The sequence below is a fragment of the Virgibacillus tibetensis genome, assembly GCF_036026595.1.
In the GTDB taxonomy this organism is placed as follows: Bacteria; Bacillota; Bacilli; order Bacillales; family Amphibacillaceae; genus Virgibacillus_P; species Virgibacillus_P tibetensis.
This window is the reverse complement of record NZ_JARZFX010000003.1, coordinates 288,358-346,028: the sequence shown is the minus strand read 5'-3', so window position 1 is coordinate 346,028 and position 57,671 is coordinate 288,358. Positions and strand designations below refer to the sequence as shown.

General features: G+C 38.0%; 55 protein-coding genes, 1 other RNA gene and 1 riboswitch (2 of these 57 only partly in view). Of the genes, 42 read left to right on the top strand and 14 right to left on the bottom strand.

The annotated features are described in order from the left end of the window. Both serA and QGM71_RS09935 read right to left on the bottom strand, forming a co-directional pair. Positions 1-25 carry the beginning of a phosphoglycerate dehydrogenase gene (gene serA, locus QGM71_RS09940; RefSeq protein WP_327607385.1) on the bottom strand. The gene continues 1,562 nt to the left of window position 1, outside the view, so the window shows 25 of its 1,587 coding nt (coding positions 1-25); the start codon lies at positions 23-25; the stop codon falls past the left edge of the window. A gap of 22 nt (positions 26-47) precedes the next feature. Then, positions 48-1,193 carry a pyridoxal-phosphate-dependent aminotransferase family protein gene (locus tag QGM71_RS09935; RefSeq protein WP_327607384.1) on the bottom strand — a complete coding sequence of 382 codons (1,146 nt, stop codon included), beginning with the start codon at positions 1,191-1,193 and terminating at the stop codon, positions 48-50. 227 nt (positions 1,194-1,420) lie between these two features. Between QGM71_RS09935 and QGM71_RS09930 the strand changes: the two genes are divergently transcribed. Beyond that, on the top strand, positions 1,421-2,866 hold the full coding sequence (locus QGM71_RS09930) for a carbon starvation CstA family protein (RefSeq protein ID WP_327607383.1): 1,446 nt from the start codon (positions 1,421-1,423) through the stop codon (positions 2,864-2,866). 47 nt (positions 2,867-2,913) lie between these two features. Here QGM71_RS09930 and QGM71_RS09925 read toward each other — a convergent pair whose 3' ends face one another. Continuing rightward, complete coding sequence (locus tag QGM71_RS09925; protein WP_327607382.1) at positions 2,914-3,336, bottom strand: general stress protein; 423 nt, start codon at positions 3,334-3,336, stop codon at positions 2,914-2,916. A 196-nt stretch (positions 3,337-3,532) separates the two neighbouring features. On the opposite strand from QGM71_RS09925, the gene cydD reads away from it, so the two are divergent. Further along, positions 3,533-5,260 carry a thiol reductant ABC exporter subunit CydD gene (gene cydD, locus QGM71_RS09920; protein WP_327607381.1) on the top strand — a complete coding sequence of 576 codons (1,728 nt, stop codon included), beginning with the start codon at positions 3,533-3,535 and terminating at the stop codon, positions 5,258-5,260. Further along, positions 5,257-6,981, top strand: a complete 1,725-nt coding sequence (cydC, locus tag QGM71_RS09915; protein ID WP_327607380.1) for a thiol reductant ABC exporter subunit CydC — start codon at positions 5,257-5,259, stop codon at positions 6,979-6,981. The genes cydD and cydC overlap by 4 nt, the downstream gene beginning before the upstream one ends. 58 nt (positions 6,982-7,039) lie before the next feature. Here the strand turns inward: cydC and QGM71_RS09910 are convergent, their stop codons facing one another. The 4 genes from QGM71_RS09910 to QGM71_RS09900 all read right to left on the bottom strand — a co-directional run bounded on the left by QGM71_RS09910 (position 7,040) and on the right by QGM71_RS09900 (position 10,888). After that, on the bottom strand, positions 7,040-7,858 hold the full coding sequence (locus tag QGM71_RS09910; RefSeq protein ID WP_327607379.1) for an STAS domain-containing protein: 819 nt from the start codon (positions 7,856-7,858) through the stop codon (positions 7,040-7,042). Between the two features lie 558 nt (positions 7,859-8,416). Next, on the bottom strand, positions 8,417-8,503 hold the full coding sequence (cydS, locus tag QGM71_RS21830) for a cytochrome bd oxidase small subunit CydS (RefSeq protein ID WP_407703015.1): 87 nt from the start codon (positions 8,501-8,503) through the stop codon (positions 8,417-8,419). A 16-nt stretch (positions 8,504-8,519) separates the two neighbouring features. Next, entirely contained in the window at positions 8,520-9,545 is a 1,026-nt protein-coding gene (locus tag QGM71_RS09905; protein ID WP_327607378.1) for a cytochrome d ubiquinol oxidase subunit II, read from the bottom strand. Continuing rightward, entirely contained in the window at positions 9,542-10,888 is a 1,347-nt protein-coding gene (locus QGM71_RS09900; protein WP_327607377.1) for a cytochrome ubiquinol oxidase subunit I, read from the bottom strand. Before QGM71_RS09900 ends, QGM71_RS09905 begins: the two co-directional genes overlap by 4 nt. A 329-nt stretch (positions 10,889-11,217) precedes the next feature. Here QGM71_RS09900 and QGM71_RS09895 point away from each other — a divergent pair, with 329 nt between their 5' ends. Further along, a complete protein-coding gene (locus QGM71_RS09895; protein ID WP_327607376.1) occupies positions 11,218-11,613 on the top strand; it encodes a hypothetical protein in 396 nt (131 codons plus the stop codon). A gap of 371 nt (positions 11,614-11,984) precedes the next feature. Here QGM71_RS09895 and QGM71_RS09890 read toward each other — a convergent pair whose 3' ends face one another. Continuing rightward, positions 11,985-13,088, bottom strand: coding sequence for a 5-methyltetrahydropteroyltriglutamate--homocysteine S-methyltransferase (locus QGM71_RS09890; RefSeq protein ID WP_327607375.1), 1,104 nt, complete (start codon positions 13,086-13,088; stop codon positions 11,985-11,987). A gap of 519 nt (positions 13,089-13,607) precedes the next feature. Then, positions 13,608-13,709: riboswitch (SAM riboswitch) on the bottom strand. Positions 13,710-13,986: 277 nt separating this feature from the next. Between QGM71_RS09890 and QGM71_RS09885 the strand changes: the two genes are divergently transcribed. The 7 genes from QGM71_RS09885 (at position 13,987) to QGM71_RS09855 (ending at position 19,865) form a co-directional block, all read left to right on the top strand. Then, positions 13,987-14,685: a CBS domain-containing protein gene (locus QGM71_RS09885; RefSeq protein WP_327607374.1), complete on the top strand. Its 699-nt coding sequence runs from the start codon at positions 13,987-13,989 to the stop codon at positions 14,683-14,685. A gap of 32 nt (positions 14,686-14,717) precedes the next feature. Next, on the top strand, positions 14,718-15,329 hold the full coding sequence (locus QGM71_RS09880; RefSeq protein ID WP_327607373.1) for a 3'-5' exonuclease: 612 nt from the start codon (positions 14,718-14,720) through the stop codon (positions 15,327-15,329). 27 nt (positions 15,330-15,356) lie between these two features. Further along, complete coding sequence (locus tag QGM71_RS09875; RefSeq protein WP_327607409.1) at positions 15,357-15,641, top strand: hypothetical protein; 285 nt, start codon at positions 15,357-15,359, stop codon at positions 15,639-15,641. 32 nt (positions 15,642-15,673) lie between these two features. Next, a complete protein-coding gene (gene sppA, locus QGM71_RS09870; protein WP_327607372.1) occupies positions 15,674-16,672 on the top strand; it encodes a signal peptide peptidase SppA in 999 nt (332 codons plus the stop codon). Positions 16,673-16,684: 12 nt separating this feature from the next. After that, entirely contained in the window at positions 16,685-17,149 is a 465-nt protein-coding gene (locus QGM71_RS09865) for an RDD family protein (RefSeq protein WP_327607371.1), read from the top strand. 284 nt (positions 17,150-17,433) lie between these two features. Next, the gene (locus QGM71_RS09860) at positions 17,434-18,387 is read left to right on the top strand and encodes a TRM11 family SAM-dependent methyltransferase (RefSeq protein WP_327607408.1); all 954 of its coding nucleotides are present in this window, start codon (positions 17,434-17,436) and stop codon (positions 18,385-18,387) included. A gap of 32 nt (positions 18,388-18,419) precedes the next feature. Then, entirely contained in the window at positions 18,420-19,865 is a 1,446-nt protein-coding gene (locus QGM71_RS09855) for a DEAD/DEAH box helicase (protein ID WP_327607370.1), read from the top strand. A 47-nt stretch (positions 19,866-19,912) separates the two neighbouring features. On the opposite strand, the gene QGM71_RS09850 is transcribed toward QGM71_RS09855, so the two are convergent. Beyond that, entirely contained in the window at positions 19,913-20,407 is a 495-nt protein-coding gene (locus QGM71_RS09850) for a spore coat protein (RefSeq protein ID WP_327607369.1), read from the bottom strand. 270 nt (positions 20,408-20,677) lie between these two features. Here QGM71_RS09850 and QGM71_RS09845 point away from each other — a divergent pair, with 270 nt between their 5' ends. From QGM71_RS09845 to QGM71_RS09795, 11 genes are all read left to right on the top strand, one after another. Further along, positions 20,678-22,285: an acyl-CoA synthetase gene (locus tag QGM71_RS09845; RefSeq protein ID WP_327607368.1), complete on the top strand. Its 1,608-nt coding sequence runs from the start codon at positions 20,678-20,680 to the stop codon at positions 22,283-22,285. A 174-nt stretch (positions 22,286-22,459) separates the two neighbouring features. Beyond that, positions 22,460-23,182: a DUF421 domain-containing protein gene (locus tag QGM71_RS09840; RefSeq protein ID WP_327607367.1), complete on the top strand. Its 723-nt coding sequence runs from the start codon at positions 22,460-22,462 to the stop codon at positions 23,180-23,182. A gap of 29 nt (positions 23,183-23,211) precedes the next feature. Further along, positions 23,212-23,994, top strand: coding sequence for an alpha/beta fold hydrolase (locus QGM71_RS09835; protein WP_327607366.1), 783 nt, complete (start codon positions 23,212-23,214; stop codon positions 23,992-23,994). A gap of 42 nt (positions 23,995-24,036) precedes the next feature. After that, positions 24,037-24,177 carry a small, acid-soluble spore protein L gene (gene sspL, locus QGM71_RS09830; RefSeq protein WP_327607365.1) on the top strand — a complete coding sequence of 47 codons (141 nt, stop codon included), beginning with the start codon at positions 24,037-24,039 and terminating at the stop codon, positions 24,175-24,177. A 3-nt stretch (positions 24,178-24,180) separates the two neighbouring features. Further along, entirely contained in the window at positions 24,181-24,438 is a 258-nt protein-coding gene (locus QGM71_RS09825) for a sporulation protein (protein ID WP_327607364.1), read from the top strand. A 54-nt stretch (positions 24,439-24,492) separates the two neighbouring features. After that, positions 24,493-24,679, top strand: a non-coding RNA gene (gene ssrS / locus QGM71_RS09820) — 6S RNA. A 492-nt stretch (positions 24,680-25,171) separates the two neighbouring features. Then, positions 25,172-27,028 (top strand): GAF domain-containing sensor histidine kinase, encoded by a 1,857-nt coding sequence (locus QGM71_RS09815; RefSeq protein WP_327607363.1) that lies wholly within the window; start codon positions 25,172-25,174, stop codon positions 27,026-27,028. After that, positions 27,003-27,668, top strand: a complete 666-nt coding sequence (locus tag QGM71_RS09810; RefSeq protein ID WP_327607362.1) for a response regulator transcription factor — start codon at positions 27,003-27,005, stop codon at positions 27,666-27,668. Before QGM71_RS09815 ends, QGM71_RS09810 begins: the two co-directional genes overlap by 26 nt. A gap of 165 nt (positions 27,669-27,833) precedes the next feature. After that, complete coding sequence (locus QGM71_RS09805) at positions 27,834-30,275, top strand: S8 family serine peptidase (RefSeq protein WP_327607407.1); 2,442 nt, start codon at positions 27,834-27,836, stop codon at positions 30,273-30,275. A gap of 151 nt (positions 30,276-30,426) precedes the next feature. After that, positions 30,427-30,801 (top strand): VOC family protein, encoded by a 375-nt coding sequence (locus tag QGM71_RS09800; RefSeq protein ID WP_327607361.1) that lies wholly within the window; start codon positions 30,427-30,429, stop codon positions 30,799-30,801. Between the two features lie 53 nt (positions 30,802-30,854). Further along, entirely contained in the window at positions 30,855-31,253 is a 399-nt protein-coding gene (locus tag QGM71_RS09795; RefSeq protein ID WP_327607360.1) for a hypothetical protein, read from the top strand. 12 nt (positions 31,254-31,265) lie between these two features. On the opposite strand, the gene QGM71_RS09790 is transcribed toward QGM71_RS09795, so the two are convergent. Next, a complete protein-coding gene (locus tag QGM71_RS09790; RefSeq protein WP_327607359.1) occupies positions 31,266-31,835 on the bottom strand; it encodes a nucleotidyltransferase family protein in 570 nt (189 codons plus the stop codon). A gap of 179 nt (positions 31,836-32,014) precedes the next feature. Between QGM71_RS09790 and QGM71_RS09785 the strand changes: the two genes are divergently transcribed. Continuing rightward, on the top strand, positions 32,015-33,454 hold the full coding sequence (locus QGM71_RS09785; protein WP_327607358.1) for an MDR family MFS transporter: 1,440 nt from the start codon (positions 32,015-32,017) through the stop codon (positions 33,452-33,454). A gap of 42 nt (positions 33,455-33,496) precedes the next feature. On the opposite strand, the gene QGM71_RS09780 is transcribed toward QGM71_RS09785, so the two are convergent. After that, the gene (locus QGM71_RS09780; RefSeq protein ID WP_327607357.1) at positions 33,497-34,474 is read right to left on the bottom strand and encodes a DMT family transporter; all 978 of its coding nucleotides are present in this window, start codon (positions 34,472-34,474) and stop codon (positions 33,497-33,499) included. A 200-nt stretch (positions 34,475-34,674) separates the two neighbouring features. Beyond that, the gene (locus tag QGM71_RS09775; RefSeq protein WP_327607356.1) at positions 34,675-34,815 is read right to left on the bottom strand and encodes a hypothetical protein; all 141 of its coding nucleotides are present in this window, start codon (positions 34,813-34,815) and stop codon (positions 34,675-34,677) included. A gap of 575 nt (positions 34,816-35,390) precedes the next feature. Between QGM71_RS09775 and QGM71_RS09770 the strand changes: the two genes are divergently transcribed. The 8 genes from QGM71_RS09770 to QGM71_RS09735 all read left to right on the top strand — a co-directional run bounded on the left by QGM71_RS09770 (position 35,391) and on the right by QGM71_RS09735 (position 40,330). Continuing rightward, the gene (locus QGM71_RS09770; RefSeq protein WP_327607355.1) at positions 35,391-36,365 is read left to right on the top strand and encodes a phosphotransferase enzyme family protein; all 975 of its coding nucleotides are present in this window, start codon (positions 35,391-35,393) and stop codon (positions 36,363-36,365) included. Between the two features lie 21 nt (positions 36,366-36,386). Then, positions 36,387-37,085, top strand: a complete 699-nt coding sequence (locus QGM71_RS09765) for a hypothetical protein (RefSeq protein WP_327607354.1) — start codon at positions 36,387-36,389, stop codon at positions 37,083-37,085. A 101-nt stretch (positions 37,086-37,186) separates the two neighbouring features. Beyond that, positions 37,187-37,576 (top strand): hypothetical protein, encoded by a 390-nt coding sequence (locus QGM71_RS09760; protein WP_327607353.1) that lies wholly within the window; start codon positions 37,187-37,189, stop codon positions 37,574-37,576. 104 nt (positions 37,577-37,680) lie between these two features. Continuing rightward, positions 37,681-38,055, top strand: a complete 375-nt coding sequence (locus QGM71_RS09755) for a helix-hairpin-helix domain-containing protein (protein WP_327607352.1) — start codon at positions 37,681-37,683, stop codon at positions 38,053-38,055. A 400-nt stretch (positions 38,056-38,455) separates the two neighbouring features. Next, entirely contained in the window at positions 38,456-38,764 is a 309-nt protein-coding gene (locus QGM71_RS09750; RefSeq protein ID WP_327607351.1) for a hypothetical protein, read from the top strand. Between the two features lie 85 nt (positions 38,765-38,849). Further along, positions 38,850-39,329 (top strand): hypothetical protein, encoded by a 480-nt coding sequence (locus QGM71_RS09745; protein ID WP_327607350.1) that lies wholly within the window; start codon positions 38,850-38,852, stop codon positions 39,327-39,329. 19 nt (positions 39,330-39,348) lie between these two features. Beyond that, the gene (locus tag QGM71_RS09740) at positions 39,349-39,783 is read left to right on the top strand and encodes an HIT family protein (protein ID WP_327607349.1); all 435 of its coding nucleotides are present in this window, start codon (positions 39,349-39,351) and stop codon (positions 39,781-39,783) included. 43 nt (positions 39,784-39,826) lie between these two features. After that, positions 39,827-40,330, top strand: coding sequence for a DNA-deoxyinosine glycosylase (locus QGM71_RS09735; protein ID WP_327607348.1), 504 nt, complete (start codon positions 39,827-39,829; stop codon positions 40,328-40,330). A 1,165-nt stretch (positions 40,331-41,495) separates the two neighbouring features. Here the strand turns inward: QGM71_RS09735 and QGM71_RS09730 are convergent. Continuing rightward, positions 41,496-42,443 (bottom strand): SDR family oxidoreductase, encoded by a 948-nt coding sequence (locus QGM71_RS09730; RefSeq protein WP_327607347.1) that lies wholly within the window; start codon positions 42,441-42,443, stop codon positions 41,496-41,498. A 771-nt stretch (positions 42,444-43,214) separates the two neighbouring features. Here QGM71_RS09730 and QGM71_RS09725 point away from each other — a divergent pair. The 11 genes from QGM71_RS09725 (at position 43,215) to carB (ending at position 57,226) form a co-directional block, all read left to right on the top strand. Further along, on the top strand, positions 43,215-44,510 hold the full coding sequence (locus QGM71_RS09725) for a M20 family metallo-hydrolase (protein WP_327607346.1): 1,296 nt from the start codon (positions 43,215-43,217) through the stop codon (positions 44,508-44,510). A 16-nt stretch (positions 44,511-44,526) separates the two neighbouring features. Continuing rightward, positions 44,527-45,606, top strand: coding sequence for a sensor histidine kinase (locus QGM71_RS09720; protein ID WP_327607345.1), 1,080 nt, complete (start codon positions 44,527-44,529; stop codon positions 45,604-45,606). A gap of 12 nt (positions 45,607-45,618) precedes the next feature. Beyond that, positions 45,619-46,278, top strand: coding sequence for a response regulator transcription factor (locus QGM71_RS09715; protein ID WP_327607344.1), 660 nt, complete (start codon positions 45,619-45,621; stop codon positions 46,276-46,278). A gap of 72 nt (positions 46,279-46,350) precedes the next feature. Further along, a complete protein-coding gene (locus tag QGM71_RS09710) occupies positions 46,351-47,160 on the top strand; it encodes a cytochrome c oxidase assembly protein (protein WP_327607343.1) in 810 nt (269 codons plus the stop codon). A gap of 279 nt (positions 47,161-47,439) precedes the next feature. After that, positions 47,440-48,399, top strand: a complete 960-nt coding sequence (locus QGM71_RS09705; protein WP_327607342.1) for an alpha/beta hydrolase — start codon at positions 47,440-47,442, stop codon at positions 48,397-48,399. A 184-nt stretch (positions 48,400-48,583) separates the two neighbouring features. Then, positions 48,584-49,630 carry an N-acetyl-gamma-glutamyl-phosphate reductase gene (gene argC, locus QGM71_RS09700; protein WP_327607341.1) on the top strand — a complete coding sequence of 349 codons (1,047 nt, stop codon included), beginning with the start codon at positions 48,584-48,586 and terminating at the stop codon, positions 49,628-49,630. Between the two features lie 16 nt (positions 49,631-49,646). Further along, positions 49,647-50,873, top strand: coding sequence for a bifunctional glutamate N-acetyltransferase/amino-acid acetyltransferase ArgJ (gene argJ, locus QGM71_RS09695; RefSeq protein WP_327607340.1), 1,227 nt, complete (start codon positions 49,647-49,649; stop codon positions 50,871-50,873). 10 nt (positions 50,874-50,883) lie between these two features. After that, on the top strand, positions 50,884-51,687 hold the full coding sequence (gene argB / locus QGM71_RS09690; protein ID WP_327607339.1) for an acetylglutamate kinase: 804 nt from the start codon (positions 50,884-50,886) through the stop codon (positions 51,685-51,687). Further along, complete coding sequence (locus tag QGM71_RS09685; RefSeq protein ID WP_327607338.1) at positions 51,680-52,885, top strand: acetylornithine transaminase; 1,206 nt, start codon at positions 51,680-51,682, stop codon at positions 52,883-52,885. The genes argB and QGM71_RS09685 overlap by 8 nt, the downstream gene beginning before the upstream one ends. Further along, entirely contained in the window at positions 52,882-53,967 is a 1,086-nt protein-coding gene (locus QGM71_RS09680) for a carbamoyl phosphate synthase small subunit (protein ID WP_327607337.1), read from the top strand. The genes QGM71_RS09685 and QGM71_RS09680 overlap by 4 nt, the downstream gene beginning before the upstream one ends. Continuing rightward, positions 53,954-57,226 carry a carbamoyl-phosphate synthase (glutamine-hydrolyzing) large subunit gene (carB, locus tag QGM71_RS09675; protein WP_327607336.1) on the top strand — a complete coding sequence of 1,091 codons (3,273 nt, stop codon included), beginning with the start codon at positions 53,954-53,956 and terminating at the stop codon, positions 57,224-57,226. The genes QGM71_RS09680 and carB overlap by 14 nt, the downstream gene beginning before the upstream one ends. Before the next feature lie 236 nt (positions 57,227-57,462). Here carB and QGM71_RS09670 read toward each other — a convergent pair whose 3' ends face one another. Beyond that, on the bottom strand, positions 57,463-57,671 hold the 3' portion of the coding sequence (locus QGM71_RS09670; protein ID WP_327607335.1) for a thioredoxin domain-containing protein. 142 nt of this gene lie beyond the right edge of the window; only the last 209 of its 351 coding nucleotides appear in the window; its start codon lies off the right edge, out of view; it ends in the stop codon at positions 57,463-57,465.

Genomic DNA, 57,671 nt, shown 5'->3' with positions numbered 1-57,671 from the left:
CTGTGATTAATACAGTAAATGTCATTATCCGTTACCTCCTGTAGAACTTATCTTAAATAGACTTCTTGTGCTGCTTGTGTGCCTTTGCCTAGCTCGGTTGTTTTACCTGCTTTCCTTAAACCAATTTCAATAACACTGATGGTTTGCAAAACATCAGCAGGAGAGCAGTATCCCATATGACCAATTCGGAAAATTCTCCCCTTCAGGTGCTGCTGTCCACCAGCCATTGTCAGGCTGAAATCCTCTTTGAGAATACGACGCAGTTCATCTGCCTGAAAGTCAGCTGGCTTTATTGCTGTGACGGTAGGCGATGCAGCTTTATCAGTTGTTAGTAAAGGTATGTCTAGGGCATTAAATGCTGCTCGTGTCATCTTCATCATCAGTTGATGTCTGGCATAAACCTGTTCCAGTCCTTCTTGCTCAATAAGTCGCAAGACCTGTTCCAATCCAAATAATAAGGATACAGCAGGCGTAAATGGCGTAGAGTCCTTATCTAAGTTGTCCCGGTACTTTTTTAAATCTAAATAAAAACGTGGCTGTGTATTATTCTCAATAACCTTCCACGCACGTTCACTTACAGCAATAAATGCTAGACCTGGTGGGAGCATCATGGCCTTTTGGGAGCCGGTGACTAGAATATCGATATCCCATTCATCCATTTTTGCTTCAACGCCGCCTACGCAGGAAACACCATCAACAATGAACAAGGTATTGGAATGCGTATGTACTGCTTCTGCAATTTCCTGAACAGGATTTAATACGCCTGTAGAAGTTTCGCAAAAAGTTGCAAACACTGCTTTGATTGATGGATATTTCTCAAGGTATTCTTTAATGGCATCAGATGTCACGGCTTCCCCCCAATTGACATCATACCGGTGGGTTTTTATTTGATACGCTGCACATATTTTGGCAAAACGATCACCAAATGCACCTGTAACAATGACTAACACTTCATCACCAGGCTTAACGGTGTTTACAACAGCTGCTTCTAAGCCGGCTGTGCCACTCCCTGTAATAATGTTTACCTCCTGTTCCGTGCCGAATAGGGGTTTAAGATCAGGTTTTATCCTTTGGAGTAACTCCTTTGTTTCTTGATCTCTGTGCCCAATCATTGGTTGACTCATTGCACGCTGCACACTGGGCGGAATTGGGCTTGGTCCGGGAATCCTTAAAATTTGTTGATCTGATAGCATAATTTCTCTCCTTTCTAGCAAGCTAGCGTATATATAAAATATTCTTCATCATAGCAGAATGAGGATTATTGTCAATCAATTTCGGCAATTTTAAATACTTATTTTCTAATGTTCGGAATGTAAGCGGTTGACTATGAATAGTTTAAAAACAATGTCGAAATTTCTTGCCTTTTCTATTTTTTCGAATTAAAATATTCTATAAATTTCTTTTTAAAGGAGGTTCAGCGATGATTACTTTTGTTATATCTATTTTGTTATTAGTAGTGGGTTATTTCGTTTACGGAAAGGTGGTCGAACGAATTTTCGGGATTGACGATAACCAGAAGACCCCTGCATATTCGAAGCAAGACGGCTTTGATTACATGCCCATCAGTTGGTGGAAAGCGAGTTTAATCCAGTTATTAAATATCGCTGGACTCGGTCCGATTTTTGGAGCAATATTGGGTGCGCTATATGGTCCTGTTGCCTTCATTTGGATTGTAGTAGGGTGTATTTTTGCTGGCGCTGTACATGACTATTTCTCTGGTATGTTATCCCTAAGGCACGGTGGTGCACAGTATCCTACACTTGTAGGGAAATACTTAGGGAACTATGCTAAAACAATAATTAATGTTATATCGATCTTTTTAATGATTCTTGTAGCGGCAGCATTTACTGCTGGACCTGCCCAGTTGATGACAGAAATTACACCGTTTAGTTTTACAATGTGTATCTTAATTATTTTTGCATATTTATTACTTGCAGCGGTCTTGCCAATTAATAAGGTGATTGGAAAAATTTATCCGATTCTAGGAGCAATTCTTATTTTTATGGCTGGATCAATTGGGGTTGGGATGTTCTTTTTTGATAATCCAATTCCTAATTTAACTCTTAACAACCTGCATCCGGAAAATTTACCAATATGGCCGTTATTAATGGTGACCATTTCATGTGGTGCGATCTCGGGTTTTCACTCAACTCAGAGCCCAATTTTAGCCCGAACGCTTAAAAAGGAAAGTGAAGGAAGAAAAGTATTTTATGGTGCTATGATTGGCGAAGGTGTCATTACATTAATTTGGGCGGCAGCAGGGATGGCCTTTTACGGAGGGACAGCAGGCTTGCAAGAGAGCCTTGGTGCAGGCGGACCTGCTGGTGTGGTTAATGAGATTAGTATTACAACACTAGGAACGTTAGGAGGTATTCTAGCAATCTTTGGTGTAATCATACTGCCAATAACAACTGGAGATACAGCACTCCGGTCTTCTAGAATGATGTTAGCTGATTTACTGAAACAAATTACGAAGAAGGATATGAGTGGTAAGTGGACACTGGTTTTACTCATGATCCCTGTTGCTTTACCAACTTTCTTTTTGTCTATGATCGACTATACATTTCTTTGGCGTTATGTCGGTTGGACCAATCAAGTAGTAGCCACCGTTATGTTATGGACGGGTGCGATTTATTTGCTGAAAAATTCTAAGTTCCATTGGATTTGCAGTATACCTGCCTTATTCATGACAGCAGTTGTTAGTACGTATATCTTTTATGCACCAGAAGGCTTCAATATGGATTACACATTCTCGATGATTCTTGGTTCAATTCTTTGGCTCATAGTTGCTGGCTGGTTTGTAAGGCAGCTTATTAAACAAAAAGCAGTAAAAAGGAATGAAGTAGTCAATACGTATGCAGGATAATAAACAACATTTAGGCGAACAGTTAAAGATACTGTTCGCCTCGTTTTTTAATTATCATTCCGCTGTATTATTGCTTCCTCTAGGGTTACCGTATCACTGGTTGAATCATGCCCCATTCTCAGTTGGTTATCAGCAATGATTAAAATTTCACCCGATTCAATGGCATCAACATACTTTTTTGCTTGTTTGTCTGATATACTCGAATTTAATAACTTGTCATGAAGATGTGGATGAGAGCCTGAGTCATTCGTAAATATTCTTTTTAATTTGTCGAGGGGTGAGTTTTCTTCCCCATTTTCCGAAATACTACTCTCCACCTTTACGTCCGTGCGCTGTTTTAGCTCCTTTGTATGTCTTTGATTTGTAAAGATGGTGATACTGTCAGCTTTATATCCTTTTAACTCTAATCCGTTTACACTATTAATTGCATCGTCTTTCGACTGATAGGGTCCAAAAATTTCTTTCCCCATCTGTTGCACCTCCTATTCTAAAATGTTTTCTAAACATCCTTTTCCCCCAGATAAATGAAGTTAAACAGGAACGGGAAACTATGACAGTTATGTTAACACGGTTATTATTCATTTACTCACCCAGACTAATTCGGTATACTTAAAGGAAGTGATTGTGAATTAATTCACTTAGTCAATTCCCCAGGAGGCAAAAGCTATGGTTCAACTTAAGGAGTTAGCATACGAACAGAAAAACAAACTTGTTCTTTTGGTTGTCTTTGCTTTGCTGTCGGGTTTGATACTAGTTGGGCAGGCTTACTTCTTTGTTTCTATTGTAGATCGGGTCTTTTTGAAAAAAGATTCCTTTTCAGAAATTATGCCCTTATTAATGGGCCTACTGCTCGTACTTTTTGCACGAGCGGCTGTTCACTATATAAGTGGGAGAACAGGGGTCAAGTTAGCATCCAAAGTTAAAGGGAATCTAAGAAAATCCCTTTTGAATAAATTTTCAAGGAATCCTATGCAGGCATCTATTCAGGGGCAATCGGGTCAAAAGGTCAGTGTAATGATGGATGCTGTTGACGAAATAGATAGTTATTTCAGCAGCTACATTCCACAGATTATACATTCTTCCATTGTGCCAATTATTATTCTTATCGTTATTTTTACACAACATATGTATACCGGTTTTATTATTCTGATTACTGCTCCATTTATTCCTGTCTTTATGATTGTAATAGGAATGAAAACGAAAGATAAATCTGAGGCGCAAATGGATAAAATGGCTGCATTTTCAGGGCAGTTTCTCGATACCTTACAAGGACTCACGACCCTTAAGCTATTTGGTCGTGCAACGATACAAAAGGAAAAAATCCGTAAAAGCAGTCTGGGTTTTCGTGATGCCACAATGGAAGTGCTGAAGATAGCCTTCTCATCTTCCTTTATGCTGGAGCTCGTTTCTATGCTTAGTATGGGATTGATTGCTTTGGAAGTGTCTATTCGATTGATCGTTTTCGATAATATTTCCTTTTTCACTGCTTTTTTAATGCTGGTGCTGGCGCCAGAGTTCTATGTTGCGTTAAAAGACTTAGGTAGTGCTTTTCATACGGGAAGAGGGAGTATGGGAGCGGCAAAGAAAATAGAAGCTGAGTTGACCGAGACAGACCTTCCTGTTTCATGGGGAGACCGTGAAGTGGAAGGGAAACCACCAAGTCTTTTACTGAACGGAGTGACATTCAGATATGGCGAAGACAGCTTTTCACTAAGGAATATTCATGCAGAAGTTGCTGCTTATGAGAAAGTTGCAGTTGTTGGGAAAAGCGGGGCAGGGAAAACCACATTATTACATGTTATCGCTGGCCTTGTTCCCTTGTCGGAGGGAGAATTACTCATTAATAGGGAGTCACGCTCCGACTATAGAGAAAAAAGCTGGTACGATCAGCTTAGCTACATTTCCCAAAACCCATACCTGTTCTCAGGAACCATAGCGGAAAATATTGCGATAGGTGGCAGGGAAAATGCTACAAGAAACGAGATAGAACACGCTGCGGAAAAAGCCGGGATTTCACATCTGGTCGAATCACTTGAAAAGGGCTATGACACACCTGTAGGGGAAGCTGGAAGAGGCCTTTCTGGTGGAGAAAAACAACGAATTGCACTTGCAAGAGCATTTTTGAAAAGTCCATCAATGATTCTGTTTGACGAGCCGACGACTGGCCTTGATCTGCATACAGAGCGGATATTGCAGTCATCAATTAAAGAACTGTCACAATCTGCTACAGTCATTACGGTGGCCCACAGGCTCCATACTATTAAGAACGCAGATAAAATTCTTTTCCTCGAAAATGGTGAATTACTGGCTTCTGGTACACATGAAGAATTGTTGACGACAGTCGAAGCCTACCGTACCATGGTTTCTGTCCAGCAGGGAGGGAATGTCTCATGAAGGATCTAGTAATTATTATCCGGCTGATATTGGTGGAGAAAAAGGATGTCTTTCTATCTGTTCTTTTTGGTTTTATTACAGGAATTGCCGCTGTTGCTCTGTTTGCTTCCAGTGGTTACCTGATCTCGAAGGCTGCGCTGGCACCACCACTTTATACACTGACATTAGTTATTGCTTCTGTGAAACTGTTAGGGATTACGAGAGCAGTTGGCCGGTATGCGGAGCGCTATTTTTCTCACCGTGCAACATTTACGATGTTGAGTAATTTACGGGTTTCTTTCTTTAATAGATTAGAACCATTGGCCCCGGGGATTTTTCAAAAGTACCGAAGCGGAGATCTTCTTTCCCGGATTGTTGGTGATGTAGAAACATTACAGAATTTCTTCCTACGTGTATTTTACCCGCCAATCGTTCTGCTGATTGTTTTTCTTAGTACAATATTTTTTACAACCTTTTATTCCCTTCCAATTGCACTAATACTACTTGCAGGTTTAGTGATGACTTCCTTTGTTGTTCCTGTTTTATTTGCAATTAACCAGCGGAGAATTTATCGGCATGTCCGACAAAGCCGTGGGGAGCTGTCAACGGAAGTAACTGAATTTCTTTATGGCTTCCGTGACCTGAAAATATACCAGCAACTAAACAAGAAGGAAGAGCAGCTTACCCAGTTTTCTAAAGTATATATTGATGAACAGGAACGTGAAGGCGTACATCTCATATTCAGTCAGTCTGTTAACACATTCGTATCGTTTGTTGTATCATGGTCAGTTATTGCATTAGGGGCTTTTTTGGTGACAGAGGGGCAATTGGATGGAGTATTCCTTGCGATGCTTGTAATGATTTCTCTGACTGTTTTTGAAAACGCTGCTCCTATGGCAGCTTTTCCAAGTCATTTAGAGGATAGCAGGTCAGCTGCAAAACGATTGTTTTCTGTTGTTAGTAAGAACGAATCTGAAGAGAATAAACCGCAGAAGAGTATGGATAAACTCTCTCTTCAGCAGGGCCCAAGTATTTCCGTTAAGGATGTTTCATTCACCTTTCCAGGTGAATCCCGCAAAACACTTGAGGATGTGTCGGTTACTATGGCTGCCGGATCGAAAACGGCAATTGTCGGTCCCAGCGGTTCCGGTAAGTCGACATTAATGCAGCTTTTATTAAAGATTTATCCTGCAGATCAAGGGGATATTCAACTGGACAAAATAGGAATTAATCAATTAACGCAGGAAAGCATCTGGGAAAACTCAACAGTAGTTTTACAGGAAAATCATTTTTTCTATGGTACCATTCGAGATAATTTACAGCTTGCAAAAGATGGGTTAAGTGATGAAGAGATGCAGGCTGTGTTAGAAAAGGTTAAGCTAGGTTACTTTTCTGTAGAAAGTGACGTTTTGGAAAAAGGTGGGAATCTATCTGGCGGAGAAAAGCAAAGACTCGCAATTGCGAGGGCAATGCTTAAAGAGGCACCATTATGGTGTCTAGATGAGCCGACTTCATCTATTGACGCACTAACAGAAGCTTATATTTACGACCACCTATTTCAGCAAGCCACAAATGATACGGTCATTTTAATCAGCCATCGACTAACCGGACTGGAGAAGATGGATCAGATTATTGTTATGGAAAAGGGAACAATAGTGGAAACAGGAACCTTTGACGAATTGATGGAGAAAAAAGGATACTTTTACGAAATGAAACAAATTGAAAAAAGTGTGTTTATGTAAAGAGCAACAAGCGAGCAGTGACATCAGGGACTGTTCGCTTTTGTTCTTTAAAATAAATTTATGTAAGGTTATTTATAGCCTGTTTTACAGTGGCATATGATTTTAGTGTTGAAAAATCAATGCCGCTGTTAACAACGGTTGAAACGATTTCAGGACGCAGCCCGGTAATAACTACGTGTATCCCCATCAAGAGAAGTACCTTCCTTATTTGATCAAGAGATTCTGCTATTTCCATATTAATGGTTAATGCGCCGGAAAAATCAGCGATGACATGCTCAACCTCAAGCTCAGCAATTATGGCAACAACATTAGTTATTATATGCTCGATATGACTCGTATCCATGTAGCCGATCAAAGGAACAACCACAATACCATCTTTAATAGGCACAACAGGTGCTGACAATTTCAAGAGTTCCTTTTGTGTGTCTTCTTTGAATTGATCAGAAAGTAGTTTATAGGAATATATTGTTTCAGTTAAGCTGATATCCAACATTTTATTTATTCGTTTTAAAATATACGCATTTTCTTTTACAGATAAGTTAAGGTCAATACTAATCCCCGTTATTAGTTCATTAAAAATCTCCCTGGTAGGTGGGTAACGAACAACAATTTCTAAGATATCCCTTCCAGATGATGCTTGCATTTCTGAATTCTTTTTACTCCAGTCGATTAGCGCACTAGGAATAACATCCTTCGCTTCTTCGGTAAGTGATCCTCCCAAGTATCTTAAAAATTCAACATACATAATGCGTGCTTGTTCTTCCTCCTGGGCTGGGATATCTAATTTCATTCGATGGAGAACAGCTTCAACCACTTCAGTAGCTAGATGCTCTGCATTATCATCAATATATCTGGAAAATGTTGAGAAAGTAGTCATCTATAATTCCACCTTTGTACTTTTCATCCTTTGAAAAGTTTTAATGATATGTATAATTAGTTTGGAAAAACTATATCATTTCTGTTATTATCCCTAACATAATCTATTCAGTATATCTTGTAAACTAACCAATGGCCTATTTATACATAGAAATACAAAAGGGTGGTATCTTCGATGGACGAATACTCCAAATGGGGTCATCATCTCCCTCGATTTTCTCAATATAATAGGCTTTTATCAGACTTGGTTAAGATTCTTTCGGATGACTACCATAAACACGTACACGTTAGTTTACTTCAGGCCATTAAATAAGTTAGACTTATCAGCTTTAAGTTTAAAGCTAGATTCAACGTTAATCTCTCCCATATACTTACTGGTTCTTTCGCCAACTATATCGAACCAACTTTCTTGGATGCTACCAAATTCTCACGGTCAATTGATAAAATTTCCAGATAAAAACAGGCTGTCGAGGGTTTCTCGACAGCCTGTGACCATCACTATGATAGCCATTTAAAAATGCATGCAGTGTATTCCATTCAATAAAAAACAGAAAGGGCACTAATCTCTCAGTGCGGCCCAGAATCCTACTACTATGGCTGCAATGAGTACGAGGAAGGGAGCGACAAAGATCATAAATTCGTTCATGTGGTTATCTACTCCTTTAATAAGAATCTTTTTTGTTTCCCTTTACATAGTCTTTATCAAAGAGAAATAGTTTGAGTAACAGGTATAAGGAAGGTATGAGCAATGCAAATCCTGCGATAAATGCCACAATCAGTGAAATTGCCATAGCTTCATTAGTAAAGCTGTCATAGATTGTTAAGTGTGGGTACAGCAGATAAGGGTAATGTGATACGCCGTACCCATAAAATGCAAATGCAAATTGGCCAACCAGCAGGCCAAACGCCAAGCCATAATTCTTCCGTTTCCAGAACAGCCATACCGTACCAATAAATAATAAGAACGATAAACCGAACATCCACCATAGATCCATAATTCGGTTAAAGTGTTCTGTATTATGGAAGCTTAATTCATAAATGATACCTCCAGCGGTAATGATTGTTGGAAAAGCCCAGATCAGGGCATATTTTCTTAATAAATTCGTTGCTTCCACATCACCGGCTTTATTCGCATACCAGGTGAGAAAGACTGCTGAAATGTAGAGTACAGCAGCAATACTTAATACCACGATACTCCAGGTAAGAGGGCTGGTGAATAATGCCGCATAGTCCAGTACAGGATTACCATCTGCCATGAAGACAAATCCACCTTCCGAAATCGTCAGAACAATAGATAAGGAAGCAGGAAGAAGTAATCCTGAAAGACCATACATAAAGGCATATCCTTTATGTCCTCTTGTTCCGTAAGTTTCAAAGGCGTAATAGGACCCCCGAATCGCCAGTAATAGAATAGCTATACTGACCGGAACCAGAAGCGTTGTTCCATAATAAAATGCTGTTTTTGGAAAGAAGCCAACAATCCCGACAAAAAAGAATACAAGGAATACATTGGTAACCTCCCAGACTGGTGAAAGATAGCGTTGAATGATTGTTGTTAATATATGCTTTTTTCCAGTAAAAGAACTATAAGCATTAAAAAAACCAGCTCCGAAGTCAATGGATGCGACAATAACATAGCCAAAAAGAAATGTCCAAAGTACTGTAAGTCCCACTATTTCTAGCGTCATGTCTGGTCACCGCCTTCTTCGGAATTTTGCTCATCCAATTCTTTTTCGACCGGATTGTCCTTAAAAATTCGTCTGAGAATAACAACTGTTCCAATTCCTAGGACTAAATACAATCCAGCAAACAGAATAATCATCAAATCTACATGATTACTAGTTGTAGCACCCTCAGCGGTTGTCATCAGTCCACGTAATATCCATGGCTGACGCCCGATTTCGGTCATCCACCAGCCTGCTTCAATAGCCAGGATGGAAAGTGGACCACCCAATACGATAAGCCAGCGGAACCCTTTGGAATTCACAATAGACCATTTTCGTTTTATACCTACCCAGAACACGAATGATAATAGAATCATCCATACACCTATTGTCACCATCAGATCAAATAAATAGTGAATAAAAAGTGGTGGAATTTCTTCTTCAGGGTATTGATCAAGACCTATTACTTCTGCGGTTGGATCACCATGAGCCAATATACTGAGCGCAAATGGAATCTTAATCGCATATTTTGTTTCTTCTCCATCCAATATCCCATAAAGAACAAGGGGAGCTTTCTCTTCTGTTTCAAAGTGCCATTCAACTGCAGCTAGTTTTTCTGGTTGATACTCAGCTAGATATTTACCAGAGAAATCACCAATTACAGCTGATGCAATAGAAAATATAAGACCTATCTTCATTGTTAAAAAGAGGGCTTTCTTATGATACTCATGATTTGATCCTCTTAATAATTTGAAAGCTGCAATTGATGCAAGAACAAATGCAGAAGTCATAAATGCTGTTGCAACCACATGCGCAACTTTCGTGGGTGTAGCAGGGTTAAACATAGCTAATAAAGGATTAACGTTGACCAATTCACCGCCGATGACTTCAAATCCCTGTGGAGAATTCATAAATGCGTTAACAGTTGTTATAAATAGTGCTGATAATGCTGCACCAATGGCAACGGGGATCAGAAGCATTAAATGTTTCCGCTGATCTTCAAATCGATCCCATGTATATAAATATATTCCTAAAAATATGGCTTCAAAGAAAAAAGCAAAAACTTCCAAAAATAGAGGTAACGCAATTACATTTCCGGCAACCTCCATAAAGTTAGGCCATAATAAAGAAAGTTGAAGTCCAATCGCGGTCCCTGTTACTACTCCGACAGCTACCGTTATGACAAAACCACGTGCCCAACGTCTGGCGAGTAAGATATAGTGTTCATCATTCTTTTTGATTCCCACCCATTGAGCAATCATAATCATAAGTGGAACACCTACCCCAATGGTAGCGTATATAATATGAAAGGATAGGGTAAGCAGTGTGAGTATTCTACTACTGAACACCGGATCATCAAATAGCAAGTTGGATTCTCCTCCTTTAGCTCTCTAATTTAATAAGTTGTGTATTAATGAGCATGTATAGATGTAAATAAAAAAGAGCAAAAATGTGATTACAGCACATGTACGCTCTAATACATTATACCCTTATAAATAATTTTTGAACGTCAATTTTATGAGAGTTTAATGACTTTGACGTGAAGAAATAGTGAACGAAGTTAGAATATTACCAAACATGAGCATCATCTCTTCCTGCTAAAGCTACTTGCACGTAAGAAGTACAAAGTAAAGCAGGAATAATTGTCCATATTTCGCAATAAGATGCAGTATCAAGTAAAACTTGGAGGGGTCGTATGGGAAATTATGAATCTACGATAACAAAGGAAATGCTGACATCTTATTACAAGCTTACTAAGAGAAAGAAGGAAATTGATCAGGAGTTAAATCAATTAAAGAAAAAATTAAACAACTACTTTGATGACCAGGTGGGAGTTAACAACAAAGGTGAATTCGAAAAAGCCGGATATAAGCTGCAAAGACAAATTCGAAAAACAGAAAAATTTAATGATGATATTGCAGTTCCCAGGCTGGAAGAGATGAACATGACGGAGCTTATTAAAGTGATAAAAAGGACGGATGATTCAAAGATTAAGTCGGCAATTAATTTAGGATTATTAGCAGAGGATGACTTGGATGATTGCAAAGTTATAAGTTATACTGCAGCAATCACGGTTAAGTCTGTTACCTGAAAACGGATTATAATAAAATCAGGAACTTAGCCCAACTAAGTTCCTGATTTTTAATTGGAACTTCTTGTAATTCTGTTCTGAGCAGGAGTTGACTGTTTTGTCATGATCGCTGCACCTGCCTTCATTCAGCGATCGCTCCGCTTTATCCCGCGTTTGGCTTGGTTCATTCAGCGTTCGGACCAATTTATTCAGCGCTTGTTTAGCATAATCCCGCGTTTAACCCGGTTTATTCAGCGATCAAGCTTTTTGACGAAGTGTATTTTCGTAGCGGAGTTACGTGAATAACAAATTACGTCGCACTTTTATAGATTTTATGTCAAAACAAAGATATTTTAGAAGTCAGTCTCTTTATTTGATATTATCTATATAAATTATCCCCAAATTTCTCTTGCTATATCAACGACAAACTTAAGTTTGTCCCATTGCTGCTGCTCTGTTAATTTATTTCCATGATGAGTTGATGCAAATCCACATTGCGGACTTATACACAATTGGTCGAGTGGAACGTATTGCGTCGCATCCTTAATGCGGGCCTTGATAGCGTCCTTGTCCTCCAATTCACCATATTTAGAAGTTATGACACCTAATACTACCTGTGCTCCGCCATTGGGGATATGCTCCAGTGGTTTGAAATCACCAGATCGTTCATCATCATATTCCAAGAAGAAGCCATCCACTTTTTCTTTTGCTAATAGAGTTGGCGCAATCTGTGCATAGCTTCCTTTAAATGCCCAGGTAGATTTGTAGTTTCCGCGACATAAGTGTGTCGTCACGGCTAAATCCACGGGTTTTTCTTCAAGAACACCGTTGATAACGCGGAGTGCTAAGTCTATTAATTGTTCTCTTGAATATTCCGCCTCATAAAGGGAAATATCCTCCGCGTTAAGCCCGGCAATATAGACATCATCAAATTGTAAATAACGTACACCTGCTTTATAAAATGCTTTTAATGCATCCTGGTAGGCCTTAATAATATCCTTTGCGTATTCTTCTAAGTCGGGATAGACATCTGGATTCCGTGTGCCTAGATGGAATAGTTGGTTGGGACTTGGAATCGTTTGTTTTGCGACAGCACGGTCATCAACGATTTCATTAAATTCAATGAAATCTCTAATGAATGGATGATCAGGATTAAAAGAAATCTTTCCTGTATTTCTGATATTATATCTTTCTGTTTCTTCTCCTTTAAAACTGTATCCTTGTTCTGGTACGTATCCTTCAAAGCCATTTAAATGCTCTAAAAAGTCCAGGTGCCACCATGAGCGTCTGAATTCACCATCGGTTACTAATTCCAAACCTACTTCAATTTGCTTGTCTACAATTCGTTTTATCTCTTCAGTTTCAACTGAACGTAACTGTTCTGGAGTAATTTCGCCATTTTTAAATTCTTTTCTCGCTGCGTGCAAATTATCCGGTCGTAGTAAACTCCCCACGTGGTCTGCTCTAAATGGTGCTTTTTCTAATGTTTTTGTCATTTTAAATCCTTCTTTCTCTTTTTTTTATGATAGCTTTGCGAATGATCTTAGTGGAAATCCAGGTGCTTTGTCGGCCCTTGGTGCAATTAATGTCAATATCTTATTTTTCTTTTGCTCATGACGCCAGTTCATACCGATTATGGTAAAGTGGATCCAGCGCAGACTTCCGGGTTATCCGGTGCTACCTCAGGAACAAAGGAATCAGCCTGCAAATAACCCTTTCGTTCTAAATTCAAATAAGTACCATTCACCTGCAATGACTGTTTCCTTTTAGAAGAACTTGACTTATCGCCAGAAATGGCGAAAGTCTAAGTGAATCTTATACTCTGGAGTGAATCTCCTGCGGACAAAGGAAGATCGACTAAGTACGCCGCTCCTGAGCGACTACGTCGACCCACCCTCGGATGCGCGGGCACAGTTCCGTACGTCCCTAACCAGGCGTAAGCGCCTTTGTTCATACCAATACAAAAAAACCTCTTCTTTAAATAAGAAGAGGTTTAGACCCATGGCTAATTTCTCTTCTTATCTTCAAGCATTACGCTTCTGGAATTGGCACAGTACTTAGATAAGTCTGTTGCCGAGGTATCGTAGGGCCAGTCCCTCCACCTCTCTGGATAAGAAAAATTTAACTATTTAATTAATGTTAAGTAACACCATACATCTCATTATTATAAATGTCAAGAATAATTTCAATATAAAAAAATGGTACTTTTTTGGAGGCAGACAAGTGACTGTCCTATAAAAATAGAATAGATAGTGCTAAAATAAATGTAATAGTAGAAAAGGATAATTTACAAAAAAAAACTGTGGCAAAGCGACCTCTTACATAAAAACGAATTATCCATTAATCAATTCGGTATAATATATAGAAAGACTATCAGCCATGGGAGCGTTCATTATGTACACTAACTCTGAGAAATTTCTTACTGCCTTTAACCGAATTGAAAAGATACTAAAAACATCGATGTATCAGGGGCCGGATATTGGATTTTCAAAAACAGTCAGGGCATTACGCGATTCTAATGCACTGATTAAACGCTACAGTGATGATTTATTGGAGTTTGCAGAACTTCGAAATGCTATTGTTCATAATAAAATAGATGTGACACATGCAATCGCAGAACCCCATAATTCCATTGTGGCCAGAATTGAAGAAATAGAAAGTGAGCTAACATTGCCAAAGAAAGTAACGCCTTTATTTTCCCGGAGTGTTTATGCTTTTCAGGAGTCAACCCTATTAGAAGATTTATTAGTTATTATAAATGAAAAAGGGCTTTCAAAGTTTCCAATTTACAATGATACAGAATTTTTGGGTTTACTGACGCAAAAGGGTATTGCGAATTGGCTTGCGGTAGCTGATGAACCAACTGCTCCTTCAGTAAAGACGACCCTTGTTAAAGAAGTGCTGCGATATGAGGATAGTGACAATGCTCAATTTATCAGCAGTGACACGCTTGTTTATGAAGCGGTGGGATTTTTCAAAGAACAAATAAGCCAGGGAAGACGTCTAGAGGCAATGCTAATCACGAAGAATGGTAAGTCATCAGAAAAGTTATTTGGTATAATAACCGCTTGGGATATTTTAGAAATTCCCTGACTAACCAAATTTTAAAAAAGGGGACACAATGAATGAATTTTGTATCCATAGATTTTGAAACTGCTAACGAAAAACGTTTTAGTCCATGTGCTATAGGTATTGTAGTAGCTGATGAACATAAAATTATTGATGAATATTACAGCTTAATTAACCCGATGATGGACTTCAGTTCCTTTAATACTCAAATTCACGGGATAACTGAGCGAGATATTATTGATGCACCGACATTTGCCGAGCTTTGGCCAACTCTTAATAACTATCTGTATAAAAATCTGGTCATTGCACATAATGCCAGTTTTGATATGAGTGTAATCAGACACACCCTTGATCATTTTAATCTGCCTTATCCAGATATGGATTATCTCTGCACAGCAAACATATCTAAGAGGGTGTGGCCCGAACTGCATAATCATAAGCTCAACACGCTGGCGGCCCACCATGGTATCACTTTTGAGCATCATCATGCTTTGGAAGATGCACGGGTTGCGGCCAAGGTCCTTTTGCAGGCCATTACAGAATACAAAGTGGACTCGATGGATATGTTTTTGGAAAAATGCAGTATGGTTAAAGGAAGAATTTATGAACGAGGCTACTATCCACCAAAAGCGAAACGCAGTAAAAAAAGTCGCAGGTTGCTTCTTTAGAATAAGAGGAGAATTATTTTGAAGAAAATGGCAATACTTGGCGGCGTGCTGGGAGTAGTACTATCTTTACTTGCCCAACTGTTCGCTTTAATAGATGATTCGTATACATTTGGTAATATAGGATTTCTTGGAATATTCAGTGGTGTTCTTGGAATAATTGCTGGATTTCAAATTAATAAGAATACAAGTTTTGCTTTGATTGGATTAGGGATAGCTATCCTTTTAGGAACCATAGCACTGTCCTTTTTATATTTTATTCCTACAGTCCTTATGGCAATCCCTTTTGTTTACACCTTTAACAATGAAAAGTAATTTCAATTTTAAAGAATGGAGGAAACATATACATGAATAGTAAACGTTGGTTCGCGCTTATCGCGGCAATTGTCCTGGTGGTTGTGTCCTTAGGTTTTCGAATGGTAACAAGTGTAGCTACTGCTGATTTTGAGAATATCTTTAACCTTCAAGGAGAAAAAGAGTTTGAAGAAAAGGTCATTGAAGATGGAACAGGAAATAATAAAATAGCTGTTGTTCATCTTGATGGTATTATTCAGGATGCCGCAGTGAATCCGTTGGTAAATGCAAATACCTATAATCATAAGCGATTTTTGGAAGTCCTTGACGAAGCCGGGAAGGATAAGCATGTAGATGGCATCGTTGTACGTGTAAACACCCCAGGCGGTGGAGTCGTTGAGAGTGCCGAAATCCACGATAAAATTGTGACGATTCAGGAAGAATACGAAAAACCTGTATATGTTTCCATGGGTAACACCGCAGCATCTGGAGGCTATTACATTGCAGCACCTGCAGAAAAAATTGTAGCGCATTCCGCTACATTAACTGGGTCAATTGGTGTTATTATGGAGAGTTTTAATTTTGCTGAGTTTGCAGATGAGCATGGGATTGCTTTTAATACGATTAAAAGTGGCGAATATAAAGATATCATGTCTTCTTCCAGACAGATGACAGATGAGGAAAGAGAAATCCTGCAAACGATGATAGACGATTTATATGGAGATTTCGTTGATGTGATTGTTGATGGTCGTGGGATGTCTGAAGCGACTGTTAGGGAGCTTGGAGATGGCCGGGTCTATACAGGTGCCCAAGCATATGAGAACGAATTAATCGATGAGTTAGGCTCGATGGACGATACAATTGCACTGATGAAAGCAGATTATGGATTGGAAAACGCTCAAGTTATAGAGTACGAAAAGAGCTTTGGTTTTAGTCAATTCTTAGGAGGATCACTTCAAGGGTTGTTCAACACTGAATCTGATTTAGTCGGGATAAAGGATTTATTACGGGAAAACAACGCACCACGAGCAATGTATTTATATTCCAGATAAGGGGGTGCCGTCATGAATGAAGAACAAGAGGACCATATACTATCTACTGAGAGAACAATCATACCAAGAAGATATGCTGGATTCTGGATGCGCTTTTGGGCTTATTCAGCTGATTTACTGATCATTTACAGCATTAACGGCATCCTGCTTAGTCCGTTAAAGTTTATAAATAATGCAGAAATTGGCTTTTGGACAGTAACAGGAATAGTTAGTGTGCTGACCTTCTATGTATACTTCCTGCTGATGACGAAATTCTTTGGTCAGACCGTGGGTAAGATGATTTTCGGCTTGAGAGTTATTCGGGAAGATGCAGCTGCTTTAAAATGGAGCGATTTATTCTTTCGCGAGGTGATAGGAAGAATATTGCATCGTGTATTCTTTTTTGCTTTTCTTCTTTATGTGGTTGTGGCTTTTAGTCCAGAGAAAAAGGGTGTACATGACCGGATTGGAAATACAAGAGTTGTATATGACGAGTAAGAAAATAACAATTAAGGCGCTCACTCCGGTGAGCGCCTTTCTAACCAGAAAAGAGTACAAGGAAAGCTACATCAGCGTTACATCGCACGACGGATGTGTTTTCGAGAAGGCTTGGCGCGAGCCCAGCGGCAAAAAGGACACTGTGAAAGCTAGATGTTGCAGTATATACACTATGTGAAAATGGCGTTTCTAATTTAATTGTCTATCAAGGATGAAGAAATGTTATATTTATACTATATGGAATAAATATGTTGGACAATATAACACTAAAGGATGAGAGAAGAATCGCTAATCATGAATTAATATCAGAATATATATATACGTACAGATATCCTGAGGAGGAGCATTCCTTATGTCAATTGGAAATGCGCGCTTTCTTTAACACTGATACGGATTCGAATTTTATTAAAAGTAAAGTTAAAGTAGATCCCAGCAGAAGCCCCTTTATGAAAGATAGAATTGAAGTGATGTATGAAGGGAATAGTTTATCTGAAATAATGGAACAAGTAACCAAGTTACGGTTAGGTGAATCTACCTTCAGCGTGTCCTTTATTAACTTTAAAGAAATGGGTAACTCAAAAAAGATAAGCTATAAAGAACGAAATCAAATTGAACGGGATCTTGGTTGGAAAATAGATGCTGATTTCGATTTACACCATCCGGATTATGCATTTGGATTGATTAGGCTAAATGATTACTGGTATTTTGGGGAGCATGTAGAAAGCGAGCCTGTTTGGCTCCATCACGTGAAAAAGCCGCATAGCTATTCCACAGCTTTAGGTACGCGATTGGCCAGATCATTATGTAATATAGCTGTTCCTGATCCTGAAGGAATTTCAGTGATAGATCCATGCTGTGGAATTGGAAATGTACTCGTTGAAGCATTATCGATGCAAATTAATATCAGTGGTCGTGACATTAATCCATTAGTAACAAAAGGATCCAGGAAGAATATTGCACACTTTGGCTATGAATGTGATGTAACTACCGGTCCGATAGAAACTTCTCCAGAGGGCTATGATGTTGCGATTATCGATTTACCTTATAACCTATATACACACATTACGCAAGAAGAACAGTTATCCATTCTAAAACATGCCAATCGTATAGCAGATAAAGTGGTTGTTGTAACGGTTGACACGATAGATCACATGGTGGAAGAGGCCGGTTTTCAAGTTAAAGACCGCTGTATAGCAAGAAAAGCGAGATTTTCTCGGCAGGTACTCGTTTGTGAGTAAGTAAAACTGATACTAAAGAAGGAGCGCCTAAATTGAGTGAAGTAAATTTTAAAGACTATAACTTAAGTGAAGAGATTGTAAGGGCATTGGATAACCTTGGTTATAAACAGCCTACAGAGGTTCAAAGGGAAGTTATACCACACGCGCTGAAAGGGATGGATCTAACAGTTAAATCTCGAACAGGAAGCGGGAAAACGGTGGCATTTGGTCTGCCAATTTGTGAGAAAATTGATTGGGAAGAAAACAAACCTCAAGCACTGGTTCTCACACCGACTCGTGAGTTAGCTGACCAAGTAAAAGATGACATTATGAACATCGGCCGTTTTAAGCGGATTAAAGCCACAGCTGTATATGGTAAGCACCCTTTTGCTAAGCAAAAAGCTGAATTAAAACAAAAGAGTCATGTTGTAGTAGGTACACCTGGCCGTGTTCTGGATCATCTGGAAAGTGAAACGTTAGATCTGGGAGAGCTTCGTTACCTCGTAATTGACGAAGCGGATGAAATGCTTAATATGGGATTTATAAAACAAGTAGAAGCAATTATAAATAAACTGCCTAAAGATAGAATAACCATGCTCTTTTCTGCTACGTTACCAGAAGACGTAGAAAAGTTAAGTCATCGCTACATGAAGGCACCGAGGAAAATTGAAATAAAATCATTAGAGGATGCTGATGTCCAAATAAATCATTCTCTATTTACGGTTAAAGAGGATCGGAAATTTAATTTGCTTAGAGATGTGACAATTCTAGAGAATCCCGATAGCTGTATCATTTTCTGCCGTACGAAAGATCGCGTCGATAATCTTATTGAACAATTAAATCGTTTTGACTATACATGTGATAAGATTCATGGTGGCATGATGCAGGAAGACCGTTTTGGGGTAATGAATGACTTTAAGAAGGGTGAATTTCGTTATTTAGTCGCTACAGATGTTGCTGCAAGAGGAATTGATATAGAAAATATTACGCTTGTAATTAACTATGATATTCCTTTAGAGAAGGAGGCGTATGTTCACCGCACAGGAAGAACAGGACGTGCAGGAAAGAAAGGAAAGGCCATTTCCTTTGTTACGCAATATGAAGAAAAATTCTTAACAGCAATTGAAGAATTTATTGGATTTAAAATTACTGAAAAAAGCGCTCCCTCAAAAACAGCAGTAAAAAAAGCGGAACCGGCTTTTGAACAGAAACTTCATTCCAAACCGGTAATTAAGAAAGATAAAAGTGAGCAGCTGAATAAAGAAATTATGAAGCTCTATTTTAACGGTGGAAAGAAAAAGAAGATCAGAGCAGTGGATTTTGTTGGGACTATTGCTAAGTTAAAAGGAGTTACAGCAGATGACATCGGTATAATTACGATAAAGGACAATGTTTCTTATGTTGATATTTTAAATGGGAAAGGACCGATAGTGATCGAAGCCATGAAGAATACGACGATTAAAGGGAAATTATTAAAGGTTGCACAAGCGAAAGAATAATGGTTAGAAGAATGAGTCAGAGTTGGATCTCTGACTCATTCTTTATATTAATAACGCATTTCCAAGGCTTTACGCGCATTTTCCATATCACCTTTTAATAACTTATCTAAGTTATATGCTGGGTAAAGTCCTTTTTCATACATGTAATAAAAAACCTTTCCATGAGTTCGAACAGCTTTTTGTAAATGGTTATTCAATGTTTCTCTTACAGCAGGTGTAGCAGATTCTGTAATTGCAATTGCGTAATTCCGAACAGAAGTTTTAGACAAAGCCAATAAATCACCTGCATAAAAAGCTGTATCTAAATTTCTTGTTTCATATTCGCTGTCTTCACGAGGCGCCATTGGATAAAATTTCAGCAGCTCTCGAATATTTTGTTCCAAGCCTTTAATTGTTTCTTCGTAAATACCTCGCAGTTTCGAGTCCTTTATTTCTCCGATTGCTTTCTTTAATTTCATTAAACCTACTGATTGAAAAGCTACTAGCTCGTGTATTTCCAATGTCTCATGCCATGCAAGATGTTTTTGTTGATTGGGTTCCATTGTATTCCTCCTAGGTAGTAGTCATTTTCACTATATTCATGGAATGCGAAATAGCTACTATTTAAATTCAATTTGGGCAGCGGTAAATCAATCTCACACTCTTTTGTTTAGAAACTCTATTATTGAAGGGAAAGTCTCAACACTTGAGAACAACATAAACACTGAAAACAGGCAATATAGTCTTGCTTAAATCAATTATCTGAATTAAACTAAAACAAAGAAATTTCAACAAGTGGCTCATCGTAAAAATCATTTGAGGAGTGTGGTGTTATGAACACAGAAACAAATGTACAGGGTGATCTTAATAAAATGTTGGAACGTGCGCGTCGTAATACACTTGGTGATCTATTGGCACGGACACGTGATCGAATGCCTGAGAAATTTGCATTCGCTTTTGAGGAACAGCGTCTTAATTATGCAGAGCTTGATGATCTGGTTAATCAGACAGCACGTGCCTTCTTGCAAAATGGAATGAAAAAAGGCGATATGATTACAGTTATGTCCAAAAACAGTCTGGATTTTGTAGTGGTTAATTTTGCCTTGGCGCGTATTGGTGCAGTAATGATACCAATCAACTATATGCTGTCAGAAGAAGATGTCAACTATATTTTGGAACATGCTGAGGTCAATGGATTTATTGCTTCCGAAGAGTATGCACCTGTTTTGGATAAATCAGCAGGCAGAATGGAAATAAAACACCGCTATCTAATGGATGTTCTAGGGACATTCGAGGGGAGTCTGGCAGCCTGGACAACACTGTCAAATGCCAGGGAAGGACAGTCCACGGATTTCGTTGATGCCCAAATTATGGATGATGATCTTGCGCATGTACTGTATACAAGTGGCACAGAATCAAGACCAAAGGGAGTTATGCTTTCACACAAAAGTATTATTAGCGAGTATGTAAGTTGTATTGTTGATGGGAAAATGGCTGACAATGATGTAGCGATTCATGCTTTACCGCTTTATCACAGCGCGCAGCTGCATGTGTTTCTCGGGCCAAGTGTGTATATTGGATCGAGTGGAATAATTCTGGGTGCTGCCAGTCCGGAGATTATTTTAAAAACCATAGAAGAAGAGGGGGCAACACAACTATTCTGTCCTCCAACTGTCTGGATCGCTTTATTAAGGCATCCTGATTTTGATAAGCGTAATTTATCGACATTGGAAAAGTGCTATTATGGTGCAGCAATTATGCCTAGGGAGATTTTAAAAGAACTAGCTGAACGTTTACCGAATGCTAAGTTCTGGAATTTTTATGGGCAAACTGAAGTTGCGCCGCTTGCAACGGCACTTCAGCCGGAAGACCAATTACGAAAACTTGGGTCTGCAGGTGTTGCAACATTACATGTTCAAACGAAAGTTGTTGATGAGGAAGATAATGAATTACCGCGTGGGGAGACTGGTGAAATTGTGCACCGAACTCCACATGCAATGAAGGGATATCTGCATGATCCGGAGAAAACTGCGGAAGCGTTTCGTGGGGGATGGTTTCATAGTGGGGATCTCGGTGTGATGGATGAGGAAGGTTATATTACGATTGTGGACCGGAAGAAGGATATGATCAACACTGGCGGTGTAAACGTATCAAGCAGGGAAGTCGAGGAAACGATCTATCAGTTGGAGGGTGTCTCGGAAGTTGCCGTTATCAGTATCCCTGACCCGTATTGGATTGAAGCAGTTACTGCTATTATTGTTCCAAAAGAGGAAGCAACATTGACCAAAAAGGATGTCGAAGAATTCTGTAAGGTCCGTTTATCAAAGTTCAAGGTTCCAAAGTATGTAGAATTTACCGACGTTCTGCCAAAGAATCCGAGTGGAAAAGTCCTGAAGCGTTCCTTGCGTGATCAGTATGAAGAACTCAAAGATATTCAGTAGGAAAAATAGAGGATAGTAAGAGACCCCAGTGATAATTTACTGGGGTCTCTTACTGTTTGCAGGGACAAGGGAATTTATTTTTACAGAAATGAATCGCAGTTATACTCCCATACATAGGATTACTAATTTGACTCATCCTAATAGTAATTCAATCAGGACAAGGAGGAATTCCTTATGGAAATAGTTAAAGAATTTTTGATCTTATTTGGAAGAGTAATTACAATTCTACCATTACTTCTATTAGTTACTTTATTCATGGGAAAACGCTCTGTAGGAGAGCTTCCCATCTTTGACTTTATCATCTTTCTTGCACTTGGATCAGTAGTGGGGGCTGACCTCGCTGACCCGGATATAAGCCATATCCATACAGCTGTGGCTATTGTATTAATAGGCGCCTTGCAGAAGGTAGTAGCAATATGGAAGGTGAAAAACCGGAAGCTGGGTAAGGCGCTTACTTTTGAACCTACTGTAGTAATAAATGAGGGGAAGATTGTTGTTAAAAATTTGGAAAGAATAAATTATACAATTGATAATGTCTTGATGATGTTAAGGGAAAAAGAGGTTTTTGATACAAGTATTGTTAAGATGGCAATTATAGAAGCCAATGGAAATTTGTCCGTATTAAAAAAGCCATCTAAATCAACTGTCACAATGGAAGATATAAATATTGCTAATAAACAAGCTGATTTCGCCTATCCAGTTATTGTTGAAGGAGAAATCTATACCGATGTCCTGAAGGATCTGAAATTAGATAAAACGTGGTTAATTGGAGAACTAAAGAAGTTAAGTATTATAGATGCTGAGAAAGTATTCTTTGCAGCAGTAGATCTTAGTAACAAATTGCATGTTTCTTTAAAATCAGAAGATCTTAAAGGGCACCCGAGATTATACCATTAAGGTAACAGTAACGCTGGGAGTTGATGGAAATGCCTATGTTGGATGTAGGTGACAGCAGCCTATTTTACACAATTAAAGGAAAAGGGACCCCTATTATCTTTATTCATCCCCCTGTACTAACATCACTTAATTTTAAGTACCAAATAGAAGAATTATCACCATTCTTTAAAGTAGTTACTTTTGATATCAGAGGACATGGAAAAAGCCACCATTCTAAAGCGGTCGTAACCTATCCGCTGATTGCCAACGATATTATACAACTGATGGATCACCTGGAAATTAGTAAGGTGTACATATGTGGGTACTCATCAGGTGGTTCTATTGTGCTTGAATTTTTACAATCACATGCTGATCGGGCTCTGGGGGGTATTGTGATTGGTGGGATGTCTGAGTTAAGACAATGGTATTTAAGAGGACTGATTAAAATGGCAGCATCACTTGCAAGTATGGGAGCTGTTCCACTTCTGGCCTGGGCTGGTGCATTAAGTAATGCACCGACACGGGAGTTATTCAGAGATTTATTTAATGCATCAAAGAGAGGGCATAGTGATAATATAGAGCAATATTATCGTTATATCCTGGAGTATAATTGCACAGACCAATTGGGATCAATTAGTCATCCTATTTTGTTGATCTACGGTAAGAGGGATAAAGCATTTCATTATTATGCAAAACTAATGCACACTAAACTACCAAACAACGAGCTGGTTTTAATTCATGAGGTAATGCACCAGATACCTACAAAGGCTGCTGTTGCTGTGAATTTTCTAATAAAGGATTTTACTTTGATGGTTGATCAGTACCTTGAATAATACACTGATTAATAGATAGACTATCTAGTGGAGGTGCTTCCAGTGAGTAAAAAGAATAATAATTACAGCAAACGAAATGTCCATTCAAGCGTAAATCCTCAAGGGTTATCTGAGGACTCAGCAGACCAGCGACCAAAGTCACAACTGGAACAGCGGGCTAAGAAAAAGAATACGAAGATTTAAGAGGTGAGTGTCGTCGATCATACATTAGATTATTTACGTGAATCACTATCAAATTATATGGAAAATGAAATGTGCCAGGAGATTGTTAATAAAATGGAAGCTAAGAGATATGCGAATGAAGATCAATTTGTAAAAGATCTGGATGAGGAAGAAATGACTTATTTAAATGATGTACTGGAAAATGAATTGAATTATGCTAAAGGTGTGCAGCACGATAGCAGGGTAAAAGAACTAACCGAAGTGTATGAGTTATTATTTTAAGCTATAGGATAAATTTCCCATTGAAATTATTCTTTAGAAAGTATATTATATAACTACAAGCTGCAATGTACGTATTCAAACTAGTTTTAACCTCTAACAAATGACTAGGGAGTTTTACATCGAAACAATAATGTCGTGCCGCCAAAGCGTAGCGGAAGACAGGACGGTTTCTGCAAACACCCACTTGGAGAAGTGGTGGTTTAAAACTTTTTATATCAAATACGGCAATTGTGGCCTGTAACCTATACAAATAACCGAGACCAATTTCTTAAATGAAATTGGTCTTTTTTCATGATATTAGAAATTATACTAATATTAAATTCGGCTTAATAAAATTCTCCGTCAGCAAGAGCCACCCCCTGCCTCGACGGAAGGGATAGGGAAAACTACGTCAACAAAACATAGCATTAAGAAAATATGATCTTCTTTTTCAAGGATGTTGGTCAGTTCAGTGTTGATGGGAGAAGTAATTGCAGTCCCATGAAGTTGCAACCCACCTAGTCTTTTTCATTAACTAGTTAATGCCTTTGTACTATTCAAATACCCCTTTTAGAGAATAGTAAAATAAAGAGATCTTTGCGAAAATAATACTACAAACAATTTTTGTTTGGGTTCGGACTGGTTAGTGATTTACTCATTTGACTAGTCCGGGCTTTTTGAATTATCTTATTATTTTGCATATTACTCCGAAATTGTTTAAAATAAAGGAATGAATAAAGGGTAGGTGAGAAGCATGACCAAAAAACAACTTGCTCAAAAGAGAGAAACATATGCACGTGTTTATATGACTTTAGTTTCAGTTGTAGGCAGCATACTTGTGTTATATCATTTATTCCAATTACAGCTGCCTAAGGAACCAGTTATTTTACTTTTGTTTGTAACGTTTATTGCCATTACTGAATATTTCCCCATACCCGTCTGGAAAGGAAATACTACGCTAAATTTCCCCATCGTTTTCACATTATATTTATTGTATGGATTAAGCTATACCATCCTTGTTTACGCAGTTGTTGTTCTTGCCATTAATATAATTAGACGCCGCCCTTTACGTATTATTTTCTTTAATCCAGCAGCGTTAATTATAAGTTTTTTTAGTGCCGTCTTATTTACAGAATTGCTCACACCTGTAAGCTTTTTTAATTCTGAGATACTCAATAGTTTTTTGATATACGGGGGATTACTCATATCATTTCATGTAATTAATAATGCGATTATTGATGCTGTTCTTTGGTTACGCCCACAAGTATATTCCTTTCATGCATGGAAGCAGAAGACTTTTTCAGAAGGTAATAGTGCTTTTATTTCGTTACTATATGGATATATGCTGTATATACTTGGAAGTCAAAACCGTGGGGAAATTGACTTTTTCTCTTTTTTCTTTTTCTTCTCACCACTGGTAGGATTATCGCTACTTAGTGCTGTAATATCAAGGTTACGCAGAGAAAAAGCTAGGTTAAAGGCTTTATTTTCTATAACATCTGAATTAAACACAATGGTACCTGCAGAAGAATTCCTGGCCGATTTACAAACAAGTTTTCAAGATATTGTAGAAGTCGATGCAGAAGTATTATGGATCAAGGAGGGAAACGAGTGGACTATTCGTTATGCCGAAGGGAATGTAGATACGGAAAGAGGTTTATCTGATGAGGATCATTCAATTATAGAAACCATACTAAAACCAACTAAGTGTAATGATCGCAAAAGCGATATTGGAATAGCAAGGAATTGTTTTGATGCAGAGCTTAATTCTTTCGTTTATGCACCACTCAGCGTAGAAAGAGAGATTGTTGGCATGTTTATAGTAGCTAAAAGTAGAACTAAAAGCTTTGGGGAAGAAGATGTAAGCTCTATTGCCACCTTTGCTAACCAATTATCGATCGTATTAAAAACAAGAGCACTCATTCAGGAAAAGGAAAAAAGATTAATTTTGGAGGAAAGAAATCGAATAGCCAGAGATATTCATGATGGGATTGCGCAATCAATGGCTGGAGCTATTATGAGCTTGGAGACTGCAGAGAGAAAATATAGAAATAAACCGGAAGAAACTTTAGAAATTCTATCAACCAGTATTAAAAAATTACGAACAAGCTTAATAGAAGTTCGTGAATCGATCTACGCATTAAGACCCTACCCAACGGAGCGAATTGGTCTTGTCCCAGCAATGAAAAAGAAAATCAATAGCATAATTAATGAACTTTCAATAGATATTCGCTTGAAAATACGTGGTCAAGAAGAGACTTTGAGTTCCATGACAGAAAAGGTACTATTCGATGTTTTTCAAGAAAGTATTGCAAATAGTATTAAACATAGCAAATCTAATGAAATTGATGTGTTATTAAGTTATCAATCTGAACATATTCTGTTACGAACTAAGGATTACGGAATCGGATTCTCACTGTTTCAAGAAATGATCAAAGCAAAGGATACTTCACATTTTGGTATCTTGAACATGAATGAGTCTGTTGAAAAGATAAATGGATCACTGCAAATTGACAGTAAAGAAGGGAAAGGAACTGAAGTATCTATTATTATCCCCAAGATGGGGTTAGAAGGGGGAGAAACCTATGATAAGCGTTATGTTAGTCGATGACCATGCCGTATTGCGCGATGGACTGAAAAACATTTTAGAGCTTGAAGATGACATCAATGTAGTGGGTGAAGCTATTTCTGGTAAAGAGGCTCTTACCAAAGTAGAAGTGCTTTCACCAGATATCGTTCTAATGGATATTAATATGCCACACGGCAATGGAATAGAAGTTACGAAATTGTTAAAGCAAAAGCACCCAAGTATAAAGGTATGTATTTTAACGATGCATAGTCATGATGAATATTTAATGTCAGCTATAAGGGAAGGGGCAGAAGGATATTTATTAAAAGATGCACCTTCAGAGCAAGTTGTTGAAGCAATTCGAAATATAGCAAAAGGAGAATCGGTAATCCATCCTTCCATGACTAAAAAATTACTTTCCTATCATCAGCAAAAGCGTGGAGATACAACAGAAAATAAGAAGGAATTAAGTGAGCGGGAAAAAGAAGTTTTAATGTGCTTGCTAGAAGGATTAAGCAATAAAGAAATTGCTGAAAAGCTCTTTATAAGTGATAAAACGGTAAAAATACATGTAAGTAAAATATTTAAAAAATTTAATGTCAAGAGCAGGTCACAAGTTATTATTCATGCTGTACAAAATCATCTAATTCCACTGCCAAACATTCAACAGAATAATGAATAGATAGACGCAGGCCCAATTACTTACTACCTTTGTATGATATGTAAATAGTTCTTTTACATTCTTTTTTATATCCTTTGCTCGATAGGAAAAATAGCCTCTCTACTCCATAATAGAAATTGAAAGAAAATTCTATTAAAAAGTTAGGAGGAAATATTAGTGAAGAGAATGATTCAATATACCGCCATGTTTGGTGTGCTTGCTTTGATTTTATCTTTTGGTCTTACGAATGTTAATGCCACTTCTCAAGCGGCGACAATTGACCCACTATTAGAAGAAGCTATTGCAGAAGGAGAAAGTGAATTTCAGGTAATTATCTCCTTTCATGGAGAGGAAGAAGCTACAGCTACAAACTTAGATCTCCTAGAGCAACTGGGAATTACAAAAGGAATTACACTTGCCTCATTACCTATGGTTGCTACGTTAGTAACGGAAGACCAAATTGAAGCATTACAATCAGATGAATCTGTTCGTTCGGTGTATCTAAACAGTAAACTAGAGTATTTTAACGAAGATTCAACTGACATAACTGGTGTAAATGAAGTTCGAACAGATAATGACATGCGCGTACAAAATGGGGGCATGCCAGTTACTGGTGATGGAGTTGGTGTTGTTGTCAATGATAGTGGGGTTGATGGTTTACATCAGGATCATGCTTTTGGTGATCATCTTGTACAAAATGTAATGGCTAACGTTAATTTAAACAGCTTATCACCTGAATTATTGCCTATTACGTATGTAGAGGGTGTGCCAAACACAGACACAAATTCTGGGCACGGAACGCATGTAGCAGGTACAGTCGGAGGAACGGGCCAAATGTCAGGTGGCAAGTATGAAGGTGGCGCACCAGGTGCTGATTTAATCGGTTACGGTTCGGGAGCTGCACTGTTCATTTTAGATGCGATTGGTGGATTTGATTATGCCATTACACATCAATCTGAATATGGCATTCGTGTTATTACAAACTCATGGGGATCTTCTGGAGATTTTGATCCAGATAATCCAGTAAATATTGCAAGTAAAAGGGCATTTGATCGAGGTATAACCGTCGTATTCGCAGCCGGTAATTCTGGTCCAGGAGAAGATTCACATAATCCATATGCAAAAGCACCTTGGGTCATCTCTGTTGCTGCTGGTGAAAAAGATGGTACACTAGCAGATTTTTCATCACGTGGTACGGCTGGGGTTGGTGGCACGTTTGAAATAGATGGTGAATCATGGACCTGGAAAGATGAACCAGCGATTACAGCACCAGGAGTTGATATTATTTCAACGAAGACAGTTTCACCTTTAACAGCACTAGCTGCTGACAAGGATTTGGAGTTAATCGACATTGGACATTTGCCTTATTATACAACGATGAGTGGTACTTCCATGGCAACACCACATGTTGCAGGAATTATTGCTTTAATGCTTGAGGCAAATCCATTATTATCTCCATCCGAAGTAAAAGAATTATTACAGCAATCAGCAACAAACATGCCTGGCTATGAAACATGGGAAGTAGGGGCTGGATATGTTAATGCATACGCTGCAGTAGATGCAGCATTTGATGTAACGCAAGAGTATGGCAGCACGGTTAATATGTTCCAAACATTTAATAGTGAAGTGGAATCGAGTACAACAAGAGAAGAATTTGAAGTAGATTATAATCCACTAACTTTGGTTTCAATGAATCAATATTCCTTTGAGATTGAAGAAGGAATCGGAAGTGTTGTAGCAAAGGTGGATGGAAAGGGATTACTTGGTGAAACTGGTAACCCGATTAATTTGGTTTTAATTGCACCAGATGGCACGGAATATAGTTCAGGAATTAGTTTGTTATTCACCTTATATTGGGACCGGACTGTATCCGTAAATGCACCGATGGCAGGAACATGGACTGCTGAAATACGGGGGTTAAGAGGAGCTGAAGAAAATCCAATAGGAATTGGATTGCCTGAAACAATAGAGGGAACTTTAGCCTTCACCGAAGTAAGTGGTTTTACTGGATTGGATGATATTGATGGCCACCCAGCAGCAAGTGCTATTCAAATGGGGGTAAAAGAACGTTTATTTGATGGATTTAATAATAACAAATTTAAGCCGGACTCTGCTTTGAAACAAGGTGAACTGGCACAATACCTAGTAATGGGCGCAGGTATTCGTCAAACGCTGTCTACAGAAGAGAATGGATCACCTTTTGTAGCATCTGTTCTTCAACAAGGTGCAGCATTAAAAGATAAACAACATGTACAAAATGGCGTGATGCTGGCTGAGTCAGAAGCAACATTTAACCCACGAGACAATGTAACAAGAGCTGAACTAGCATATTCGCTCGTTCAAAGTCTTGGGTTACAAGATATGGCTCAGGAAGTTGAAGGAGATGTTACCGTACAATATGAAAATGAACGTGTTGCTATAGGTGATGCAGAAGAAATCCCAACAGAACTAAAAGGTTATGTACAATTAGCACTTGATCTTAATATCATTAATGCAAATTTTGATATAGAACAAGGCCGCTTTGATCTTAGACCAACCGTGACAGCTACATTTTCACCCAACCAAGAAGTGACACGTGGTGATTTTGCAGTTGCAATGACACGTTATTTCAATGCATTTTTTAACTAAAATAATATGTTTGAAAGACCAGCTGCTTAGGAATGATTGCTGGTCTTCTTGCTTTTCATCGGTATAACTAAAACTTAACCATTTTGATTTGAATAATGTATTTTACTTATCTTGTTTTGGCAGTTATCCTGAAATTAAGGAGGGATAAGTTATGACTTTTACATATGAAGTAATTGACCATGTGCAAATAGCAGCACCAGTAGGTGGAGAAGATAAGGCTCGTGAATACTATCATGAGAAGCTGGGATTTGAGGAAGTAGAAAAACCTGATTTATTGAAGAAAAATGGTGGCGTTTGGTTTCAAGCGGGTTCCGTCCATATACATATAGGTTTAGAAGATCCATTTACACCAGCTGAGAAAGCCCATCCAGCAATTCGTGTTAAAGATATTGGTGCTTTGAAAAGGCATCTAGACGAAGTTGGCGTTGAATATCTCGCTGACGATCGCTTACCGGGAGCAGATCGATTTTATGCAGCAGATCCATTTGGGAACCGAATAGAGTTTTTGGAGTGGATCAATGAATAATACTTGCAACTTCTACTTAAGTATCGCCGACTAACTATGTAGGAGGTGTAATAATGAAATTACTACCCTTATTTTTAAGTATATTTATTGCCCAACCGAGTATTAGCGGATTTTTAGCAACAGAATTCAGCAAAGAAAAGAATACAACAAGTGGACCAACAGTTGGAGAAGTTCTTATATCGTACAATGAGCCTGACATAATTCAGTTTAACGATCTAATTTACTACAACGTTTCAAACATTAAACACGTGAATGAGAGAGGCTATGAAAAGGGAAAGTTGGTTGGAGAGGTAATTAAGCAATCAGCGGTAAGTTCTGAATTCACAAATGGTGTTGCTGTTAAATTGCCTGTGGGTGCTAAGGTCTTCCAAACACAGGACAATGCGTATGGAATACTTATTGTGGAATCAGGTGGAAAAGATCTTATTTATAGAGCAGAGATAGAGGGATAGGAATACAACCTATCATTCGTTTGATTGACGCACCATACTCCATCTGAATTCCCACTTCTTTTTATTAACACGGTCCATAAAGATTTCCATAAGCAAATCGGATTCCTTGAACAATGGCGTTGGACGGACAATCATTTGCAATAGATCATCTACTCCATGTGGAGCAGTCAGGACAACATTATCATTATCGTCCAACCGAACTCCAAATGCCGTTGCTGTCTCAGGAAATTTTGAAATTGCATCTCTTGTGCTTGTATAGGGTTCCAACCCGTTTCGCATATGCATACGCGCTTCGTTTTTTACAGACCAAGGTATATGAGGCATCAAATTATATAGCCTTTCCTCCAGCTTTTTTTCAATGGATTCATCCATATTTTCAGCATCAAAATAAACTACATCAATATCCGCCATTTCAGTTCGTTCATCAAAGCCATGTAAAACATCCCATATTTTAGAACGGACAAACCCTGCACAGATCCACCAATCAGGTAAATCGAGTGTACTGGCAGCCTGTAATATATCTACCATCCATTGGTCCTTTTGGATTATTCTAATGATGTCTTTTTCACTTTTTACTTCCATTTGCTATCACCTTTTCAAACTATTCTTCTACCCATTATATCAGAATTCTCCAAGTATAATAAATCTAACAATTAAACATTGATTTCAAGCTCATTCATTGACTGAGACCGGCATCTTGCCTATAATTCTTCTAGTACAACATTAATTGGTTACAGCATACGAGCAGGAGATGAAGGCGTTTGAGAAGTGAAGAAGTAGTAGACCATACACAAATAAATAAATTTCCAATCGTTGCTGTACTTATTGCCGGTGCATTCTTGGCTATATTAAATCAAACGTTACTTGCGACTGCTATTCCGAGTATAATGGTTGATTTAAATCTAACAGAAAATACAGCTCAATGGTTAACGACTATTTTTATGCTAGTGAATGGGATTATGATTCCAATCACTGCTTTTTTAATTGAAACATTTACAACTCGAAAGCTTTTTTTAACAGCTATGTCCCTGTTTTCATTTGGAACATTATTCTGTGCTGTGGCTCCGAACTTTCCATTTTTAATGGTTGGACGAATTATTCAGGCTGCAGGTGCAGGGATTATGCTTCCATTAATGATGACTATATTTTTATTGATTTTTCCGATTGAAAGAAGAGGGGCAGCCATGGGGATGGTAGGTCTTGTTATTTCATTTGCACCCGCAATCGGTCCGACGCTCTCGGGTTGGCTTGTGGAATATTATCCTTGGCGATCCCTGTTTTATGTTATTTTTCCATTTGCAATTATTGATATTATCTTCGCCTATTTTGTGTTGAAAAATGTAACAAAAAGGACCTTTCCGAAAGTAGACTACTTTTCAATTGCACTATCTACCTTAGGCTTTGGAGGTTTATTGTATGGTTTTAGTAGTGCAGGGAATTATGGGTGGTCAAGTATAGTAGTTATTGCTTCGCTCTTAATTGGAACGATCACTTTGACAGCATTTATTCTTAGGCAATTTAAGCTTGCCCAACCGATATTAGAGTTTCGTGTCTTTAAGAATAAAATATTTACGATTACTACGATCGTAGGGATGATTGCATTTATTGGATTAATTGGTGCTGAAACAATCCTTCCCATATATATGCAAAACATGGCTGGATTTACTGCTCTAGAGTCCGGATTAATGATCTTACCTGGTGCGTTAATAATGGGCTTCATGTCTCCGATTACTGGAAGGATATTTGACAGAATTGGAGCGCGCTGGCTTGTTATTACAGGCCTATCAATATTAACTGTTACCTCGTTCTTATATACAAATTTGAGTGCAGAAACATCACTAACTTATTTAACAGTTGTTTTTGCAATACGAATGTTTGGAATCTCGATGGTCATGATGCCTGCGACAACTGCTGGGCTTAATCAGTTGCCAGTTAGACTGATCCCTCACGGGGCGGCTATGAACAATACGATGCGTCAAGTAGCAGCATCAATAGGAACAGCCCTATTAATAACAATAATGACTGCTTTTTCATTGAAGTCTGGTGAAAATGCTGTCCCAGAAGATCTTATTCATGGTGTTAACGTATCTTTCTATGTGACCACAGGTTTATCTTTAGTGGCTCTCATCTTAGCTTTCTTTATCAAGAGAAGCACCCCGGCAGAAGACCGTGCCAAATTGGAAGCAGAAGAAAATATCTAATAGAACTAAAGGTGCTCCAGGAATTGAGCACCTTTTACTGTTTTAATCACCGTTAACATTCCCTTTCTTCACTCCAGACACTTTTTCGTGTAGTAATCGTTTTTTTCGATTTCCTAACGAGGAGACGATACTGTGGAGAACCATCCCAGTAATAACGAGTCCCATTCCAATAAAGGATAGCCCACTCGGCAATGGTGCACTTAAGATTATAAGTTCCCCAAATAAGGCAAATACCACTTCACCTGATTGTGTGGCTTCAACTCCTGCCAGTTTTTTATTATCGTTTTGAACCATTTCCGTAGCATAGAAAAATAATGCGGTTGCAATGACCCCTGACGACACAGCTACAATAAATGTCTGCATTATCTGGCTAGAACTCGGCAGATCATGGGTGGTTATACCATAAAGCGAAAGGATAATCCAGAAAGGCATTGATGCAATGGTCATACCGAGTAAGCGCTGAAATGTATTTAATTGCCCATTTAACAAGATCATCATCTTTCGATTACCTAGCGGGAAGGCAAAGGCAGAGATGATTAAAGGTAGAACACTTAACAGGACATTTTTAGCTGGGACGGACGCTGCATGTTGAAGCTGCATAATAAAAACACCGGCAATAATAATAAGCGAAATAAAAATACTTTGTACCGGGATACGTTGTTTTAAGCTTTTATTTAAAAATGGAACGAGTAAAGACCCAGCTATAATTGTTAACTGGAAAGTTCCAGCTACAAGCCAGCCGGGACCATAGATGGTTGCAAAGGTCAGCGGAGCATAAAAAAATCCGAAGCCTATTGTACTCCAGACCAGCCAAGGGATTGGATTTTTTTTCATATGTAAAATAACCGGCTTTACATTTTTCTTAAAGCCAACGATTATAAATAGAATGGGAAGCATAAACATAAAACGCAGGGAGGCACTCCAAATCCAACTTCCGCCCTCCAGCTCCATGGATCTGTTTAATATAAAAGTTACGGAAAAAAATACTGCTGCTATTAGACCGATAAGAATTGCTTTCATGCTGCACCTCGGTTTACTAAATAATTTTTTGGATAATAATAAAATAAAAACTTTAATCAGCGGGAATTCCCGCATGAATCTGACCCCAAAGAGCTGGCAGTTCGCGTGTTTATAAAGCGTTGCTGGATAAAAAACGAACAGGAGGGGGAAATTCTCCGCTCCTGCTCGAATAAATTAGCCGTTTCAACTAATGAACTATTCTATTCCTGAAAACAATAGTGCAGCTTATCGAAGCTGGAACGAAGAGTTCGTATCTTTGATTTTATATCACCAGATGTTTTATTGCCTTTTAGAACTTCGCCAATAAGCAAAGCAATAACTTCCATCTCATGTTCTTTCATTCTAAGCCGCGTTATCTCCATAGTCCAATACGTAACCCGCTGGGCTCATCCAGTTATGATATTTGCTTTAGCCAAGCAATTCGCCACAGTAGCCACAGCCGAAAGCTTTAACATCTAATATAAACTTATGTATTTCTGTAAAATCTAGTGGATGTATGTGTTTTCATAAATTCAATATATTGGATTTATGATTTTAAGTCAATGGTGAAATCTAAATTTTATGTTTATTCACTCAAATAACGCACCAGTAAAATAAGAATATTCCGCAGGACAATGAAAGCTTCGACAGTATTACATCACACAAAGAAAAAGCGGATGTATTTTTCGAGGAGTTTCGCATTTTGTATTTTCATCAAAAAGTGTGTGTGTCAAACAGGAGTAAGAAACAAAAGAAACTATTCTTAGTACATATAATTACTATCGATATCTTATACGAACAGAGTTATAATTATGGAAGGTTCATCCATTTTATCTGCATTTTTTACGAAAAATAACAAGCCATCAAGCAGGATGAATAGAGGGTAATGACGAATAAGTATATTAGAGACCTTTATGAGATTATTTAGGAGGACACAATGACTGCAAACATAGAAGTAAAGCATACATTAATAGATGAATCATCAATAAGAAATCTCTTAGTACAATACAACTTAGAAAACGTAATTCATTGTTCTTTTCTGAGTAGAGGTTTAAATGATACGTATCTAGTTACAACCAAAAAGGAATCTTACATATTTAGGATATATCGTTATGGATGGAGAGACAGGACGTCTGTCCATTTCGAGATCGATGCAATAAACCATTTACGCGATAATAATTTTAACGTATCGTTTCCCATCTTAAATAGGAATAACTCGTATTTATGTGAAATTGCTGCACCTGAAGGATTACGCTATGGCGTGCTTTTTTCTTATACAAAAGGGGAAAGACCTTTAATTAATGAAGAGAGCTCCCAATTAATAGGTGGGACGCTAGGGAAAATGCATGAGCTGTCAGATGGTTTTCAATCTAACCACAATAGAGGCTTTAAGTTGGATTTAAATCATTTATTGGATGAACCAGTTGAGGTAATCGCTCCCGTATTAAAAAGGTATCTTGGTAAAGAAGCAGATGAGGCCTTGAAAGAAGTTGTAAAAGATATTAAAACGGAATTGGCTGCGAAGGAATTGGAAGTTGGTTTCTGTCATGGTGATTTTCACAATCATAATATGCATATAAATAATCGAGAGATAGAAGTGTTTGATTTCGATTGCAGTGCCATCGGGTATCGAGCCTATGATGTTGCTGTATCATGGTGGAACTTGATAAATAATTATAAGAGTCAGGAGCAAGACTGCTGGGGCGACTTCCTGACTGGCTATTTGAATCATAGGAATTTGAGTAAAGATGACAGAGAAAGTCTGCCATTATTCATTACGGCAAGGAGAATCTGGCTGCTAGGGACCATGCTTAGAAATGATGATGTATGGGGAACAAATTGGATTAATAAAGCTTCAATGGAACTATTTATACTACAGGTTAGAACAGATATGATAAGAGACAAGGGGTGATTACGGATTAGGAGCACTATTATGGAAAACCATTCTAACAGATTCACTTTAGAAGAACCCAAATTTATACTAAATAAGAAGTTGTTTTGCATTTCGTTATTATTGTTTAGTTTGTCCATGGTGATATCTGTCAATTTCCCGCATAATGAACAGCTTGGAGATACCATCCTTGCCTGGATGAATATCCCTACCCGTTTTTCTAATGGAATTCAATTGGTTGGTATGGCAGGGCTTTTTTTATTTCTGGTCAGTTTCTACTTACTTTATAATTCGTTAGGCAAATACCGTGGACGCATGCTTATATTGACATTCATCCTAGCAGGTTCTATACCACCATTTTTGATTGAGACCTATCAAAAAACAGCGGCAACGGGAATTTATGCGGTGTCTTATGAAAAGGAATCCAGCAGCTGTGACTTTGAATTGGCTGATAAGACAACTTTACATGGTAATTGTGACCTTTCATTTGAAAATCTGAGCAATAAGGACGTTACCTTCTTAATAGAATTTAAGGAACACTTTTCCTTTGATGGTTATGCTTCAGTAACCCTTATGAACAAGCAAGGTCCATACAGTGTTAAATTAAAAGCCAAAGAACATAGAAACATGAAGATCAAGGGATATATAGATGTTTCCGATGAAGAAAAACATATTAATAATGGAACTACTCATAACCCCGATATAAAAATTATCGCTGGAGATAAGTTCAGGAATTTATGAGAAATTAACTAATGAATAGAAGGAAGAGGATATCCGAAATATGATCGTATTATGCTTTTTGTTCAGTATGTAGTAACCATTATTAAGGAGAGTGGTGTAGAATGGAAACGTTATCGACCTCGTTTTGGATATTCTATTATATTTTTTTATTTTTAACATTGGCAATCAGTACATTTTGTTATATCCGTCAGCTGCTGTCAACTATATCCGTCATTGCACTAATACTATCTCTTGCCACACCGCTTATCAGCTTCGTTTTCAGTGTACAGAGAACTGAGGGGGTGAATGAATATCATTATTTAGTCTCTCAAATACAGGAAAAAGACGCTTGGGCTATATTTATCTCTCTTGGATATACTTATTTAATTGTTTGGTGGATTGTCCTTTTAACAAAGCTATTTATCCACTTTGAAATTGGCAAACACTGTAAGAATCTCTATATAAAATTAAGTGATCAGACAAAAAAAATTTTAAAGAAAAGCTCATCTTAGAAAGGTTCTGATGGTTTTATAAAGGCGGTGGAATAATGGGTATAAACATGAGTCCTAAATTACCTCTCACACAGAAAGAGAGACTGAGTCTTATAAAATTTTAAGTGAAAATAAGTGAACTGCATGAAATAAGTGAAGATCGTCTTACTGCTATTTTACATATATCTGATGAACGTTCCAGATTTATAAAAGGATTGGCTGAATTTCAACAGATCCCATCAATTGGTCAGAAATTGGCAGAGAAAATAGTGTATCACCTTGGTATTTATACGCTCCATGAAATAAAAGACAATAATGCTGCTGAGTTATTCGATAAGCTGGAAGAGCAAATGGGTGTCTGGACGGATCCATGTGTCGAAGACCAGTTGCGCTGTGTTATCTATCATGCAAATCATCCTGACAGCAATAAAGAAAAAGATATAGAGAAAGAAAGATACGGTTACCGAGGCACAAGGCCAACAAAGGCTTGGTATAAGTAAAAAGAATGTGAGATAGAAAGGATGATAAAACATCAGGACATTCATTGAAAACGTATTTTCCTTCCTTATCGCACTGATTGTTTTTCATATCATTTATACTCAATCACATATTCTTGAATGGGTTATAACATCACCAGTTACTTTTTTACTGGGGTTGTTCAATTTAGATTTAAATGGCTTTGGAACCGGGATAAAATATGTACTTCAGTTTGCATTATTTATTGTGATTTTTTTACTATGTTATCTGATTATGTTAAAAGTGAGTGAATTTCTTAATAAAAAAAAGTTTAATATTTATGTGCTGTACCTGATTACAATAGCTTTATTCGTGAGTATTCTCCATTCAATTATTACACCATATTTTTATACGGAGGCTTATTTAAAGGGGAAAGGCAGAGATTTGATTGAACTTCAGTATGATTTATATCAGGATAATCTTACTGATGACGAATTAGTTGATATTGCAAAAAAAACGCTTGTTATGGGAGATACCAGGGCATCAGTCTACAAAGGTAATGTACCTAAATCATTATTATCTATTGAAAAAGAATCTGTAACCCGGAATTTTCACCAATATCATTATCAAGTGACCTTAACAGAAATTATACATACAGAAAATGGACCTGATGAAAGAGTGGAGGACTATGAATTCTCGATCGAATGGGATAAGTGGCGCTTTTTAATTAATGAAATCAGGCCAGTGAAATAGGTGTTCGCAGTACTTTTGGGGAGATAATATCTTCAATGATTGATGTTTCAATTTAGTGCGATTATGCAAGGAAGGGAGTGATTCTATGAGAATAGTACCCGTGTTATTATTCATCTTTCTCTTATTTTTGTCAGGGTGTGTCGAGACAAGGGAAGCAGAATTAAAAGAATATTATTTATCATTAATGGGAGAAAGCGAGAATTGGAAATTGGAGGGTTACGAAATAGAAATTACAAAAGAGACATTCATGGCAGGGAATGGATTTTTAAATATGAAGAATAGGGAGAAATATATAACTGATTCTTTTTCAGTAGAAGTACATGCGGTTATAGATAATGTGGATACGGTGATCCAAAAGAATGGTGTGTCTGGAGCAGGAGTAAATATTGCATTTGAAAATACTGGAGAAATTGTAGAGGATACTTATTTGGATGCAAAAGGGAATCCGATAACCCTTGAAGATATCAGCAATGTATATGTTGTTTTAGAATGGTGGGACCTTGACCAAAAGAAAAAAATGAAAGAAATAATAGATTTGTATAAGCCAACCGGGGATATTACTTAATAGTTTGGAGGGGTTCCTGATGGAAACGTGTATCTTCTGCCAAATAATTTCAAAGAAATCGGAGGCATACATAATATATGAAGATGATTTGATGTGCTGCTTTTTGGATAAGTTCCCAATTAACACGGGACATGTTCTTGTGGTGCCGAAGAAACATTATCCAGAATTCAGGGATGTGGATACACTGAGCCTACATGCCATAATGGAAATAGCACAAAAAGTTACAATTGCGCTTGAAGATATTCTTGACACAGATGGCATTACAGTCATGCAAAATAACGGGATGTTTAAGGACGTGGAACATTACCATATGCATATTATTCCTAGATTTCAGAATGATGGTTTTTCTTGGAATGAACCGAATGTCATGGTTGCTAGTAATACTTTCTCCAGTCTTAAAGACGTATTGCAGGGTTATTTACTAAAAAGTTCAGCGGAAAAGGGGCCAAGCTAGCGTGTACCGGGCTGGAGATATCATCATAGTAGAGGTGAATGTTATGGGCAAAAAAATAATGTCATTAGCTCCAGTTTTACCAAATGCTCCAAGAGTTCTTATTCTCGGGTCGATACCCGGAGCTCTTTCATTAGAAAAACAGGAATACTACGGAAACCCCAGAAATCATTTTTGGGGAATCCTATTTGCTCTTTTTAATCAGGAGTCATTAGCATCATATCAGGATAAAATTGCTTTTGTAAAAGACCGTAGGATTGCATTATGGGATTCAATAGGTACTTGCTATCGTGAAGGTAGTCTGGATGCGAATATTACAGAGGAAGTGCCGAATGATATTGTCCGTTTAGTGCATGACTATCCAACTATTAAACTGATTGCATGTAACGGTGGGAAATCCTACCAGACATTTAATAAGAATTTTGCCTTGGGCGACTTAGGTGATGTAAAAGTATTAAAGCTTCCATCTACTAGTCCGATCCCAGGAAGGTATACAAAAACTTTCGACGGTAAGGTTGAGGAGTGGAAACAGTTATTAAAATATTTGTAATCTAGAAATAAAGTGATCTGAAATGTTTACAGGAGTTTTAAAAGGAATTTATTGTAAAATATACGTGGTAAAAAGAATACTGCAGGCGTCATCAAGCCTAAAAAATCTTGGGAGGAGATAGTTAGAGATGGCTAATAACAACAATAAGTTTACCCAAGAAGAAGCAGGTCGCAATGGTGGAAAAACAACTGCACAGAATCTTCGTAATGAAGGATATTACCTTGCCAAAAAAAGATGAGAAGAGCTAATTCCTTCTCCTTTTTTAATAGATAAGAAATTTGGCTCTATAAAACTCTCTGACAGTAAGAGACATGTCCAGCGCAAGTGTCCATCATATAGTGTCCTTCCGGCCTCTTCTTAATATAAGTCAACATCAATTCGAGAAATAAAAATGAAGGCTGACTAAAACCGAGCTTGTGCTCAGGCGCCGGCATACCCGCAGAAGTGAGCATGTTTCCTTATCTCATACGACAGTAGAAGTCCGATTAACTACGCAACTTTGCGCCGCAACCTACCCGCGGGTGCACTTTGTTGATTTTTGATTAAATAATGAAAATGAAGGGTATAGGATAGTAGTAACCAAGATGAAGTAGCAAGAAACTAATTCATATGGTACTATATAATCAAGACAATGGTCTATATATTAGTGTAAGTAAAGAGGGGTTAAGTACCTTAGAACTAGTTTGTACAGTAAATTAATTTATTTATAATTAAATGAATATCGACAAGCAGTATCTAATAGTATTAAACTGGTTGTTTTTTTAGGAGGAACCAAAAGCGAGCCGCAAGCGGCGACTTGCGACTCAGACAGCTACCCGTAAGGCGCGGCGACTTGGTTTCAGGCATCGAAAAAAGTAATTATCCTGTTAACTTCATCGGCAGGGTGGTTACTTTTTTTCTCGGCTGTTTACAATTAACAACACTAGTGTGGCAAACAAAAACATCAACTCAAGGGTTGTGTCAATTGATATCACACATTTCAGCCCCTTTCATTAGGGGATTTTAGCCGCCAAGTAAAAGAAGTTTTCTTTTACAACTTTAACCGAAGTTCACCCTGCGTACCTGTCCCCTATAGTATACTACGATTGTAAAAAATAGGAAATGGTACAAAATTCATAGATTTCAGTATGTTTAGTTAATTTGTAATGTAAAATAAGTGAAAACTTCATCTAATTGTAATATGTCTACTTCTGTCATGTTTATATTTTCGATAAAAGTTAATCATTGGTACAATTGTTTCTTTAAAATCAGGACATCTGATTTCAGAACTCTCCAGATCAGTAATAGCCTGTGTAGAGTCATAGTAGGAATGAATCGTAAAGTAATCCATCGCTTCCTTTTCCAGCCGAAGCCATTTACGGAGGGATACAATAGACAAGGATGATTTAGCTAAAGGCAACGGGATAGTTCCTCTTGGAATTATTCCTAAATAGGCTTGAGCTAACATTTTATGTAACTCTCTCATCGTATATGGGTTAGGGTCTGTTAAGTGATATGTTTTACCTTGACCAACTGGATGAATGGATAGATAACTGGTTGCTTGAAGTATATAATCAACTGGAACAAAGTTACCCTCTGCTGTTCCTTCACTGAAATAAGGAACAACTGGAAGGTAGTTGAGTTGGTCCAGTAAATTCAGCATAAAATAAATGCCGTCAAACTTGGTAGTTTCCCCGGTTTTGGAATGCCCCTTAACTATTCCAGGACGAATGATAGTTTTTGGAATAGTATCATCCAATTCATTTACACTTACTTCCGCTTGGTACTTCGTTTCTTCGTAATGGTTTTTAAATGTTTGACCCTTAGAAAGTTCATTCTCAAAGATTTGTCCTTCACGAGTACCTGAAACATAAGCAGTACTAAAATAGATATAGCGCTCCAGACTCCCTAGTGTTTTAACCCAATTGTTTACATTTTCTGTTCCATTTACATTGACTTGATAAGCAAGGTTCCGTGGTACGGCGAGGTCATAAATTGCTGCCAAATGAAAGACATGCGTTACGGACTCCTGTAATAAGCGATTCATATCAGCATCAATAGCTAATATAGGCTTCGTAATATCTCCTGTCACGACAGTAAAGAAATCAGTATTTAAGTTCTGTTGTTTGGCCAAGTTGGTAATTTCTTCTGATGCTTGAATCTTAAGTTCTGGTTAAACTAACACATAGATTTGTTGAATATCTTGGCGATGATCCTGGATGAGTTGCTTTATGAGATTGCTTGCAAGAAAACCAGGATAACCTGTTAGAAAAAAGGTATATTTCATTTTGTATACTTTCACTCCATTCAATATTCAGTTATGCTTATTATAGCACTCTTAAAAATTTTTAAATTATTACTCAACTTTGGCAGAGTGAAATGGTAAGGTTGGAGATATATTCCTCAAGTTGGCTTTGGATTAATTGTTTTATGCTCTAAGCAGTCTGTATACATCTCGTTTTGACATGATCGCTGGATCTGCCTTCATTCAACGATCGCTCCACTTATTCCAGCGATCTGCTTGCTTAATCCCACGGTCGGACCAATTTATCCAGCGCTTTTTTAGCTTTATCCCGCGTTCAACCCTTTGGGCGTAGTGTATTCTCCGTAGTGGCAGCTTACGGTCTATTCCAGAGTTACGTCGCACTTTATAGATTTTGTGTCAAAAACAAAACTATTTTCGATGGGACGTGTAACCGACGTCCTAACCTTTTAGAAAACAGACTTATTTACACCAAGGTTGTAAAAAAAATATTAGAGACATTCAAAGTTTAGCCAAGCTAACTGTTTACACTTTATTAGTGTTGTGAGAGTTAAATTATTGGGTATTGCTTTAGCGGCATATAGCAAGCAAAATAAACCATTAAATAAAGTTATTTTATAAAAAAGAAAAAGGAGAATAAATATGAATGAATTAATGTTGAAAGAAAAACTAATGGCAGACTATGATAAGAAATATGATTACGATGGTATTTCTGGAGAACGGCTGGCACACCGCTTGGGTGAACTTGCAAAAATAGGAATTACGGAAGAGAATGGGTCAAATCGTCCTGGCTATTCGATGGAAGAAAAACAGGCCAAGGAGCTTGTTGCGGGATGGATGAGGCAGGCTGGTTTAAGGGTTAATGAAGACGGAGCAGGTAATATTATTGGCAGGCTATCTGGAAAGAGTGATCACTTACCTGCTATCATGAGTGGTTCACATGTTGATAGTGTGCCTAATGGCGGCCATTTCGATGGACCACTCGGGGTACTCGCTGCCCTGGAGGTTATTGAAGCATGGAGGGAAGCTGGCTACCAGCCGGTCAAACCATATGAAGTAGTTATATTCAGTGATGAAGAGGGAGCACGCTTTAACGGAGGCTTTAACGGTAGCGAGGGAATGATTGGTAAAGGGAATATGGAAGAAAGGTTAAAACTGCATGATGCAGCAGGTTTAAGTTTCGAGGAGGTTTTGAGTACAGTGGGGTTGAATGCTGAATCTTATTCCACAGCGGCCCGTAACTTGGATGAGCTGGAAATTTTCGTTGAAGTGCATATTGAACAGGGGAAACGGCTTGAAAAGGAGAACCTCCCTTGTGGAATAGTCACAGGTATAGCAGGCCCATGCTGGTTGGAATTCACCATTGAAGGGGATGCAGGCCATGCTGGTAACACGCCAATGAATGATCGGAAGGATGCTATGGTGGCAGCTGGGGAATTCGTCCTTGAAGTTAACAAGTTACCAGGGCAAGTAAGTAATTCTGCGGTTGCTACAATTGGTAAATTAAATGTAGAACCAAATGGGGTAAACGTAATACCGGGTAAAGTGACGCTTTATGTTGATATACGTGATATTTATCAGGATAGTCGGGATAAGTTAGTTGATCTAGTGCTGGCTGTTGGTCAAAATGTAGCTGATAAATATGCTGTTAAAGTAAGTCATGAAGAGAAGATGCGTATTTCCCCTGTACCCATAAAAGAGGACAAACAGAACTTGCTTGAACAGTCTTTTCACACAAAAGGGATAAGACCTTATAAACTGCCTAGTGGTGCAGGGCATGATGCAATGGTCATTGGTGGAAAACTTCCTGTAGCCATGCTGTTTACAAAAAGCAGGGATGGAATAAGCCACAATCCTGCAGAGTGGTCTGATTTAAGTGATTGTGTGCAAACGGTACATGTACTTAAAGCTTTTATAGAAGAGATGCAAGAAGAGTAGAAGGTAGGAAAGTAGCGTGAAAATATTTTTAATCCGTCTTAGTTTTTTTAGTGTTTTATGGGTGCTTATGATTGTTCTACAAAGTAAAAATATACCGATAAGTATTATGATGTTTACTTTAGCATTAGTGTTTTATTTTTTCCTGACGATTCAAAAAGCACCTTTTATCCTATATATTCTTTTAACAGTAACAATATTTAGCCATGGCTATTTATTTTCGACGGAAGCTACACTAACAATTTATTTACTGTTCTTCATTACAATTGATGCTGCATCTTGGTTGGAAGAGAAGCTTTTGCTTGCATATTTGATTTCTAATCTTGTACTTTCTTTAACTACAGCGTACATACACGACGATCGTATAGTAGAAATTACAATTATCAGTGTTTTATTTTACTTTTTAGTTATTGCGCTAAATCGGATGGCTACTGAACGAATGGAGCAAAAGGATATTTACGATAAACTGCTAGGTGAGTATCGAATTTTAAAGCGAATGAATATAGCATCAGAACAGGATGCAAGAATTGAAGAGCGGACGAAAATTGCAAGAGACATTCACGATTCAGTGGGCCATCGTTTGACTGCATTAATAATGAAACTCGAAACACTTGCCATTCAACATGCACATAATGATTTTAATGAATTAAAACAAATGGCTCAAGAAAGCCTGGAAGAAACCAGGCAAGCAGTAAAAGCACTTCAAACAGAAGAAAACGAGGGAATTGCAACTGTCGTACATTTAATCCGTAAACTGGAAGCAGAGAGTCATATTCTTGTTAAATTTACCATGAAGCAAGGGATATTGTCTGTACCACTTTCCAATGAAAAAAGTGTTGTATTGTATCGTGTGATTCAAGAGGCATTAACAAATGCGATGCGCCATGCTCAATCACGAGAAGTACATGTGATTTTAGGGAAATCTGCAACAGGGGCTATTTCATTTGAAATTATGAATGCGGTTTTTACAAGAAAAACAATTACGTACGGTTTTGGGCTGACTAGTATGAATAATCGAGTGGAAGAATTAAATGGTAGTTTGGAAGTATACCAAACAGAGAGTCAATTTGTTGTATCTGGATTAATTCCAAGTGATTAGAGGGGGGAAGGTATGTGGCGTGTGTTGTTAGTTGAGGATCAGGCTATTGTTAGGAAAGGGCTCAAAGTCATTTTAGAGCAGGATGAGAATATTCAAGTTAGCCATGAAGCTGGAAATGGGCGAGAGGCTTTGGATATCCTAGAAAAACATTGCGTGGATTTCGTGATAATGGATGTGCGGATGCCAGTAATGAATGGGATTGAAACAACGAGAAAGATCAAACAGCGATGGCCGGGAATTAAAATTTTGATATTAACAACATTTAATGATGATGAATATGCTTTGCAGACATTGAAAGACGGGGCAAATGGTTTTTTATTGAAAACAGCTGAGTCTGAAAGGTTAATTGAGGCAGTTTATAGTTGTATGAAAGGCGGATTAACGATTCATGATGAAGTAGCAGCGAAGGTAATGCCGCGCTTATTACAACGGTCAAACAGTGAGTTTTCCATTGATGTCTCTCTTTCTCCACGCGAATTAGCCATCACCAAATTGATTGGGGAGGGGCAAACGAATAAAGAAATAGCGACACAACTCTTTCTATCTATTGGAACTGTAAAAAATCACCTTACGCATATCCTGCAGAAAACCGGGCTGCGTGATCGTACACATTTAGCGATTTATGCTGTAAAACCTGATATAGCTGATTTTCTAAATGTCATGATATTGTGACATCTGTCTTTTCATAACAACCATCGATTCACTTATACTTTTAATAGAAGGTTACGATGAGAAGGTGATAGATTGATTGATATTATTTTAGATGAATTCCATTTTTCTACCCTATGGAATGGTGGAATTTTATTGTTTCTTTTATTTGGAGCCATAATTTATTTATTTCTATTACCTGATGACAGAAATCATTCATCACGTAAAACGATTCTTTTTTTTGCAGGTCTTATTATTTTATTTCTTGCCATCGGAAGTCCTTTAAATATTATAGGAAGAATTACGTTTAGTACGCATATCATACAAATAGTATTACTTTTATTTGTTGTACCACCACTTTTTATAATCGGATTTAAAATGAAGATCATCGGGCAGTTAATGGCTATAACTACAGTGGGGAAAGCAATGCAAAAAATCACGCATCCACTTTCGGCAATTGTAGTTTTTCATCTATTATTTTATGGGTACCATATTCCTGCCCTTTTTAATTACGTAAGAATTGATATTTTTTTAAACTACTTATATTTACTTGCCCTGTTTATAGGTGCATTACTATTGTGGATACCGATTCTTTCACCAAATCAGCTATCTTTTAGTCAAAAACTGAAATATTGTGTGGTTAACAGTATTTTAATGATTCCATTTAACCTGATACTACTATTTTCTAAGGATGGTCTGTTTTCCATTTATACGGATATTAATCTATTTGTTACTGCGCTTGAATTTTGTTTGCCAGATTGGGAGACAATTCCAGATGATGTTTTCGAGTTACTCCTTCCTTTTAACCCAGTTAAGGAGCAGCAAAATGGTGGTATTATCTTAATGGTAAGTCAACTGATAATGTTTAGTGTCATGTTACTTTTAACGAAAAGGATAAATGATTAAAAATTCTTCACTTGATGGAGAGTTTTTTTGTTTTACACATGAAAAATGACATAAGTCACATCCTCTTTTGCTGTTGGGATGGCGTTAATGACTGTTCTTTTCATAGCCTCAAACTCATAGGTTCAATTGCTTTTCTTGGGAAAAAATTCATGTGTTTAATCGTGTGTTCTTAACAAATCCCGTTGGGCTCTTTTTGTAATTAAATACCAACTTATTAAGGTTTAACTAACACTGTTTTCTAGTATAATAGAATCAGAGAGTTACAGAGGGGGGAACTGCGTGAAAAAGAAAAAGTGGTGGCTGAGATTCGGACTAGGGCTTCTTAGTGCTCTATTAATTATAGATATAATTGCTAGTTTTTATTTTTATAATTTAGCAATTGAACGTAATGTAAAGGATTTTTTGATAGGAAACTCCGACTTGGAAGTTTCTGCAGAAGCAATGGACGTATTCCTTGCCGGTGATTGGCGGGAGTGGGTTGATAATGAGGATTTCGAACATTGGGAAATGGAGTCTTATGACGGATTAAAGTTGCAGGGATATTTTTTGGAAGCAGAAGAACCAACCAACAAGACAGTTGTCTTTGCACATGGCTACCTTGGCAGAGCTAGGGATATGGGATTGTATGGGCAATATTACTATGAAGAACTAGGGTACAACATATTTACTGCAGACATGCGGGGACATGGCCAAAGTGAAGGCGACTATATTGGTTTCGGATGGCATGATCGATTGGATTATGTTGATTGGATTGATGAAGTATTGGAAATTCAAGGTCTGGAATCTGAAATAGTGTTGCATGGTGTTTCTATGGGGGCTGCAACGATGCTAATGGTAAGCGGAGAAGAACTTCCTGATAATGTGAAAGCAGTTGTCGCTGACAGTCCGTATACTAGCGTATATGATATGTTCGAATATCAAATGAATCGAATGTTTCATTTACCAGCTTTTCCCTTATTGCCAAGTACAAGTTTGGTAACGAACATAAAGGCTGGATATTCATTAACGGAGGCATCGGCCTTGGATCAGGTTGAGAAATCACAAATACCAATCTTGTATATTCACGGAGACAATGATACATTTGTTCCAACATCAATGACTAAAGAATTACTGGAACATACAAATAGCAAAGCAGAAATGTTCACCTTTGAAAATGCAGGTCATGGCGAAGCTTTTGTAACTCACGAAGATAGATATCTGGAAATAATGAACGGATTTCTTAATAAATATATGAAGTAGAATCTCCGGCCTTCCATCAAGATGGGGGGCCTTTATTATACAAAAAATATTCAACTATAAGAGAACCTTTTACTTTTACATAACATAAAATGAATAAAAATTAATAAAAATGTATAAATATACTTGATTAATTCATGTTATATAACTATAATAATGAATAATCCGAAAACAAGAAGGAAGGAAGATGTTATTGAAAAACGCAGCGATCATAGGTGGTACTGGTTATGGGGCGATTGAGCTTATCCGACTTCTGCATTCACATAAACATATACAACTCAAGAAAATCATTTCAAACTCTCAGCATGGTGAACAAATTTCATCTATCTATCCGCATTTAACAAGTTTTATTGAAGAACCGATGGAAAAATTAGAGATTAAGAGTCTGGAAAAAGAAGTGGATATTGTATTTTTTGCTACTCCTGCTGGTATCTCAAAAAAACTGATTCCTCAACTAGAACAATCATCCTTACAATGCATTGACCTATCTGGTGATTTACGAATCACTTCTCAAGATCAATATTTAGAATGGTACGGTGCTGAAGCAGCGCCCCAGGAAACAATAGATAATGCAGTCTATGGATTACCGGAAATTTATAAAGAAGAAATTAAAAATGCAAAAATTATTTCCAACCCGGGTTGCTTTCCAACGTCCAGCTTACTTGGACTGATTCCCGCTATCCAACATAAAGTAATTGAGAACAGTCCCATTATTATTGATGGAAAAACAGGCATTTCAGGTGCAGGAAGGACACCTTCGGCCATGACTCACTTTTCCGAGGTAAATGATAATGTAAAAGCCTATAAAGTAGGGAAACATCAGCATATCCCAGAAATAGACCAATACTTATCAGGAATTGCAAATGAATCTGTTACATCCACTTTCACGCCACATCTTATACCAATGACACGTGGATTAATTTGTACGATGTATGGTCAATTAAAAATGACTATTTCTACCGAAGAAATTATTGATTTATATAAATCATTTTATCAATCAGAACCCTTTGTTCGAATTCGTAATAAAGGTGAATTTCCAGCAACGAAGGATATGAATGGAAGCAATTATTGTGATATAGGTTTGCATGTTGATGAAAGAACAAACCAGCTTATTATTATTTCTGCTATTGATAATTTAGTAAAAGGCGCAGCAGGGCAAGCAATCCAAAACGTAAATTTAATGAATGGCTGGGATGAAGAACATGGTTTAAACAATGTTCCGGTATATCCATAAGGAAGGGTGAAAATAAATGGTCGCTACGAAAGAGGAAAATATTCAGATTATAAAAAACGGACATGTTACAAGTCCACAAGGTTTTTCAGCAGGGGGCTTACATTGCGCTATTCGAAAAACAAGGCTCGACTTTGGATGGATTCATTCAGATAATCCTGCCACTGCAGCAGCAGTTTATACGTTAAATGCCTTTCAAGCGGCCCCATTAAAAATCACTAAAGACAGTATTGAAAAAGAGAAGTTAATTCAAACAGTTGTTGTTAATTCGGGTGTAGCCAACTCATGTACCGGAGAACAAGGGAATCTTGATGCTTTAGAAATGCAGAAATTAACTGCTGAAAAGATGGGGGTTGACACTAACCACGTCGCAGTATCATCTACCGGTGTAATTGGTGTTCCGCTTCCGATGGAAAAAATACGTACAGCAATACATTCAATGAATGACAAAGATAATGTTTCCGCCGAAAATTTTGAAGAAGCTATACTAACGACTGACACGATGACAAAGCATATTGCAGTGCAAATTGAAATTGATGGTAAAACCATAACGATAGGTGGAGCGGCAAAAGGTTCTGGAATGATTCATCCGAATATGGCGACCATGCTTTCTTTCATTACAACAGATGCTGCTGTTGAACAGAAAAGTTTACAGCAGGCTTTAGGAGATATAACTAATAAGTCATTCAATATGATTACTGTAGATGGTGATTGTAGTACGAACGACATGGTGCTGGTTATGGCCAATGGTAAACAAAATAATACCCAATTAAGTGAGACGCATCCACAGTGGCCACTGTTTTTGCAGGCCTTTCAGTTGGTTAGTGAAGAGTTAGCAAAGCAGATTGCGAAAGATGGGGAGGGGGCTACTAAACTGATCGAAGTAAATGTAAAAGGTGCTCCCTCTGACGAAGCAGCCAGACAAGTAGCAAAAGCGGTCATTTCCTCCAATCTCGTGAAGACTGCAGTTTACGGGGCAGATCCTAATTGGGGAAGAATTGTATGTGCTGTCGGGTATAGTGAACAACCAATAGATCCGGATAAAGTATGTGTTGCTATTGGTGACATCCACGTTGTTAAGGATGGGCTACCATTAGAATTTGTTGAAGCAGAGGCAAAGCAACACTTAGAGAATGAAACGGTAGTACTAAATGTTGACTTACAAAATGGCCTACATGAAGCAACTGCTTGGGGATGCGATTTAACCTATGATTACATCAAAATAAATGCTTCTTATCGAACGTGAGGTGAAGAAAATGAATGTGTTGGTATTAAAAATAGGTGGCAGTGTTTTAGCAAAGCTTCCTGACTCTTTTTATAAAATGGTTGTTGAACTAAAGCATTCCCGTATTTGCGAACCTGTTATTGTTCACGGTGGAGGACCAGATATTAATCGTATTTTACGAGAGTTAGAGGCAGAAAGTACATTTGTTGACGGACTTCGCGTAACGACAAATGAGGTATTAGATGTGGCTGAGATGGTTATGAGCGGCTCCGTGAATAAGAAAATTGTTACTAACTTACAGAAAGCTGAGGGTTCAGCTATTGGATTAAGTGGGGTCGATGGTTCACTTCTTCAAGTAGCTCCTCTTGATCCAACAGGAGCCCTGGGCTTTGTAGGTGAGGTAATACATGTTAATGAGAAATGGCTGGATCTTATCATTCAAAACGCGGGTATTCCGGTGATTTCACCAATCGGTATAGATGCTTCAGGACAGCGATATAACATTAATGGCGATATGGCAGCAGCTGCTGTAGCTCAGTCATTGAAAGGGAAACTGGCTCTGATCAGTGATATTCCTGGTGTAATGGAGACGATTGAAGGCAAACAAGTAGTCCACAAGGAACTTACCGAAAAACAAGTGAAAGAAAAAATCGCCTCAGGGGTTATTCATGGTGGAATGATACCGAAAGTCAACTCCGCCCTAAAAGGTTTATCGAAAGGCGTTAAAGAATCTGTTATTTTAAATGGATTAACTCCAAATGACGTGAAAGATTATCTGGAAGGTAAGGAAGCGGGCACAAAAGTCATACAAGAAAAGGAAGCATATCATGTCTAATACAGTAACAAATCATACGACATCATCGTCTGTAATGAACATATACCAACGATTTCCTCTGACACTTGTAAAAGGAAAAGGAAGCTTTGTTTGGGATGAACAAGGCGAAAAGTATTTAGATTATACAGCTGGAATTGCAACATGTAATCTTGGCCATGTTCCAAAACAAGTGCAAGAAAAAATCACAGAACAACTTGATACACTTTGGCATTGTTCAAACCTGTACACGATTCCAATGCAGGAAGCTTTGGCAACCGAGCTGACAAAGAACAGCTGCCTAGATAAAGTGTTTTTTTGTAATAGCGGCGCAGAAGCTAATGAATCTGCGATAAAATTAGCAAAAAAATATGCGAAAGATAAAGGAAATCCGGAGAAAACGGAAATCCTTACATTTACGAATTCATTTCATGGGCGAACTGGTACAACAATGGCTGCAACAGCACAGGAGAAAATTCATCAAGGCTTTTTCCCGTTAACGCCAGGATTCCACTATTTACCATTTGACGATAGAGAATCTCTTGCTCAAATTGATGTTAATCGGACAACAGCAGTTCTCTTGGAACTTGTGCAAGGTGAGGGTGGCGTAAATCCTGCCAGCCTAGAGTGGGTAAAACAGCTTGAAGTTTTATGTAATAAAAATGATATCTTACTCATGGTAGATGAAATTCAAACGGGTATCGGCCGAACAGGAACATTGTTTGCCTATGAGCAATTTGGTATTAAACCTGATGTTATTACATTGGCAAAAGGACTTGGGTCTGGCTTTCCAGTTGGAGCGATGCTGGCAAATGAAGCAGCAGCAAAATCCTTTCACCCAGGAACTCATGGTAGTACTTTCGGTGGGAACCCATTAGCAATGAGCGCTGGTCTGGCTACAGTAGAAACAATAATGAATGAAGATATTCTATCTGAAGTAAAAACAAAAAGTGAATGGCTGAAAGCAGAACTGGATGACTTGAAATCAACCTTTTCCAGTATTGAAGAAGTAAGGGGACTTGGCCTTTTACTAGGTGTTCAATTGGCATTTGAAGCAGGGCCTTTCGTGCAAAAGTTTAGAGAGAAAGGAATCCTTGTCCTGATGGCCGGGCCTAATGTGCTGCGCATTTTACCTCCTTTAACAACTACAACAGACGAACTGAAGCATTTTATTCTAGTATTTAGGCAACTACTGACAGAATCAAGGGAGTTTTCACTATGACAAAAGGATACCTCGTTTTAGAAACCGGAGAGAAGTTTGCAGGGGACTGGATTGGTCCAGTTGATGAAGCAAGAGGGGAAGTTGTTTTTAATACGAGTATGACAGGATACCAGGAAACGATAACAGATCCGTCCTATGCTGGGCAGATCTTAACACTTTGTTACCCGATAATTGGAAGTTGTGGTATGAATAAGACAAATAATGAAAGCAATAAGCCTTCCGTTTCTGCAGTCATTATAAGTGACCTCTGTGATGAACCAAGCCATTATGAGTCCTCTTCAACTTTTTCAGAGGAACTCAACATGATAAATATCCCCGGTTTAAAAAATGTGGATACACGTGCGCTTGTTGCTGCTATTCGGAAGCATCAAACTGTTCGAGGAAAGATAGTTTCAGAAGAGAAGAAGGGAACGTCAAACGAATGGTCGGATAAGAACAGTATAGATTTAGTAAGTCATGTTTCGGTAAAAGAAATAGAAACCTACGGAGATGGTGCGATTCACATTGTACTTCTTGACTTTGGCTATAAAAAATCGCTATTGCAGGCTTTATTGAATAAGGGCTGCAAAGTGACAATCGTACCGTTCTATACGTCATTAGAGACGGTGAATTCTTTAAATCCGGACGGGATTCTAATAAGTAATGGACCAGGAGATCCAATGGATCTGGCATCCTATTTGCCGAAAATCAAAGTTCTAACGGAAACATATCCCACACTTGGTATTGCTATGGGACATCAGCTGATTGCTTTAGCCTATGGGGCTAAAACGAAAAAAATGTCCATTGGCCACCGTGGTAGCAATTATCCTGTGAAGGAATTATTAACAGGTAAAGTGAGAATGACTTCTCAGAACCATGGGTATGTAGTAGTTGATGAAAGTATTGATCAAAAAGAATTCCAATTATTATTCCGAAATGTAAATGACCGATCCTTAGAAGGTATGAAGCATATTGACCTTCCAGTTTTTTCCGTCCAGTTTCACCCAGAAGCAAACCCAGGACCTAATGACACGGAATATATTTTCGGCGAGTTTATACAACAAGTTATTACAGCAGGAGGGAGCAAGTATGTGGAAGCATAAATCGTTAAATAAAGTGCTGGTTATTGGATCCGGTCCAATTGTCATCGGGCAGGCTGCTGAATTTGACTATGCCGGTACCCAAGCCTGCCTGGCACTTAAAGAAGAAGGCATTGAAGTTGTATTAGTAAATAATAATCCGGCAACAATTATGACAGATAACAGGATTGCAGATCATATCTATATGGAGCCGCTTGAAGTAAGCATGCTGGAAAAAATCATTGCAAAGGAAAAACCGGATGGCATGATCGGATCCATAGGGGGACAAACGGGATTAAATCTAACAGTGGAACTATACGAAAAAGGGATTCTTGATAAATACAATGTAGAACTATTAGGTACATCAGTTCCTTCCATTCAAAAGGGAGAAGATCGGGAAAAGTTTCGCAGCTTAATGCTCGAGATCGAAGAGCCAATCCCTGAGTCGGCAATTATTGAATCAATGGAAGAGGGTTTGAATTTTATTAACGAAATAGGTTATCCGGTAATATTGCGTCCTGCCTATACCCTCGGTGGTGAGGGTGGTGGATTCGCTTACAATGAAGCGGAGTTTACAGACCTTTTAAGCAAAGGCTTTATGTTAAGTCCGATTAAACAGGTGCTTGTTGAAAAAAGTATCAAAGGATGGAAAGAAATAGAATATGAAGTAATGCGTGATAGCAATGACACATGTGTCATTGTGTGTAATATGGAAAACATGGATCCTGTCGGTGTGCATACGGGAGACTCTATCGTAGTGGCACCATCTCAGACGCTTTCTGATGAACAATACCAAATTTTACGTACATCATCCCTTAAAGTAATTCGAGCATTAGATGTAGTTGGTGGTTGTAATATTCAATTTGCATTAAACCCAGCATCTAATGAGTATTGTATTATTGAAGTGAACCCAAGAGTTAGCCGTTCCTCGGCCTTGGCCTCTAAAGCAACTGGTTATCCGATAGCCCGTATCGCAACAAAATGTGCAATTGGCTACCCGCTCGATGAAATTCTCAATCCGATTACGGGCAATACATTTGCCTCTTTTGAACCAGCGTTGGATTATGTAGTGGTAAAGCTACCTCGCTTTCCTTTTGATAAATTTACTGAGGCGGATCGATCATTGGGCACACAGATGAAAGCAACGGGAGAAGTAATGGGGATTGATAGAACGTTCGAAGGTGCACTAAATAAGGCAATACGTTCACTGGAATTAAATGTTACCAGTCTTCATTGGCCTGGAATGGAAGGTAAATCCTCTGATGAACTAATGGAACTTCTTTCAATACCTAATGATTTACGGCTATTTGCGATAGCTGAAGCATTTGTAAGGAACCTGTCTATGGACAAAGTACTGGACTTAACCGAGATTGATTACTGGTTCCTACGGAAGGTAGAAAGAATTATCCAGTGTGAGCAATCGTTGAAATTGGTTCAATGGTCAACTATTTCTGCGGAAAAGCTGCTGGAAATAAAGCGTCTTAATATAAGTGATGAACGAATTGCAGAGTTAACAGGTGTAACATCAAGAGAAGTAAGAAAAGCGTACAAAGAACAGTCGATAAGGCCAGCTTATAAGTTAGTGGATACCTGCGCGGGAGAATTTGATGCGATCACACCGTATTATTATTCCACCTGGCATGGGAGTGACGAGGTCATTACGAACAATGACCGGAAGAAAATTCTTGTTTTGGGATCTGGACCGATCCGGATTGGTCAAGGGGTGGAATTTGATTACTGTTCGGTTCATGCGGCTCAAGCAGTGAAAAAAATGGGTTATGAGTCTGTTGTTATTAATAACAATCCAGAAACTGTAAGTACGGATTACTCTATTGCTGATCGCCTGTATTTTGAACCATTGGCACTGGAGGATGTTTTGGCAGTAATTGAAAAAGAAAATATAGCTGGTGTAATTGTTCAATTCGGTGGTCAGACAGCAATTAACTTAGCAAATGATTTAGAGGCTGAAGGAATTCCTGTCCTTGGAACTTCGCCAAAGCAGATCGATCAAATGGAAGACCGGGAACAATTTTATAATGTTTTAAATGAATTAAGTATTCCTCATATCACTGGCCATATTGTTACTAAACAGGAGCAATTGTCCGCTTCGGCTGACGAGTTAGGGTTTCCCGTACTTATTCGCCCTTCCTATGTTATAGGCGGACAGTCCATGTTCATTTGTTATGACGAAAAAGAATTGCTGAAGTATGTAACACGTATCCAAAAAGATACGAATGATCGTTGCTGGCCATTATTAATTGACCAGTATATACCAGGTCTGGAGTGTGAAGTGGATGTCATCAGTGATGGAAAAGATATAATTATCCCAGGTATCTTTGAACATATAGAAAAGGCCGGGGTCCATTCAGGAGACAGTATGACCATCTTCCCACCCGTTTCCTTAACGGAGCACATGAAAGAAACAATCGTCGAAACTGTACGTCAAATCAGTCAAGCGGTACCTATAATAGGAATGATGAATATCCAATTTGTTATCTTTGAAGATATAATTTATGTATTGGAAGTAAATCCCCGTTCGTCAAGAACCGTACCTATTATAAGTAAAGTAACCGACATACCGATGGTTGAATGGGCAGTTAAAGTACAGATGGGTATCCCTTTGAATGAAATTTCCAATGAGGTAAATTTACTAAAAGAACCAGACTATTACACGGTGAAAGCACCTGTGTTTTCTGCTAGTAAACTAAAGGGTGTTGATCATGTTTTAGGACCGGAAATGAAATCTACTGGAGAGATAATAGGCTTAGGCTTATCAAAAAATGAAGCATTGGCTAAAGTGTTAGCATCTATTGAAGGTAAAGGAACAATTAACCAGAAACCGTTCCATTTATTTGTTTCTATTTCAGACCGTTTAAAAGCAGAGAGTGTGGATATAATTCGTAAGTTTGCAGAATTAGGTGCCACGATAACTTCTACGGAAGGAACAGCAAACTATTTGAAAATGAAAGGGATCCAATCAACAATAATAAAGAATAATAAGGAAGTTTTGCTCGATCATTGGAAAAATCAGTGTCCAGACCTTGTTCTTAATGTTCCTAGTCAAGGTAGAGAAAAAGAAAAAATAGGTTTCTACATTCGCGAGCTATCTGTCAGGTACCAAGTTCCGTATTTCACTAGTTTAGAAACTTTAGGAGCAATGGCAGATTCCCTGGAAGAAGCCAAATTGGAAGAAGTACCAAGATCACTGCAAGTTTATATTAAGAAGCTGGCAATACTAAAAGAAAAAGCAGGAGCAGTGATGGTAGATAAACCAGTAGTGTAGTATATATAAATAGCTCATAAAAACGCATGGATAAATATCCATGCGTTTTGGGCTGCTGAATGATATGTTATTTAATTTGGGGTCTCCACGGATATGGAAACTATTTACGTAATTACACCAGCTATCAAATTCTCTATATATAAAAATTGTATGGTTTGTAAAACCTTTTATTTATTTTATCTTACTCTTAACTGCAAAGCGACAAGTGCCAGACACTTGTCGCTTTGCAATTGAATTTATTTATTCATAAAGGCTTTGATTTCTTTTTCTGGCATGGATGAATCGCATTTCACGTTTACTGTGTCACCATCAGTAAAGATGAAACCAGGAACCGTTGGAATGTCGTATTCATTACGAAAGGCCGTAATACCTTCCATATCAGCTTTTTCCACACTATTAACATAATAGATATGAGTACCAGTTTCTTCAGCAACTTTTTTTAGTT

Excerpts from the sequence above, each read along its gene's own strand:
- QGM71_RS09935 (WP_327607384.1), bottom strand. The coding sequence starts at position 1,193 with ATGCTATCAGATCAACAAATTTTAAGGATTCCCGGACCAAGCCCAATT.
- QGM71_RS09930 (WP_327607383.1), top strand. The coding sequence starts at position 1,421 with ATGATTACTTTTGTTATATCTATTTTGTTATTAGTAGTGGGTTATTTC.
- QGM71_RS09925 (WP_327607382.1), bottom strand. The coding sequence starts at position 3,336 with ATGGGGAAAGAAATTTTTGGACCCTATCAGTCGAAAGACGATGCAATT.
- cydD (WP_327607381.1), top strand. The coding sequence starts at position 3,533 with ATGGTTCAACTTAAGGAGTTAGCATACGAACAGAAAAACAAACTTGTT.
- cydC (WP_327607380.1), top strand. The coding sequence starts at position 5,257 with ATGAAGGATCTAGTAATTATTATCCGGCTGATATTGGTGGAGAAAAAG.
- QGM71_RS09910 (WP_327607379.1), bottom strand. The coding sequence starts at position 7,858 with ATGACTACTTTCTCAACATTTTCCAGATATATTGATGATAATGCAGAG.
- cydS (WP_407703015.1), bottom strand. The coding sequence starts at position 8,503 with ATGAACGAATTTATGATCTTTGTCGCTCCCTTCCTCGTACTCATTGCA.
- QGM71_RS09905 (WP_327607378.1), bottom strand. The coding sequence starts at position 9,545 with ATGACGCTAGAAATAGTGGGACTTACAGTACTTTGGACATTTCTTTTT.
- QGM71_RS09895 (WP_327607376.1), top strand. The coding sequence starts at position 11,218 with ATGGGAAATTATGAATCTACGATAACAAAGGAAATGCTGACATCTTAT.
- QGM71_RS09890 (WP_327607375.1), bottom strand. The coding sequence starts at position 13,088 with ATGACAAAAACATTAGAAAAAGCACCATTTAGAGCAGACCACGTGGGG.
- QGM71_RS09885 (WP_327607374.1), top strand. The coding sequence starts at position 13,987 with ATGTACACTAACTCTGAGAAATTTCTTACTGCCTTTAACCGAATTGAA.
- QGM71_RS09880 (WP_327607373.1), top strand. The coding sequence starts at position 14,718 with ATGAATTTTGTATCCATAGATTTTGAAACTGCTAACGAAAAACGTTTT.
- QGM71_RS09875 (WP_327607409.1), top strand. The coding sequence starts at position 15,357 with ATGGCAATACTTGGCGGCGTGCTGGGAGTAGTACTATCTTTACTTGCC.
- sppA (WP_327607372.1), top strand. The coding sequence starts at position 15,674 with ATGAATAGTAAACGTTGGTTCGCGCTTATCGCGGCAATTGTCCTGGTG.
- QGM71_RS09865 (WP_327607371.1), top strand. The coding sequence starts at position 16,685 with ATGAATGAAGAACAAGAGGACCATATACTATCTACTGAGAGAACAATC.
- QGM71_RS09850 (WP_327607369.1), bottom strand. The coding sequence starts at position 20,407 with ATGGAACCCAATCAACAAAAACATCTTGCATGGCATGAGACATTGGAA.
- QGM71_RS09845 (WP_327607368.1), top strand. The coding sequence starts at position 20,678 with ATGAACACAGAAACAAATGTACAGGGTGATCTTAATAAAATGTTGGAA.
- QGM71_RS09840 (WP_327607367.1), top strand. The coding sequence starts at position 22,460 with ATGGAAATAGTTAAAGAATTTTTGATCTTATTTGGAAGAGTAATTACA.
- QGM71_RS09835 (WP_327607366.1), top strand. The coding sequence starts at position 23,212 with ATGCCTATGTTGGATGTAGGTGACAGCAGCCTATTTTACACAATTAAA.
- QGM71_RS09815 (WP_327607363.1), top strand. The coding sequence starts at position 25,172 with ATGACCAAAAAACAACTTGCTCAAAAGAGAGAAACATATGCACGTGTT.
- QGM71_RS09810 (WP_327607362.1), top strand. The coding sequence starts at position 27,003 with ATGATAAGCGTTATGTTAGTCGATGACCATGCCGTATTGCGCGATGGA.
- QGM71_RS09805 (WP_327607407.1), top strand. The coding sequence starts at position 27,834 with ATGATTCAATATACCGCCATGTTTGGTGTGCTTGCTTTGATTTTATCT.
- QGM71_RS09800 (WP_327607361.1), top strand. The coding sequence starts at position 30,427 with ATGACTTTTACATATGAAGTAATTGACCATGTGCAAATAGCAGCACCA.
- QGM71_RS09795 (WP_327607360.1), top strand. The coding sequence starts at position 30,855 with ATGAAATTACTACCCTTATTTTTAAGTATATTTATTGCCCAACCGAGT.
- QGM71_RS09790 (WP_327607359.1), bottom strand. The coding sequence starts at position 31,835 with ATGGAAGTAAAAAGTGAAAAAGACATCATTAGAATAATCCAAAAGGAC.
- QGM71_RS09780 (WP_327607357.1), bottom strand. The coding sequence starts at position 34,474 with ATGAAAGCAATTCTTATCGGTCTAATAGCAGCAGTATTTTTTTCCGTA.
- QGM71_RS09775 (WP_327607356.1), bottom strand. The coding sequence starts at position 34,815 with ATGAAAGAACATGAGATGGAAGTTATTGCTTTGCTTATTGGCGAAGTT.
- QGM71_RS09770 (WP_327607355.1), top strand. The coding sequence starts at position 35,391 with ATGACTGCAAACATAGAAGTAAAGCATACATTAATAGATGAATCATCA.
- QGM71_RS09765 (WP_327607354.1), top strand. The coding sequence starts at position 36,387 with ATGGAAAACCATTCTAACAGATTCACTTTAGAAGAACCCAAATTTATA.
- QGM71_RS09760 (WP_327607353.1), top strand. The coding sequence starts at position 37,187 with ATGGAAACGTTATCGACCTCGTTTTGGATATTCTATTATATTTTTTTA.
- QGM71_RS09745 (WP_327607350.1), top strand. The coding sequence starts at position 38,850 with ATGAGAATAGTACCCGTGTTATTATTCATCTTTCTCTTATTTTTGTCA.
- QGM71_RS09740 (WP_327607349.1), top strand. The coding sequence starts at position 39,349 with ATGGAAACGTGTATCTTCTGCCAAATAATTTCAAAGAAATCGGAGGCA.
- QGM71_RS09735 (WP_327607348.1), top strand. The coding sequence starts at position 39,827 with ATGGGCAAAAAAATAATGTCATTAGCTCCAGTTTTACCAAATGCTCCA.
- QGM71_RS09725 (WP_327607346.1), top strand. The coding sequence starts at position 43,215 with ATGAATGAATTAATGTTGAAAGAAAAACTAATGGCAGACTATGATAAG.
- QGM71_RS09715 (WP_327607344.1), top strand. The coding sequence starts at position 45,619 with ATGTGGCGTGTGTTGTTAGTTGAGGATCAGGCTATTGTTAGGAAAGGG.
- argC (WP_327607341.1), top strand. The coding sequence starts at position 48,584 with ATGTTATTGAAAAACGCAGCGATCATAGGTGGTACTGGTTATGGGGCG.
- argJ (WP_327607340.1), top strand. The coding sequence starts at position 49,647 with ATGGTCGCTACGAAAGAGGAAAATATTCAGATTATAAAAAACGGACAT.
- argB (WP_327607339.1), top strand. The coding sequence starts at position 50,884 with ATGAATGTGTTGGTATTAAAAATAGGTGGCAGTGTTTTAGCAAAGCTT.
- QGM71_RS09685 (WP_327607338.1), top strand. The coding sequence starts at position 51,680 with ATGTCTAATACAGTAACAAATCATACGACATCATCGTCTGTAATGAAC.
- QGM71_RS09680 (WP_327607337.1), top strand. The coding sequence starts at position 52,882 with ATGACAAAAGGATACCTCGTTTTAGAAACCGGAGAGAAGTTTGCAGGG.
- carB (WP_327607336.1), top strand. The coding sequence starts at position 53,954 with ATGTGGAAGCATAAATCGTTAAATAAAGTGCTGGTTATTGGATCCGGT.